Genomic DNA, 54,999 nt, shown 5'->3' with positions numbered 1-54,999 from the left:
CGTTATCTCTCTTCTTCATTTCTTTGAGCCAGTCGATTACACTTGATTTATAGCTGCCTGTTTCATCTGCGATTGTTTTGGCGGAACACCCCTTTGGGAATTGTTTTAGAACCTTCAAGAATTGTTTTCGCTTCTTCGTCATCGAGTGGTACGTCGTTTCGATCCGTTCATCAACCAGTATGGATGGAATTGCACCTGACCAGACGTACACGATTGCTCCAGAATCGGGATCGTCAGGATCGCGTGCATATCGTCCTACGGCTTGTGCCAAATTGCTCTCACGTACGGAGACCAAAAGCTCTCTCGCAATATCAGCATCAGGCCCGACGAATTCCCGTCCCACTTCTCGACTGATCTCTCCTCCTTCAGTTACCATTCGTTTCGGCTTCGCGATAGCGTCACAGAGCGCGAGATAATCGAGGATATTCTCGTCACCGGGATCGATGGACGCGAGGATAGCCCCACTCGATTCGTCTGAGTAGTCATTCCGGCTTTTTTGCTCGCCGTAGTGCATTGTCATTGGATCCTCGATTCCCGCGGCAGTCATCATCTGCCGAATATTGTCTTCGACGTGGTCAGATGTAACACAGGATTGGAAGTCATCCCCATGCAACTCCCGAATCTTCTGGATGATCGCTTTCGCTCGCTTTTCGCCGGCACCTTTCCACCTTGACGTATAGGATCGAGTTGCCGTGCCAACCTGCTTGATGATCAATCCCCGTTCGTTTCGTCGCCACCAGGTTCGCTCAGATGGCGACAACACGTCTCTCTTCGTAAGGTTGTCCACCGTATTGACACTCCATCGGAGTTCTGAGGGGAACGCATCGAGTCCGATCACACAGCGGGCTTCGGATAGATCGGGAGTATTCTGGACATGTCGGATTTCTCCGCCGTCAGTTATCACGACCTCGATACCGCTATCTTGTCCGCGATAGCGACCTTCAAGGATTTCTTCCGCGTCAAGAACCGCACGTCCGATAACTGGCGTGAGTCGATGGGTTTCTTCTCGTTGGAACAGCCATTCCTGCGTGACTTCGTCCTGAAAGTGTTGTTCAATCTTCTCTTTTTCCTCTGTCTGATCACGAATTGCGGCTTTTTTGAAATCAACCTCCGTAAACTCGCCATCTGACCGGTGTTTGAGTAGGTTTGTTGTCGCCCGAGTGAACTGCATGCGCTCAGGGTCATTGAACGTCAGTTTGTATTCCGGACGCTCGTCAAAAATGACGTTAGCTCCATCAATGAGTTCGTCAACCTTCGCGAAATTGGCTGTGACGTGAAGTACGTCGTACTCAAGCTCCTCACTGTCACTCTGAACATCCCACCATTGGGTGACAGCGTCGCAATGCTCTCCACAGGGTAGATCGTACTGTTGATTCAGTCGCCGATGAGCTTTCTGGAACGGGATATTCCGCACGTTGCACATCCAGTCGAACCATTCGGAAGGTGTTCGACCATTTGGTGCGGTCAACTCATCGTCATAGTCACCGGCAGCTACTGGACAAGCGTCAGTTCGACCTCGGAGTACGTGATATTCTACTCCAAATGTATCTCGGCTTTTCTGGACGGCATCCTTCCGTGCTTCTTTGGTCTGATGGACATGGATGACCGGATTGCCACCGGTGATTTCAGGATAGTCTCTCCAACGAGTCGTTGCCATAAGGTGGCTCTTGCCGAGTGAAGTGGGCGCGTCTATGAGCGTATTCTCCGCTGCACGAAGTGCCGAATGGAGCGTGTCTTCGAGTCGATCACGGGCTTCGCTGGTAGTGACTCTGTGCGGAGAAGCTGTCGATTCGTCGTAGGCATCGCTATGGGAGATTGAATCTGTAGTCATAGTGGAATGTTGGCAGAAGTCTCTTGACGGTGAGGTAGACGCCCATCAATGCGCATTAACTTCGTAGGATCCGACAGTTGCGACTGGACGGGAGAACTAACCGCGAGAATCTGCCTTCACTGTATAGACAACATCCAGACGGAAATAGATACCGGAATCCGCCCGACAGCGTTGAGGTAGCTATTGATCAAACAAGTTGACTTCCTCTTCAGGGAATGCCGCGTGACGTTCTCTGATCGCCTCTGGATCGTCAGCTTGGAACCAGTCCTTGAGATCCATCGCACAAGGGGCACAGAGAACGTATTCCAAGTCATCATGGACCATTCCAACTTTTGCATCCTCAGGGTGGGGGTGATCAACAACAATCACTTCCCGATATTGCTCATCAATATCAAATTCAGTCTCGCAACGTTCGCACTCTTTTGTAAGAGCTTCTACCATCCGTGAGGGAAATCAAATCAAGAACGGATAAGGATGCCTGTAGAGGTTTTCTATTCCATACCGAACTCCTCACGCCGTAGTTCCCGCTTCTCACTCTCCGTCCGGGCGTCGTAGTGCTTCTCCAGTGTCTTCACGGAGACGTTCATCCTGTCGGAGAGGAGTTCCTTCGTGTGGCCGTCGTTGAGCCACGCCGTAATCGCAGATCTCCGGATCGCGTGAGGTGGGACTGAGTCAGGGCATCGTTGAGCGGTGTCACGTCGTTGGGCCGCTTCGCAACTGTCTGGACTTCTATCGTGAGGGCACTGATCCACGTACACGCACGGACGGGTTACTGAGTTAATATGGCCGCGGATATTCGAGTGAACCGGACGGCCCTGCTTCGTTGTTATCAACGGTTCTCGTCCGTGGTCGTCAGTCACATCATGTCTATGCATCCCAATGTAGTCGTCAAGCACGTTGCACACCCACTCGTGGAGGTTGATCTCACGCTCTGCTCCGTATTTGTTCTTGAGCGGTGTTTCTGATTCTGGACGATGGCGCACCTCAATGTACTGTTCCTCTGGGTTGTAGTCGCCGAGGTCTATTGCTCGAAGCGATCCGATGCGGAATCCGGTGTCCCACAAGAGGGAGAAAACGACGTGCTTCAGCGTTCCGTATTCGTACTTCTGGAGGAACTGAAGGATCTGTGCCGCCGTTTCCGAATCAATCATCGTGTTCCGAGAGTCATCCTCGGGAACGGGCATCAAGATGTTCTCAGCAAGCCCTTCGACCAGATCTCGGGATTCACACCATCGAAGGAATACCCGAAGGACGGTCATCTGGTTGTACAGCGTGACGCTGTTGATATTGTCCTCGTCTCGTCGGTAGAGCTTGAAGTCGGAGATGTGGAAGCCATCGAGTTCGTTGACAGTGTCCAGACCTTCGCTCTCACACCACTCGATGAATTGTGATAGCAGGGACGAGTGGTTGTAGTAGGTAGACTCGGATATGTCTGCTCGCCGTTCGTTCAGATACCGTTCGACTGCGCGTTCGGTTGTGATTTGTCGAGTCATCGGAATTTCCGAATCGCTCGACCCTGGATGGTGATTCCGTGGTGGTTCTCATCCGGACTTGACTTCGCGGAAGCGCCGAATCTGCCGCAGGCAGACGCGAGAGGCGCTGAGGAGGTCGGCGGTTCAAATCCGCCCCAACCCACTGATTTTGCGCCGAACAATACCGTGGGGCGTAAATCTGTCTTTGGGGCGATTTGAAACAGGGAGTGAGAGGTGAGCGAGTGAAGCGAGCGAACGGGAACGACCGCGGTTCAAATCCGCCCCAACCCACTTTTGGTGCGAACAATCCGTGAGCGGCAAATGCGGTTAAGGAGATTTGAACCAGGGCAGACACGCGCAGGGAAGCGAGTAGATCTGGACGGGGTTCAAATCCGCTCAGAGAGCTCTGTCTCTCAAGCCGTGCGTCACGTTCAACACGAGGCCAGAAGAACAAACGCTTCCGAACTCTCGTTCGCTTCGCTCACGAGGACGGCTCAACCCCTGCGTTGTCTGGCCGCTCACTTCTGAGCACTGCCTGTATGAGACGAGGTTGAAACAAACGACAGCTGACAGGACTGAGTGCCGATCCAGATTTACCCAGCGATGTTGTACGTGAGGATAATACCGGACAATCTTCAACATTCCCGTGGCCAATTACTCAGTATTTTGATTAGACATATAGATATCAGATGATAATGTGGCCAGGACCAGTACATTTAAACGCTCTACTTTGTTACATGGTCGCATCATGTCCGACGACAATAGCATGAATCGACGGCGATTCCTCAAGGCTACCGGGGCAGCGACGGTAGGCGTTGGATTGGCCGGTTGTAGTGGTGGCGGAGATACCGAAGCCAACACCGAGGAGCCAGGGGAGATGGAAAGCGGGACCGACACGGGCGATGGCGATGGGATGTCTGACGAGGGTGGCGAGTACCAGCCTCCGAGTAATTACCCGTACGGGATCAACGAGACGCAGGTCGGCGAGGCTCAGCGGGTGATGAAAGAGGCGGGATACGGACCGGACAACCGGTTCGAGCTCGACTGGTTGCAGTACAAGAGCGGTGCCTGGCAGGAGATGGCGAACACGATCCGGGCACGTCTCGATTCTGCCTATATCGATATGAATATCAACCAGGCAGACTTCGGGAGCCTGCTCGAAACCACGGAGAACGGCAACCACGAGGCGTTCACCCTTGGATGGGTCGCCGACTATCCGGCCGCCCAGAATTTTCTCCAACTCGTCGATCCGAAGAACACGGTCTACGACGCCGAGGGGTACACGCCCAACGGCGCGCGGATGTTCTGGTCCGAGGACGTCAAGGGAGACGAAGAGATTCGCCAGTATATCACCGAACAATTCGATCGGATTCAGAACAATCCGGAACTGACCGACGAGGCCCAGTCCACGCGCGACGACGCCACCGAGAAGATGGAACGGGCCCTCTGGGATTCGGCCGCACTACTCCCAGTCTACCACGAGGTCGACCAGTTGTTCTGGTACGATCACGTCGATTACAATCCGCCGGGTGGGATGGGACCGTCGCGAGCAAAGACGAACATGTCCGTCAGCGGTCTGGAGGGAGATGACACCGTCAACGACATCTCGGGCACGTTCAGTTCCCTGGATCCGATCGCCTCGGGGAACACAGAGAGTGGCAACAAGGTCATGGATATGTTCGACGCGCCGTTGAACTACGTCAACGGGACGGTCGAGACCGAACCCCTCATCGTCGAGGACTACACTGTCAGCGACGACCTCACCGAGTACGAGTTCACGCTCAAGGAAGGCATCCAGTTCCACGGGGACTACGGCGAGGTCACCGCGTCCGACGTCGTCTACTCGTTCCGACGGCTCGTCGAGTCGGACAACTCCACGAACACGTATTTCCCGCTATCGGTGCTCGATATGGAACACGAAACCGACGACGAGGGGAACGTCGTCTCGGGCTCGACCGGAGTCGAAGCGACGGGCGAGTATACGTTCACGATTTCGCTCAACAGCCCATTCGGGTACGCGCTGGAGGTGTTTGCGTACTCCGCGTTCTCCGTCGTTCCCGAAGGCATCGTCGGCGACATCGAAGGGTACGACGGCGAGATGGCCTGGGAAGAGTTCTCGACGAGCCCGGTTGGCTGTGGCCCGTTCGTCTTCGAGGAATGGCAAGAAGGCAACGGTGGCCAGTTCCGCGCCTCCGCGTTCGAGGATTACCACGGCGGGGCCCCTTCGTTTGGGGAGACCCACGAAGCGATCATTACCGAGGACAGTGCCAAGTACAATTACTTCCTGAACGAGAACGCCGACGTCAGCGAGATCCCGACGCCACAGTACGATCCGGAACTCGTGACCGAGGAGACGACCAACGACCGGGGCCAAACGCTTGGCACCTACGGCCCGTTGGAAGGCGGCAAGACCGTGAACATGTCGACGACCCCGGCAATCAACACGTACTACGTCGCGTTCCACATGGAGAAAGTGCCCAAACCGGTCCGTCAGGCGATGGCCTACGTCCTCACCCGCGAGGACTTCGTCGAGAGCGTCTTCAAAGGGCGGGGTGAAGCAGCCTATCACCTCACGCCCAAGCAGGTCTTCCCGGGCGGCGCGGAGGGATACGACTCGAACTACCAGGGATAGGCCGGGACGAACCCTCGGCCGAAGTACCGGTTCCGAACGACAACCGATATTGTTAAATCAATATAGCCGATACCAAAATCGGACAACCCAGTATGCCCTCGAGGATGGAGTCATCGTCGCGACCGGCGGTGCTGTTTCCCGGAAGACGAGAGTATAACGTGGTGCTATCCGGATCGTGGCCGACGCCGGACACAACGGCGGGGCCGGAGACGAGCGCGCCCGGACCAGACAGGACAGGACACCGGTTCCGAACGCCGGTCGAGGGAGGCGATCGATGAATCGGTTCCTCTATCTCTTCAAGCGACTGTTACTGGCGGTACCAGTGTTCCTGTTCGGTATCACGATGAGTTTCCTGGTCCTGTACAAGGGGCCGATCGATCCCGTCTTGTCCATTCTCGGGCGAGATGCGACGCCGGAAGACGTCCGCCAGCTGAGAATTGCCCTCGGGATCATCTATCCCGACGGGACGCCCGTCCCCCTTTGGTCACAGTACTTCAAGGTCGTCACCGATCTGGTGACGTTGGACTTCGGGCAGTCCTGGATCATCCAGCGCGGGACCCCGGTGTCGGATCTTATCCTCAATCGAATGCCTGCGACGCTATGGCTCGGATTCTGGTCGGTCGTCATCGCGCTCGCGTTCGGGGTTCCGGGGGGACTGTACGCCGGCCTCCGAGCAAACACTTGGCGTGATTACATCGCGTCGGGGGGCGGCATCATCTGGCGAGCGATGCCGAACTTCTGGCTCGCAGTGATGCTCTCCGGCCTGCTCTCGGCCGGCGGGGCACTCTCCTTCTATAAGGGCCTCTTCATCCCGACGGATGTGATCGGGACTCCAGGCGCGTTATCGAGCATGTTCGGCAGTATCGACATCTTCGCCGGGATACCGTTGCTCGAGGCCATCCGGGTACCAGTCCCGAACTGGGAGAATTTGGCGATTTCTATCAAGTGGATCCTGCCCGCGGCCCTGGTACTCGGATCGGCGTCGATGGGTAACGAGATCCGTATCGGTCGGACCGCGGTACTCGAAAGCATCAACTCGAAGTACGTCGAAACCGCGAAAGCGAAGGGCGTGTCCGGTCGGCGGATCATCACCAAACACGTCGGACGCAACGCACTCATCCCACTGTTGCCCGTGATCATGGGTGAGTTCTATCTGCTCATCGGCGGGTCCGTCCTCGTCGAGAAGGTCTTCTCGATCCGCGGACTGGGGAACATGTTCTTCCGTGGCGTACTCGGTCCGGACATCCCGCTCGTGATGGGGCTTGTGTTCCTGTTCATCGTCGTCCAGGTCACGGTCAACATCACCCAGGACATCCTGTATACGTTCATCGATCCGCGAATCACGCTGGAGGACACTGAGAGGTGACATCGATGTCGGACACTGATCCAACCGCGACGCGCGAAGAGTTGACCGGGCACGAGAACGTCCCCCTCCGGACACGGATCGCGGAATCCCCGCGACCGTTCCTGAAGTGGGTGTCAGTCCTGGCGATGCTGACCGCCGTCGAGTTCGGCACGTACGCCTCGCTGACGGTCGCGACAGTCGAGCGAACGTTCGTCGGCGTGACGGCGGTTTTCGACGTCGCCCTCGGATTCGTCTCCAACGGCGCGGCGAACGCGATCGTCAATTTCCAGACGGGAGTTTCCCAGTTTCTCATCGGCATCGGTGACGCTGCAGCGGCCATTCCGACGCTTTTCAGCCGGGCGGTAATCCCCAACCAGGGACACAGGCTCGGCCCGAACGGACCCTGGGAAGGGACGTTCCTGGGGCTAGAGCCAGCCGTCGCGTGGGGGATCCGGTTCACCCTTATCGTCGCATACACGCTGTTTTTCAGTTACTGGCTGTTCCGGGGCTGGAAAGTCTACCGCGAGCACTACCGCCAGGCCGACTGGACGCCGACGGACGACATGTTCCGACGGCTTCGGGTCCATCGATGGGGGCAGTTTGGCATCCTCATTCTCCTGTTATACCTGACGATGGCCGTGTTCGGACCGGCGATGGGTCCCACGACTGTCGAACAAAACATCCAAAGTTCCTACAGCTACGAGGTCAAGTACTTCGACGCGGAAGCGGGTGAGGTCGAGTCGATTCCGGTCGGCGACGCCAACTTCAACTCCAAGTCCAAGGGCAGTGCTGAGAACGTCGGCCCGATGACTTACGACGACTACGGACGGTTCCACCCGTTCGGGACGCTGAACAACGGACGTGATCTGTTCACATTCCTCATGGGTGGGGCACGGATCACGATGATCGTCTCCGGGCTCGCGATCGGGCTCGCGACGTTGATCGCGGCCATGCTGTCGATGGTCTCGGCGTATTACGCCGGCACGATCGATCTCACGATCCTCACGGCCGCGGACGGGGTGGTCTCGGTTCCCCGGTTGCTCCTGTTGATCATGGTAAGTGCCGTCTTCGCGAACCACTGGCTCGGGGGGATCCTCGATGGTGGGTTCATCCTCGCGCTCGTGTTCGCGTTCACCACGTGGCCGTTCCTCTGGCGAGCGGTGCGTGGGCCGGCACTCCAGGTCGCCCAGGAGGAGTGGGTCGACGCGGCGCGGAGTTTCGGCCAGCGGCCCCGGACCATCATGCGCAAGCACATGCTCCCGTACATTGTCGGGTACCTGCTTGTCTACGCTTCGATGTCGACTGGCGGGATCATCATCGGGCTGTCGGCGCTGTCGTTCCTCGGCAACGGGCTGGGTATCAACCCGCCGACGCCGGCCTGGGGACGTGCCGTTTCCCTCGGACAAGACTACGTGTCGACGGCGTCCTGGCACATTTCGCTGATCTCGGGGCTGATGATCGTCGTGCTGGTCACCGGTCTCAATGCGTTCGGCGACGGCATCCGTGACGCGATCGATCCGGAGACGGAAACCGCCGAGGGCGAGGAATCCGCCGAGAGCGTAGGCGATGAAGCCGCCGTGGGAGGTGGGGCCTGATGTCGAGCGAGCAATTCGAGCCCGACTTCTCGCGACGCGACGAGCAGCCAATTCTGTCCGTCAGGAACCTCCAGACCGTCTTCCACACGGACAGGGAAACGATCCGTGCAGTCGACGACGTGAGCTTCGACGTCTATAGCGGCGAGACGGTCGGCATCGTCGGCGAGTCCGGCTCCGGCAAGAGCGTCACCGCTCGGTCGATCATGGGATTGATCGAGTCCCCGGGACAGGTACTCCCGGACTCGTCCATCCGGTTCAAGGGCCAGGAGCTGACTGAATACTCCGACGCTGAGTACCGTGAAGTCCGCGGCAGCGGCATCGGAATGGTGTTCCAGGATCCCCAACAGTCGCTCAACCCGGTTTATACGATCGGCAACCAGATCCGAGAGGCGTTGCGGATAAACCGCGACATCACCGGTCAGGAAGCTGTCGAGAAGGCGACGGACCTCCTCGAGTCCGTCGGCATCCCGGACGCGAAACGCCGGCTCGACGAGTACCCCCACGAGTTCTCGGGCGGGATGCGTCAGCGTGCCGTCATTGCGATGATGCTCGCCTGCGAACCCGATCTGCTCATCGCCGACGAGCCGACCACCGCACTGGACGTGACCATCCAGGCACAGATCCTCGATCTTCTGAAGGACCTGCAGGAGGAGCGCGACCTCGCGATCCTGTTCATCACCCACGACATGGGCGTCATCGCCGACATCTCCGATCGTGTGAACGTGATGTACGCCGGGCAGATCGTCGAGAAAGCGTCGGTCGAGAATCTCTTCGAGCGGTCGAAACACCCCTATACGCGGTCCCTCATCGAATCGATCCCGGGAGAGCACTCCCGCAAGGAGGGGCTCAACACGATCGAAGGCGAGGTGCCGACGCCGAACGCGCCTGCAGACCACTGTCGGTTCGCCCCGCGATGTCCCAAAGCCTTCGGGGCGTGTGAGAAAGTCCCGCCAGTCCACATCGATGTCGGTGAGACGATAGAGCACACTGCCGCGTGTCTGCTGTATCCCGAGGAGATGGCGGAGTCGGACCGGGTCGCACACCACCGGGCGCGTGCGAACATCCCAGAAGCCGACACAGAGGGCGACGAGACAGAAGCCGACACGGAGGGTGATGAGACATGAGCAAAGTGTCAGGACGGACTGAACGAATGGCACAGGCCGGTGAGACGTTGATCGAGGTCGACAATCTGAAGAAATACTACGGGGGTGGCGGGTTCTTCGCCCAGCCATCAGTCAAGGCCGTCGACGGGGTGAGTTTCTCGATCAAGCGTGGCGAAACGCTCGGTCTCGTCGGCGAATCCGGTTGCGGGAAGAGTACGCTGGGCCGGACGCTCGTTCGACTGGAGGAAGCCACCGACGGGACGATTTCCTTCGACGGGACGGACATCACAACCCTGTCGGGCGAGGATTTGAAAGACTGGCGTCGCAACGCCCAGATGGTCTTTCAGGATCCCGAATCCAGTCTCAACGATCGGATGACCGTCGGCGAAATCATCCGGGAGCCCCTGGACGCCCACGACTGGAAGACCAAACAGGATCGACAGGAGCGGGCGCTGGACCTGCTGACTTCTGTGGGGCTGCGCGAGGAGCACTACTACCGGTACCCCCATCAGTTCTCGGGCGGGCAGCGACAGCGGGTCGGGATCGCCCGGGCACTTGCCCTAGAACCGGAGTTCATCGTACTCGACGAACCAGTCTCCGCACTCGACGTAAGCGTCCAGGCGAAGATCATCACGCTGCTCGAAGAGTTACAGGTCGAGTTCGATCTCACGTACCTGTTCATCGCCCACGATCTCTCTGTCGTCCGCCACATCTGTGATCGCGTCGCAGTCATGTACCTCGGAAAAATAATGGAGATCGGCCAAACCGAGGAACTCTACGAGAACGCCCAGAACCCCTATACGCGATCGCTGTTGTCGGCCATTCCCCATCCGGATCCGTCGTCGTCGTCCCACCGGATCACCCTGCCCGGGACGCCGCCGAGCCCACGGGATCCGCCGACGGGGTGTCAGTTCTCGACGCGGTGTCCAGCCAAGATACGGCCGGAAGCGTACGAACACGTCGAGGACGACGTCTGGGATGGGATCGAACGCTACCGGGAGGTCGTCCGCGAACGATCGCGGATGGATCTGGGGACAATCGACCGCCTCAAGCGTCAGGTCGGCCGCTTCTCGGCGTACGACGACATCGACGAAACGATCGTGGATCTCTTTGGCGATCTGGACGTTCCCGCGGACGTCCGTGAACACGTCGAGACTGCCGCGGAACTGGTCAAAGACGGACGGCCGGAGGACGCGCGTCGTCACCTCACCGACGAGTTCAACGGCGAGTGTGACCTGCGGCGTCCGGAACTCCACTCGGTCGGGGACGAGGGCCACATGAGCTACTGTCACCGACACACCGACGAGTACGAGGACGCCGAGCCCGTCATCACCCGACGTACTCGTGACACGTAACGCGCTCCGGTACGTCGAGTTCTTCTACTGGGTCGGCGTCGTCTCGGGAAGCGTCCTCCTTGTGTTAGCGGTCCCGGCGTTTCTCGTCGGGGACGGGCTCCTCTCGCTGAAGTACGCGCTGTTCGTCGTCGGATTTATCCTCTTCGGCGTCGGGAGTTTCGCCATCCAGCCGTCGCCGCGGGGTCGCGGGCCGATCACGCGGCTATTCTCCTTCAGCGTCGCCGGAGACTCGGCATTCGGGTTCGAGCAACGATTACAGGAGCTGCCGCCACTCGAAGGATCACACCTCCCGATCGAGTACAGGGTGAACCGGAACGTGAAGCTGTTCGTCACGAGTCTCGTCCTCCTGGCAATCTCGGCCGTCCTCGAAGTTTGGCTCGGCGTCACAGTCGGGTGACGGCCACCTACCACCCTTTAATGGCCTGAACCTGTAACGAAGAACATGGTCAGACTCGGCCCGGACGACGTGACTCTCGACGACGGCGAGCAGTTGCTCGCAACCAGTGAGGCGGCCCGCAGTGGCTGGGAACAGACGCTCGAAGACGTAGCGGCGATGGCGAGAGACCGTGCCAGCTCCGGGTTCGAGACGCTGATTCTCACGTCCGACGACACCACGCCGAAACCGCCCGGATCCGGTGAGGCGGACGAATGGGGACTCGTGTACATCGTAGCGAGCAACCAAGCCGAGGAGTTGCTGGCGTTTTCCAAGGAGACCGATTTCGACGAGACCGTCGTCTACCAGGCGAGTAGTGCCGGCCACGTATTCGTCGTCACCGAGTGTCTCGACACGGAACGGGACCGCGCCCTGTTCGTGGCGGGGACCTACAGAAAGCAAAACGCGTCGGTGCTGGTCGAGGCTGCTCTCGAACGCGAGGAGATGTACACCCATCTCAAAAAACTCGACGGGACGCTGCTGGAAACGATCGAACACGACGACGCCGAGCAGTTTTTCCCCAACTCGAAGTAGTTCGACATCGACGCTCGCTGAGCGCTGGCGACAGACGCTCGCGGCACGGGAACGGTGAGAATATGTGAAGAAATACGTTCCTATATACAACGGTATAGGGGCTGCTGACGAAGCGTGTGGGTATGGAGTATACCACACTCGGTTCGACCGGTATGGAGGTCAGCCAGCTGTGTCTCGGGGCGATGAGCTTCGGCAGCGAGGAGCCCTGGATGCTCGACGTGGAGGAGTCCCGCGAGATCATCGAACGGGCGATCGAGTTGGGCGTGAACTTCTTCGACACCGCAAACGCCTACTCCGACGGCGAAAGCGAGGCGATCCTCGGTGACGTCCTGGCCGAACACGACCGCGACGAGCAGGTCGTCGCGACGAAGGTCCGCTTCCCCGTCGGCGAGGACTCGCCCAACGCGTCGGGACTTTCACGGAAGACCGTCCAGCAGGAACTCGACAACAGCCTCGATCGGTTGGGCATGGACACGATCGACCTCTATCAGACCCACCGCGTCGATCCCAACACCCCCTTGGAAACAACCCTCCGGGCGCTCGACGACGCCGTCCAGCAGGGAACGGTTCGCCACGTCGGGACCTCTTCGATGTGGGCCCACCAGCTTTCCGAGCGCCTCCGAGTGAGCGAACGCGAGGACCTCGTGAGCTACGAGACGATGCAAAACCACTACCACCTGGCCTACCGCGAGGAGGAACGCGAGATGCTCCCGCTCACCGAGAAAGAGAACATGGGGGTCATCCCGTGGGGGCCACTCGGGCAGGGCTTCCTGACGCGCCCGTTCGACGAACTCGAAGCCACCGACCGGGGCGACCCGGAGAACTTCCACAACCCTACCGACGAGTACACCCGCGGCGGCGGCCGAGAGATCAACGAACGGGTCGAGGAGCTCGCCAAAGAGTACGGCGTGACGATGGCCCAGATCGCGCTGGCCTGGCAATATCAAAACGAGTACGTCACCGCGCCGATCGTCGGGACGACCAGCGTCAAGCACTTAGAGGAGGCCGTCGAGGCGATGGAGATCGACCTCAGCGAGTCGGATGTCGAGTATCTGGAGGACCCCTACGAGCCCCAGCCGATCGTCGGCCACGAGTGACGGTCGACCGACAGCCCGCGGTCGGCGCCGACCCGCCGCGTTGAAGCGTCTGCCGGACCAACGGCCGTCGTGGACAGGGATCGACTGGAGACGCGGCTGGTCGAGCGCTTCGACGCGGTCCCACGGGCCGCGAGAGTGGTGGCCCGGCAGGCGACCGATCTCGACGACGCGGGCCGCTACGAACGGGACTTCGACGCTCCGCTGACCGTCGAGATCGTCGTCGCCAACCTCGCCGACGCCCCCGACGAGTGGGACCTCGTCGAGCGCTGGAACTGGTGGCTCGGGGCGCTTGAACTCTCACACGGCGGCTACAGCCAATTCGGGGTCCGTCATGGCGGCGTCTGAGCCGCCGAGGCGACAGACGACCGGACTTTACGCCGTGGAGTCGGTAGTGTTCAGATAAGGATTGAAGGATGAGGCGTGGCGTTTTCAAAGTGTCTATGCCCGAAAACGCACGCCTCAGCGGTAGTATCGACCAGATCGACTTAGAGTTTGTGGAGCGAGAAGCGACACCGCGATTTTTGATGAAGCTCAGTATTCAGTTGCATCTTGCTGGACTATCGCTTTCGAATACTGTTTCAATTCTTGAGGTATTCGGTGTCCAACGCGCTCGTTCAACCGTCCACAACTGGGTTCACAAGGCCGATCTACAGCCCGAAACTGGACGGAGCCCGGATCACGTTGCGGTTGACGAAACCGTGATCCGACTCGACAACGAGCGATACTGGCTGTACGCTGCCGTCGATCCCGATACAAACGAATTGCTCCATACAACGCTTGAACCAACTACAAATTCAGCTCTTGCTCACGCGTTCTTTCGCGAACTCCGCGAGAAACACGATCTTGACGACGCGATGTTTCTCATCGATGGGTCGCACTCCTTGAAAGACGCTTGCAACCGACACGGCCTCGATTTCAGATACGAACGCGCTGGAAATCGGAACAGCGTCGAACGTGTCTTTCGTGAGGTAAAACGTAGAACATCTTCGTTTTCAAACTGTTTCAGTCACGCCGCTGCGGAAACAGCTGACGACTGGCTCAGATCTTTCGCATTTGCATGGAACCAGCTTATCTGAACACTACCGGATTATCCCAGTGTAATTCGCCCAATCTGTGGTGTGTCATAATTCCATTTCAATACACAGCTACCGGTAGCTTATTGATGCTGACGCGTCTCCTTGAAAGTGAATCGCTTTACGGCCCTGTGGTGACTCAAGAGAAGCTGCTCCGCAGTTTAATTGAGAACGGTGAAAGGAACAAAACCCCAGTACTGCTCGGGGATTGTTTCCTTGAGGAATGCGCGTCGCGCAAGTGGGTTGGGGCGGATTTGAACCGCCGACCTCCTCCATGTCAAGGAGGTGTCATAACCAACCTAGACCACCAACCCGATCGACCTTCGTATCCCTTCGTAGTTTGCAGGCACAATTGAAGGTTTCGAAACGGAGCTAACCCCGTGAGGAAGTCCCGGTCGGCGCGCGATCGGCCCTGTCACCGCCACAGACCCCGAACGCCGCGCCAGACGATAGTGATCCCCGAGAACCACGACGAGGAACGGGCGACCAGTCAGTCACCCGACGGTGACAGATCGATCCGAGCTTGGCGAGACGAAAAATCCCAAACTCAGCAATCCGGCGATCCCGGCGGCCAAGACGACGTAGACGTACATCCCCTCGACACCGACGACGGTCGCGATCCAGCCACCGACGACCTGGCCCGCAACTCGGCCGGTCCCGAGTCCGATCGCCGCCAGCGCCGCCTGGGCAGAGGCACTCAACGCCTCGGGAGCGTACTCGTGTGCCAGCGAGACCGACGCCAACGTGAAGAAGGCGAACCCGGCCCCCTGGGGCACTTGTGCCAGGAAAACTGCCGGGAGTGTCCCGGGCGTCACGTACAGGACAAAGGAAAGTGCAAGGATCACTGTCCCGAGGAGCAACTGCGAGCGGTGGCGCCACCCGAGGCGGGCCGCCCCGACGAAGACGGCCGCCTCAGCGAGAGTCCGGACGAACCAGGCCGCGCCGGTCATCGAATCGCCCGCGTCGATTGCTCGGATGTACACCGAGAAAAAGGCGCCTCCGGTTGTCGTTGCCGCCCCGATCAAGACCGCGACCAGCAACAACAGGACGAACCGTCGATCAGTGACCAAGCGAAGACTGTCCGCACGGAACTCCGGCGTGAGATCGGTGGCTGGTGGTTTCGGGAGTTCGCGCAACGAGACGACAAAGATGACCATCCCGACGGCGTAAACCACGAAGATCGTGGCCGTCCCGAACGCGTCGACCAGCGGCCCCATCGCGAGGATGCCGACGCCGAAAGCGACGCTCCCGAACGCCCGCACGTTCCCGAAGTTGATCCCGGAACCCATCACCATGGAGTTTGCAAGCGGGATGATGGGCGAGCGGAACGCCGAGTAGATGACCGCCGCCAGCAGCATCAACAGAAACGGCGACTCGACGATCAACCCCAGCGGAAACAGCAGGCCGCCAACGATCGAGACGAGCGCACCGACGGCCATCGCGAGTTTTGTCCGACCGTAGGCGTCGGCCAGCACCCCCCAGATCGGCTGGACGAGGATCCCGGCCCCGACCAGTACCGCGCCGATTACCCCCATCTGGGCCTCCGAGAGACCGATGTCCTCGAAGAAGACGTTCCGGTATCCCGAAATACCGTTCGCTGCCGCATACAGGACGAGATACAGCAACTGGTACCGCCGCTCGTCGCTCAGCACAGTCCATCCCTGCCTGTCCCATCGGCTCGCATCTTTCACATCTTTCCACATATGATGAAATAAGCCTTCATATGTATCCACAGGGTGTAATGGGTAACCGTCACATGGACGGTCGGCACCGTTAAGATAGAACTGGACAAAGCCACGCGCCATGCCTGGTCCAGTGTTTCTCGAAGGCGAAACCGTGGCCCTCCGGCCGATCGAGGAGGAAGATCTCGCGTTCGTGCAGCGTGAGCGATCGGACGAACGCGTCTGGCGTACGTTGGGATGGCCCGTCCCCTCGAACCGCGAGCAGGTCGAGGCGTTCTACGAGGAGACGATCTCCGACGAGGAGACCATTCATCTCCTGATTACCGTCGACGAAGAGCCGGTCGGTATGGTGAGTTTTCACGATCTCTCGGAGAAGGACCGGCGGGGCGAACTGGGGTACTGGGTGGCGGCCGACCACCATGGCAACGGCTACGCCACTGACGCTATCGGGACAATCGTCGCCTACGCGTTCCGTGACCTCGGCCTCCACCGCGTCGAGGCGAAGGTTTTCGACGGCAACGACGCCTCCCGTCGCGTCCTCGAAAAACTCGGATTCACCCACGAGGGCATCCACCGCGAGGCGACTTTTTCTGACGGCCAGTTCCGTGACGTCCACTGGTACGGCGTGCTGGCCGAGGAGTTCGATCTCGATAGAGAATAAAAACGCCGAAACGCGTCACCAGTCGACGGAGATCGTTCCGTCACCCTGGGGATCGGGTGCGAGTTCCTCGTTTGTCCGGCGGTCGATAACGTGGATGACCCCTCGATCCTTCTTGGCTGGACAGACCTTAGCGGCCTCGACGTTCGCATCGAGTTCGCCCTCGTCGATGAAGTATCGCTTCGGACGGGCGATCCCCGTCTCGAGGTCTAGTTCCCAGTTGTCGGCGACCTGGGAACACTTCCCGGCCCCGATACACTTGTTGGCCTCGAAGACCACCTTGTAGGGCTTTTCGTCGATCGGCGGGGCGTCGCGCTCGCCGATCTCTGCTGGGTCGATAGCGTCGTTGTCTTGCCCTTCGGTATCACTCATGGTAGGGCTGGGGCGTTCCGACGGCAAGCCGGTGCCGATGGCTGCAAAAGCCGCCCGGATCGCGGACGCGATCGATCGCGTTGGCTGGCTCGTCGGGGAGATTACTCGTGTATCTCGACGGATTTGAGACGAACGTCCTCGACCGGCTCGTCCCGCGGACCGGTCTCGACATTGCCGAGTTCCTCGAGGGCGTCCATGCCGTCGATGACCTCACCGAAGACGGCGTGGTCGCCGTCGAGGTGGGGCTGGGCGTCCAGCGTAATGAAGAACTGTGAGCCGTTGGTGTTCGGGCCGCTGTTGGCCATCGAGAGGACACCCGGGCCGTCGTGGCCCAGCTCGTCGTGGAACTCGTCGTCGAAGGTGTAGCCCGGCCCGCCGCGACCGGTCCCCGTCGGATCGCCCATCTGTACCATGAATCCGTCGATGATGCGGTGGATCGGGATGTCCTCGTAGAAGGCGTCACCGCGGATCTCACTCGTCTCGGGATCCTCCCAGGTCGGTGTCTCTGGGGCCGGTTCGGCGTCGGCTGCGGGGTCGTGTGCTGCTAGGTTGACGAAGTTCTCGACGGTCGTCGGCACTCGCTCGTCGTACAGTTCGACTTCGATGTCGCCGTGGGTCGTCTCCAAGGTCGCTGTCAGATCGCTCATAGAACTGCCGAGGAGTGGCGGATGGATAACCGTGGTGGTTGTGGTGGCGCGTTCCCGGGTATCGCCCGTACGGGTTCGACGGTCTCGTGTCCCTCTTCGATCGCGTCATTGCCTCCTTGATCCACGCTACAGCTGTCTCGCCCGCACAGCCAGCACCCATCACGCCGACCGAAACGGGGGTAATCGCACCGACTCTTTATTTACTGCCGCCGAGAAGGTATCGATCAGACGATGGCGCAGGGGACCGACATCGCCGTGTTGCACGTCGACGATGATCCGGACTTCGCCGAACTCACCGCGACGTACTTACAGCGAGAGGACGACCGGATCGTCGTCGAAACCGCGACGAGCGCGGTGGATGGGCTGGCGCGGCTGTCGGAAATCGATGTCGACTGTATCGTCAGCGAATACGACATGCCGGGACGTGACGGCATCGAGTTCTTCGAGGCTGTCCGCGAGGACCACTCTGAGGTCCCCTTCATTCTCTTCACCGGGAAAGGCAGCGAAGCCGTTGCGAGCCGAGCGATCTCGGCCGGTATCACTGACTACCTGCAAAAACAGGGTGGCACCAGTCAGTATGTTCTCCTCGCCAACAAGATCGTCAACGCCGTCGACACGACTCGCAGCCGGGAACGGGCGGAGGCGGTGTCCCGGATCCGAGAGATTCTCCGGGAGATCAATCAGGACCTCGTCCGTGCTCGAAGCCGCGAGGCGATCGAGTCGGCGGTCTGTCGGACGATCAGCCAGGTCGATCCCTACCGGCTGGCCTGGATCGGCGTCGACGAGGGCGATTCGGGCCAGCAGATCCATTTCCGTGCCAGCGCCGGCGATGCTACCGGCTACCTCGAGGCGGTTCCGTCGGTCATCGAAGCGACTGACGCGACCACCGCACCGGTCCGACGCGCGTTCCGCGATCGGGAACTGGCGACTACCCAGTCGATTCCCGTGGATCCATCTGCGGATACCTGGCAGACGCTGGCTCGTGAGTACGACATTCGCGGCGTCGCGGCGATCCCGCTGCTGTACGAAGACACGCTGTACGGGGTGTTGACTGTCTATAGCGGGTGTGCGGAATTCATCGACGACCGGGAACGGGACCTACTGGTCGAGTTGGGCCAGGACGTCGCCCACGCGATCCATCGCGTCGAGAGCGAACGGGAACTGCGCGAACAGCGGGCAGATCTTCGGCTCTACGAGCACGTAGTCGAGTCCTCGAGTGATCTTCTGGCAGGCATCGACAGGGAGTATACGTTGATCTTCGCCAACGAGCGCTATCGAGAGTTCCACGGGATCGGGGCCGACGACGTCGGCGACCTGCCGCTGCCGGACGTTCTCGGTGACCAGTGGGACGCGGCCATCGAGCAACGCGAAGAAGCTGTCCTGAACGGGAACGTTCTCAGCTACGAGATCGAACGGGCCGGGCCTGACGGCGAGCCCCGGACGTTCTCCGTACGGGACTACCCGCTGCGTGACGACGATGGGACGATCATCGGGGTCGTCGGTTCGATGCGTGATATCACCAAACGGACCGAACGCGAGCGGGAACTGCGCCGACTCAAAGAGCGACTCGACCTGGCTGTCGATGCGGCCGGGATCGGCATCTGGGACTGGGACGTTCGGACCGACACCGTCCAGTTCAACGACCAGTGGGCGACGATGCTCGAGTCCTCGCCGGCGGACATCGACTCCCATATCGACGCCTGGGAGGCGCGCGTCCATCCCGACGACTTGCCGGCGGCCCGGGAGAAATTCCAGGCCCATCTCTCCGGCGAGACAGCGGATTTCGATGACGAACTCCGGGTGCGAACCGACGACGACTCCTGGCTGTGGATCCGTTGTGTCGGGCGGCTCGTCGACCGGGACGAACAGGGCGATCCGATCCGGGCGGTCGGGATCAACCTCGACATCGACGAGCGCAAGCAACGCGAACAGGCCCTCGCCGAGAGCGAATGCCGCTATCGATCGCTGTTCGAGTCGAACCCAGCCGTCGTCTGGGTAGAAGATTTCTCGGCCGTGAGAGAGTACGTCGAGTCGTTGCGGGGCGAGGTTGATGACGTGCAAGCGTATATCGAAGCGAACCCCGCGGAGGTCCACACGATTCTGGAACTCGTCGAGATTCTGGACGTCTCAGCGGAGGCGGTAGACCGGTACGGTGCGCCGTCGAAGGAGGCTCTGATGGCGAACGTGGATGAGCTCTTTACCCCGGAGGCTTACGCGGCCAACGCCGAGCTCTGGCGTCGACTCGCCGACGGTGAGACTCACTTTCGGGTCCAGACTGTCGCACAGACCTTCGACGGTGACCGGATGGATGAGATCCTCGACGTCCGGGTTCCGGACGCGAACGCTGACGACTATTCTCGCGTGTACCTGACGGCCATCGACGTCACGGACCGCGAACGTCGTGAACAGAAACTCGAGGCCTTACACGACGTCGCGACAGCTCTCCAGGCATGTGAGTCCGCCGAGTACGTCTACGACCGGACGATCGAAGCCAGCGAGGAGATCCTCGAGTTCGACCTCAGTGCCATCGACATCGAGGCAGACGGGACGCTCCGGACTGTCGCTCTCTCGGCGGACGCCCCCGAGAACGCGACAGCGGAGCTGTCGGTTGGGGACGGGGTCGTCACAGAAACGTATCGAACGGGCGAGTCGCTGTTGGTCGACGACGTTCAGACCCACCCGGCGGCTCACTCACAGGGTCCGTTTCGATCGCGGATCAGCGTCCCGATCGGGGAGCACGGCGTGTTCCAGGCCGTAGCCGAGCAACCGGGTGCATTCGACGAATCCGACCTCGAACTGGCGGAACTCCTGGTGAGCCACGCCGAGAGTGCGCTCGACCGACTCGAACACGAACGCCGCCTCGAACGCCACAACGAGCGGTTAGCGGAGTTTGCAAGCATCGTGAGCCACGATCTCCGAAACCCGCTGTCGGTCGCTCGCGGCAACGTCGAACTCCTCGCCCAGGAGTACGACGCCGGGGCACTCGATACCGTGATGGACGCCCACGAGCGCATGGAGACGCTGATCGACGACCTGCTCGGACTCACGCTGGAGCGCGACAGGGGCATCGACATCGAGACACTCGACCTGGGGGAACTGGCTGAGCGCTGCTGGGAGACGGTCGCGACGGCCGACGCCACGCTCGTACTCGAAACCGAACAGGCAGTTCGGGCCGATCGAAGCCAGTTACAACACGTTCTCCAGAACCTGTTCGGGAACGCCGTGGAGCATGGCTCCACGAGCCCTGACTCACAAGTTCGTCAGGACGCCGTCGAACACGGGGGTGGGGCCGTGACCGTAACGGTCGGCGATCTCGAGGACGGCTTTTACGTCGCTGACGATGGACCCGGAATCTCTGCTGACGAGCGGTCGACCGTCTTCGACGTCGGTTATTCGACTGACGACGGGACGGGATACGGGCTCGCCATCGTCGAACGGGCTGTCGATGTCCACGGCTGGGAGATCGCTATCACCGAAAGTCACGACGGCGGCGCTCGCTTCGAGATTACCGGCGTCGCCGTCGAGTAGTCGCTGTGAGGTTGCCCAGACGCGCCTAGGGTTCACCGGGTCGGCGTCGGCCGCGGGATCGTGTGTCGCATCGTCGGTGAGTCCGTTTTCTGTCCGGACGCAGACGACGGTGGCTTTTACTATTGCTAATCCAATACGTCGTTCATGGTGCCGGACGGACTGCAGGGGGAAACGGGGACACCCTCCGAGGCGACGGGGGCGACCGAGACGGTCGGCGACGGGGGCGACTGGTCGTTGTTGAACTGGATCGTGATTGCGGTGTTCGGAGCCCTGACGGCAGTCGGGATCGCACTGTCAACCGGTCTCTTCGAGTGGGTCGTCGCCATCCCCGAAGGATCCGAAACGAATCCGGTGACGATTCCCGTGTACGTGTATCTCTACGCCGCGCTCGGGACGCTCGGGTACATCTTCACCCGTCTGATGCACAAACTCGACCAGTACACGGAGTGGAACCGCTGGGAGCACTTAGTGGAGATGGCGATGCGGATCCCGGCCGCGTGTATCCTCGCGGCCGGCGTCTACCTCTTCGTCGGAAACTTCGGCGGCGTCGAGGGCGTCGAGGGCGCGCGCTTCACCGCCGGCGTGTCCTTTCTCGTTGGCCTCTACGTCAATGTCGCGCTGAAGGCCCTCGGGAGTCTCGCGGATCGGATTCTCGGCCGGGCACCACAGCAGTCGAATTGAGTTCGGCTCACCGGCAGCCATCACGTCTTGACCAGCACCTTGATCGCTTCACGCTCGTCCATCGCTTGGTACCCGTCAGGTACCCCATCCAGGTCGACCGTTTTCGTGAAGATCGGTGAAGGGTCCAGAGTTCCACCGATCACGTCTGCGAGCAGCTCCTCGGCGTAGGCCCGCACTGGCGCGACGCCACCCCGGAGCGTGACGTTGTCACCGAACAGCCCGAACACGTCGAGTCCTTCCTCGTCGGTCCCGTGTGGGACACCGACGTACCCGACGGTTCCACCGGGTCGGGCGACGGCGATCGCGGTGTCCATCGCGCTGGCGGCCCCGACACATTCCATGACGTGATTCGCGCCGCCGTGCGTAACCTCCAGTGCGCGTTCGATCGCATCGTCGCCACGGGCAGCGATGGTTTCGGTGGCGCCGAACTGTTCGGCGAGTTCCAGGCGGTCCTCGTGGTGGCCCATCGCGACGATCCGTTCGGCGCCGAGTCGTCGCGCGGCGAGGACGCCACACAGTCCGACCGCGCCGTCGCCAACGACCACGCAGGTCGCGCCCGCCGCCACACCCGCACTGACGGCGGCGTGGTGGCCGGTTCCCATAACGTCTGTCAGTGGGAGGATCGCACGGAGTGTGTCCTCGTCGTCGGCGTGGCGGTCGGGAACGCGCACGAGCGTTCCATCCGCGTGACGCGCCCGGACGTACTCGCCCTGGGCGCCGCCGTTCTCGCCGCCCCAGGAGTCGCCGTTCACACAGGACGTGTGGAGTCCCTTTCGGCAGAACTCACACTCGCCACAGCTGATGACGAAGGGGGCGAACACGCGATCCCCGGGCTCGACCGAGCGCACGTCGTCGCCCGTCTCCTCGACGATGCCCATCGGCTCGTGACCGATACGGGACGGTACGTCCCGATCGGATTCTCCGCGGTACGGCCAGAGGTCCGACCCGCAGATGGCAGTATGGGTCACGCGGACGATCGCGTCCGTCGGTGATTCGATCTCGGGGTTGGGAACTTCTTCGATCGCGATTTCGCCTGGGCCGTGGTAGACGGCTGCGCGCATGCCCCGTTTCTGGGGCGGGACGGCCTTAAATCGGCGGCCGCGATCCCGGGCGGGAGTTACGGAAAGTTCGAGGTGAGAGCCTCGCGCTTTGGCGCGGGGAGGATATCACGCGGTGGCGATCGTGACGACGTTGAGCGCGACCACGACCGCGGTGACGCCACCGAACCCCGCGAGGGCGGCCTGTCCCTGTTGTTCGTCGACGAGGTACCAGGTCACGGCGAGAACGGCCAAAGCGGCGACTTTCAGTCCTGCGAGTCCGGGGACACCGACTGTCTCGAGGAGCCATCGGGTCAGCGCGTTCCCCTCCGAGAGCCCACGCCCAAGACCCAGTGTCGTCGTCAGGATGTCGAGGGCCGACGCCGCGAGCACTGCCGTCCAGAGCGCGACCGTGAGTGTCGAAAGCGAGATCCCTCGCTCGATGTTGGTTGTCGCGTCGATACTCTCTCGCGTCGATACTGTCCGGTCGGTAGCTGTCTGCTGGTCTCCCATCCATCCCACTTTCCGTGGACGACGGATCCCCCGTCCGTCGCCCGACTACCTGCCGTGTCAACGACCGGCTTATTTATTTTTTCGATCCTGAATTTCATCTCGGGTAAGGGGTGGCGACGATGAGTGTCGTCCAGGTCAGTCGTCGGTGGGTGCGCTTCAACAGTGTATGTCCGTCGACGGTGTGTCAGTGGAACACCGAGCGTCGAACCGCTCACAGTCCCGCGAGCGTGAGTGTGTTGAGGGCGCTCACCAGCAGCGTCACCAGTGCAAATCCCATGAGGACGAGTCGCGAGGACTCGCCTTTCAGGTATCCCCAGGCACCCACCAGCGCGAGCAGGGCCAGGAGTTTGAGCGCGCCGATCCCCGGCGTCCCGTAGGTAGCCATGAACGCGCGTGCGACTGCGTTCCCTTCAGAGAGGCCCGACCCGACACCGACGATAGTGGTCACGACATCCAGGGCAGATCCCACAATGACGACCGCCCAGAGAACGGCGTCGGCTTCGGGTAGTGGCTGTGGCTCGAGGACGTCTTCGAGGGCGAACAGGCCCGCCTCGAACCAGGCGGGCACGACTCGCTCGGGAAGGGTTCTGAGGTCCATCGGGGGAGAGTCGGGAACGGGTCCCACCGATCAGGTTCGTGGCTCGACCCACGTCGGCGACTGGTAGTAGTTCAGGTAGAACGTCCGACCACAGCCGTCCTTGCCGGGTATCGGGCCGTCCTGTCGGTCGGTCCTTGGTGGTGCGTTGTCCGTCGCGGGCCGGCTCGGTCCTCGATCGGGTACGTCTACGTCACCTAGACAGACGAGCTCGATACCGTCTGCGGCATCGAGGTCGCCCGTCGTGGCTGCATACTCCCGTTCGGGATCCGGCTGGGCCTGCACTGATCGGTCCCGTAACTCCGGGGCGCGATCGACGCTCGTGACCGCGCCGCAGTACGGGCAGTAGTAGGAGACTTCGACCATACCGGGCCAAGGGCCCGTAGAACTATAGCTCCGGGGACTCCGGTCACCGGCTCAGAACGCCCGGAGTGCGTTCAGTTTTGCTGACGCCTCACCGCTCTGGAGTATCTCTCGGGCGGTCTCGACACCTGTGTTGATATCGGCGACATCTTCGCGTGCGTACATGCGCAACGCGGCGTTGAGTGCCACGGCATCGGCGAACGCGTCCGTCCGTTCGCCCGCCAGAACGTCCTCGGTGATGGTGGCGGAGTCGGCGGCGACGTCAGCCACTTCCAGGGCGTCCTCGCTCGCGCCGAACCCGTACTCGGCAGTTTCGATCGTCGCGTCCGCAATCCCCTCGCCGCCGTCCCACTCTGCGATCGTCGTCGAACCGGGCCGGACGTCGTCGTACCCCTCTAGACCCTGGACGAACAGCGCGCGCTCGAAGGGGAGTTCCCGGGACGCTTCGAGCGTGCCGGCAAGTTTCTTCGCGAACGCAAGATGATAGAAACTACCCAGGTGAACGGTCGCGTTTGCGGGGTCGATCAGCGTCTCGACAGTGTTGAGGAACGTCCGGACGCCCATCTCGTCGCGGCGGTCCAACAGCGCTGTCGTCCCGGGATCGACGTTGGGCTGGTAGTAGAACCCAAAGCCTACGTCGTCGACCATGTCGGCGCTCTCGTCCGGTTCGAGGTCCGTCCGGACGCCGAGTGCTTCGAGGACGTGCCTGTATGCGGTCTGTTTCTGTGTCGGGACGCGATCACCGCTGTGGACGACGACTGGCGTCCCGGCCGCCGCGGCGACGAGTCCGGCGGCGACGCCGAGCAGCGCGGTCGAGCCTTTGCCGTCGTAGTTGGCCCCACAGTCGACCGGGTCAGCCTCCGGTGTCGCCGTTCGCACGCTCTCCTCACGCAGGACGTCGACGAACGCGGCGAGTTCTTCGGGGGTGTTGCGCTTCCAGCGGTTGGCAAGCCAGAACGCGCCCAGAGTCGTCTCGGCAGGCTCGCCAGCCAAGATCCGGTTCATGGCTTCTCGGGCCTGCGACCGCGTCATGTCGTCGGCGGACTTGTGGCCCGAACCGACTACATCGGTCATCAGTCTGTGGAGAGGCCATTCCCCAGTGGAGTCGTCAGTCATGATCAGACGTGGCACCGAATCGTGCTTAAGCCACCGGATACCGGCGAGGTTTCGTCGGCGTCGATGACGCCCGTTTCCTTCTTCGGATCGTCCGACCCCGGATCGACTGGATCCAATAGGGGGCGTTGGACTCCAGTGGATCAAACGCCAGAAACCTTATCACATCTGCCACGCCAGTATCGATCGTTAGATGTCCGCAAGTGTCGCCCCTATCGTGCTGGTGGTCGACGACGAGTCAGATGTCGCCGACGCCTACGCGGCCCAACTCGAGGACCGATACACGGTTCTGACGGCCTACAGCGGCCAGGAAGCCCTCGAAACCGTCGACGAGACCATCGACGTCATCCTGCTGGATCGGCGGATGCCGGGGATCTCCGGCGACGAGGTCCTCGATAGGATTCGCGATCGCACTCTGGACTGTCGGATCGCGATGGTCACGGCCGTCGACCCGGACTTCGACGTCATCGAGATGCCGTTCGACGACTACATCACCAAGCCAGTCTCCCGCGAAGACTTATTCGACACCATCGAGCGACTCCTGTCCTTTCAGTCCTACGAGGAGCAGTTCCAGCAGTTTTACCGGTTGACGACGAAACTGGCCACCCTCCGGGCCAACAAGAGCGAAGCCGAGCTAAATCACAACGATGCGTTCCAGCAACTGCTGGACCGACGGGACGAACTCAGAGCGGAACTCGACGACACGCTCTCGACTTTCGACGACGACGATCTCTCTACCGTATTCACAGACCTCGACACAGACAGCGAAGAGGACCGATAGCGCGGCCGGACTCTTCTTGAACCGAAAACCCAAGTACTACCGAGACATACGTTAGCACATGGCTCCTGTCTGGGGCTGGATCCTGGCGTATGCCCTGGGATTCTTGCTGTTTCAGGCGGTCGTCTACTGGTACCTCCAGGGTGATCGGACCACTATCGAGGAACCGACGCCGGGGTACGGCGAGGGTGACCTGGCGATGCATCCGGCGATAGATAGCCCGGACCGCGACGGGGCAGTCGCCGACGGATCGATTCGGTGTCCACACTGTGGGGCGTCCAACGCGTGCGAGTCGAGTTATACCTACTGTCGGGAGTGTATTCGGGCACTGCGCTGAGCCATTCGAGTATCATCACTGAGAACACTGAAGAAACACCTTAGTGCCGACGGTGTCATAGCTCAAATATGCGTGTGGCCAGTGGTGTGCCGGGGTTCGACGACCTCGTCGACGGTGGATTGCTGTCGGACCGCCTCTACGTCGTCAGCGGCCCGCCAGGTAGCGGGAAGACGACGTTCTCCTCGATGTTCATCACCCAGGGTGCTAAGGAAGGCGAGAACTGTCTGTATGTGACTATGCACGAGACCAAGAAGGAACTGCAGGAGGACATGTCCGGCTTCGAGTTCGGGTTCGACCGGGCGATCCAGTCAAACGCCGTCCAGTTCCTCAACCTCGTGACAGAACCAGGCAAGCGCGCGATCTCGCAGTTCGGCAAGGAGGGTGGGCTGACAAACCGCCTCGTAGCCTACATCGAGTCCAACGATGTCGACCGCGTCGTGATCGACTCGACGATGTTGCTTCAGCACTTCTTCAACGATGTCAGCGACGAGATCACGGGCTTTCTCTCGGCGCTGAAACAGACCGACGCCACGATCGTCCTCATTTCGGAGATGACCGACCCGAGTGCCTACTCGGACGAGCACTACCTGGCCCACGGCGTGATCTTCTTCCACAACTTCTTGGAGTCCGGCGGGATGCAACGGGGCATCCAGGTGATCAAGATGCGCGGGACTGCCATCGACTGTGACATCCGCGAGATCGAGTTTTCTGACGAGGGATTGTGCGTCCACACGGACCGGAAGGTCCAGGCCTGATATGTACGACCGCACCTACGGTACCGAGTGGGAAACACTGGGCAAGAACGAGGCCGCCGAGCGAGCGTTTGCCCTGGGTGTGGCTTCGGTCCTTGGTGATCCCGATCCCGAGGAGTACGACCGCGTTCTCGAGACGACGGTCAACTCTTATGACCGTAGCATCGTCGAACTCGCCTACCAGGAGGGCAAACAAAAGGCAACGGGGAAACGCCGGGAGTTCGACGAGGACGAGGACGTCTGGGACGCACTCGTCGAGGACGACGGTCCGAAGACCACAGTCGACGAGGACGCCCTGCCGACCGGCGATCGTGACGGACTCCCGGCCGCACTGGATTCGCTGGATCTACTCGATCGACCGATCGAGGATGAACTCGAGGCCGAACGACTCCCGGAATTCCTCAGGAAGTGACCTGCTTCGGTGTCCGAGACGCCGCCTACAGCGACCGCTGGGTACGGACATCAGCACCGGGGCTGAACGGATCGCGATCGCTGTAGAACTTCCGGCCGATAGCGCCGGCGCTGACGGCAGAGTATAGCGCCGCTGTAGCCTCTTCGTGTGTTTCGTAGGTTTCTGCGTCGAGGCGGCCGAAGACTTCCGCGAGTGTCTCCGATCCGTCCGAGTACTCTATCTCGACGTCGCCGCACGCGGCCAGCAGGTCGGCGGTCGTGGTCGGATAGTGGTGCATTCTGAGTCGGTCGGTCGCGTCTTGAATCGTCCGCATACATCTCTAAAAATCATGGTCCCTAATAAACCTTAACAATTAATAATCTGAGATCATGAAACTGAGTCACACAGGGCAGAACAGCCGCGGTCGTCACCGCGCCGGGGCCACCGCAAGGTGGAAGGGGGCCCTCGGCCAATCCGGTCCATGGTCGTCGCCGATCTACACGTTCACACCACGCGTTCGGACGGTTCGCTCGCGCCCGAGCGTGTCGCGAATGCGGCCCGCCGAGCCGGTCTCGAGGCGGTCGCGATCACTGACCACGACCGTCTCCCTCCGGACGAGGTGGCACTGACCGATCAAGACGGCGTCACCGTAATCGGTGGCATCGAACTCCGCGTCACGACCGACGAGGAACCGCTCGACCTGCTGGGATACGGGATCGATCCGACGCCCGCAATCCGCGCCGAGATCGACCGTCTGCAGCGCGACCGGATCGAGCGCGCCCGGACGATCGTCTCGCGGGTCGAGGACCACATCGACGTCGACCTCGACATCTCGTTCGGTCCGGGCGTGGGTCGGCCCCACGTCGCGCGAGCGATCGCCCGGAGTCCCGCGTCCTACGGCTACGACGAGGCGTTCGAGCACCTCATCGGCGACGACGGGCCCTGCTATGTCGCCCGCGATATCACGTCCTACGAGCGCGGCCGCGAATTGCTGGCAGAGGCGTGTGATCTGGTGAGTCTCGCCCACCCGCTCCGGTACGACGACCCCGGCGCGGCGTTGTCCCGCGTTGCCGAACTCGACGCCGTCGAACTGGCCTATCCCTACGGTCGAGCAGTTGACCTCGCACCTGTCGAGGCTGCGATTGGGGACAACGATCTGCTTGCGACTGGCGGGAGCGACGCCCACGGCCAAGACGTTGGGATTGCTGGTCTCGACCAACCGGCCTACGGGCGCGTCCGCGATCGACTGACTGGATAAGTGCCCTGTGACCGAGAACTGTCTGCCGTCCGTCGGACGCGAACGGAGGCTTCAATGTGTCCGGCGTGTTACCCAGAGGTATGCAGTGTCACTACTGTGACCGCGAGGCCGAAGTCGCGGTCGAGAAAGACGCCCTCAAGGTCGGGCTCTGCGAGGAGCACTTCCGTGATCGGATGTCCGAACTGGCCGACGGCGACTTCGTCGAGGGCGTCGAGCAAGACCTCGATATCGACCGCGAGTCGTGATCTTTTCGGGAGTCGGTCGTCCCCTGACGGGCTAGGTCTCGTGCTGCCGTTCGTCCAGCCATGCCAGTAGTTCGTCGGCGACCACCCCACTCTCGCTGACTGGGAGTAGATGCCCACCCTCGACTCGGCGATGCCGGCCGCGGGGTAACGCTTCGGCCAATCGTGCGGTCGCTTCGGGATCGACGATCCGGTCGGCCGCGGCGCCGACCACCAGCGCGGGTGTCGTAATCTCGTAGAGCGAATCGAGGTCGGCGTCGAGCCAGGCCGCCCGCTGAGCGGCCCAGCCCGTGGGGTCTGCGTCGTCGCGACGCCGCCACTCGACGATCCGGTCGATCTCCGCGGGATGTTCCGCGAGGACTCCCGGGGCAAACGCCGCCTCGAGAGACTGCTTGAGTGCGTCGCGGTCGTCACGCGATGTGGCAAGCGACGCCAGCGCGTCGGCGTCGACCGCACTCCCCCCGGCCGTTCCCAGCAGAACCAACGACGTGACGTGTTCGTGACGGCGGGCGTACTCCAGGGCGATAGCCCCGCCAAGGCCCGCGCCCACGAGATGGACGCGACGCCCGTCGATCGCGGAGACGATCGCTTCGAGGTCGCCCACGAGCGTTTCGAGTGTATACGGGCCGTCGGGGGCGTCCGAGTCGCCGGTCGCCCGGAGGTCCCAGACGACCGTTCGGTACGGGCCGGCGACAGCCGGCTGCAGGTATCCCCACAGCCACGCGCCGAACCCGGCGTCGTTGACGAACACGACCGGGTCGCCCTCGCCCCGGACGACGTACCGGAGTGAAACGCCGTCGTTGATGACAGTCGACATAGACGAGTGGACGGGCGCCCCGAGAATAGGTCCGGCGATCGGGGCTGTTGTCGTACTTGTGAGGACCCCCGGATCTATACGTCCCGACGTCCAACCTTTTTCCGATGGGGATTACGGAGTTCATCGACGCCGTCGACGATCGGGAGAAGACGGTCACAGTCCTCAATCGCGAGTCGGTCGATCCCCTCTACCGGATGCTCGAGGACATGTTCGAGTCGAACGCGGTCGCCGTCTCGGAGGACACGGATCCCGACGCCCCGGGCGACGTGGTCCTCCTCAGGGACGAGACGACGGGATCGCTCGCTGTCTCGCGGATGGACGCCGTCAGCGAGACGCTTCTGCTCGTCAACTCGGACCTGTACGTCACCGGGACAGTCCCGGTCGAGGAGGTCCAGACGCCGGAGGTCGTCGCCCACCTCGCGGACGTGACCTTCACCGTCGCGGACAAACAGAAGTTCCTGTTGATCCACATTTCCCGACACATCGAGTCACTGGCGCTGGAGACGGATTCGGGCGTCCTGCACTCGTCGTTCCAGCGGCTCTCTCGACTGCTCGACGAACGAGGGACCGGACGGGCATACGAGGCACTCGCCGACTCCGGGGTCGAGACCCACGTTTACGGGATCGACGACTGGGACATGCCGGCGTTCGCCGATCAACTGACCGTCCATGCGGGCGACACGCCGGAGCTCCGAGACGCGTGGTTCGTCGTCCACGACGGCGACGGTGACGACGACCGCAAGGCTGCCCTGGTCGCCGAAGAGATCGGCCCCGACGAGTACCGCGGCTACTGGACGTTCGAACCCGAACTGGTCGATGAGATCCTACAGTATCTCTCTACAACGTACGTCGGGTAATCGTCCATGTCCGTCGAGGGTCACAGAACCTTCCGTTCGGGAACGGACGGCGGACAATTCTCTACTGCAGTGAGAACGGCCGGCGGAGGCAACGCCATCTTCATTGCACTCGCTGTCGAAAGCACGCTGTGAGCGGGACCGTCGAGATCCTCCAGGTCGTGGTGACGATCGCCGGTCTCGGCGTCGTCGCGCAGATATTCTCGGACAGGCTACAGGTCCCTAGCGTCGTCTTCCTGTTGTTGGCCGGCGTGTTCGTCGGACCGGAGGGGCTCGGCGTCGTCACCCCCGCTGTCTTCGGCGGGAGCGACGGTGCGCTGCCGGCGATCGTCGGACTTAGCGTCGCGATCATCGTCTTCGAGGGGGCGTTCTCACTCCGAACCGAGCGTCTTCGGGAGGCGCCGCGGGCGACGTTTCGACTGGTCACATTCGGCGCGGCGATCACCCTGTTTGGAACCACCGTCTTTGTCCACACCTTGCTCGGGACGTCCTGGGGGCTCGCTCTGTTGATCGGGTCGTTGTTGGTCGCGACGGGTCCGACGGTCATCACTCCCATCGTGAATGTCGTCATGGTTCGCGAACAGGTCGCTTCCACGCTGGAGACGGAAGGCGTCGTCAACGACGTGACAGCAGCGATCCTGGCGGTCGTGACCTTCGAGTACGTGGTGCTCGAGACGCGTGGGCTGGGAACGTTCTTCCGGGAGTTCCTCTATCGCCTCGGCGCGGGCGTGGCTGTCGGGCTCGGCGTCGCCGTACTCGTGTGGCTGGTCCTGACTCGGATCGAGTCACGCGAAAACGAACCACAGAACGCACGACTGGTCGTCCTCGTTGCCGCCCTGGTCGCCTACGGCGTCGGTGAATCGATTCTCCCGGAGGCGGGCATCGCCGCAGTCGCGACGGCCGGGTTCGTGCTCGGCAACGTCGATTTGCCCTATCGGGAGACGATCGAGCGATTCAAAGGGGACGTCACGCTGCTGGTCAACTCCTTCGTGTTTATCACGCTGGCCTCGCTGTTCTCGCTCGGAGATCTGGGATTTCTCGGAGTCGCTGGCTTGCTTACCGCAGTCGCCGTTGCGCTCGTGGTCCGGCCGCTTGCAGTCTGGTTTTGTACGATCGGCACCTCGTTCACACTTGGCGAACGGGCGTTCATGAGCTTTGTCGGTCCGCGAGGGATCATCCCGGCCTCCGTCGCGACGTTGTTTGCCCTCGAGTTACAAACCCGTAACCCGGAGGCTGCAACAACGTTGGTTGGGACTGTCTTCCTCGTCATCTTCCTGACCGTGACGTTTGAAGGGGGTGGAGCGCGACATATCGCACAGGCGCTTCACGTGATCCCCAAACGGGTCCTCATCGTCGGCGGTGGTCGGATCGGGCGGTCGCTAGCCGACCGTCTCGCAGACCGTGGCGAGGAGGTCGTGATCGTCGACCGAGACGAGAGCGTCATCGAATCGTTGCGGGCAGATGGATACACTGTTCGAGAGGGTGATGCGACCGAACGGGGGGTGATCGAGAGCGCGGGCATCGCCAACGCGCGAGTTGTCGCGCTTGCGACCGCCGACGACGATGTCAACCTGCTGGTCGCCCAGCTGGCGAACAACACCTTCGACGTCGAGACGGTCATCTCTCGGGTGAACGAACCGAATAACGTCGACGCCTTCGAAGACCTGGACGTCGAGACGGTTTCGAGCTGGCGGGCCATCGCGTGGTCGATGGACAACCTCGTCGAACGGCCGGCGATCGCCCGCTGGATGACGGAACTCGACGAGACCGGCGATGTCCAGGAGATCGAGGTGACCGCCGAAGAGCACGTTGGCGAATCCGTCGCGAACCTCTCTGGGGCCATTCCGGAGGGCGCTCACCTGGCGATGATCACGCGAGATGGCGAGAGTTACATCCCCGACCCGGACCAGCGAATCGAGTGGGGTGACCACCTCACGTTTCTGGGCCGTCACGATGCGGTCCGCGCCGCCCTGGAGTACTGCGAGACAGCGTGACGGTCGACGGGGTGAACCCCGCGTCCCGAACGCTCTGGGAGCATTGTCGCCGTCCGAGCGCGGGTCTTCGACACTGCCGGCTGGGTTGAGGAGAGCTCGACCCCGCGGGACGTCCGGCCACTCCACGACCGTTGTTTCGAATGGGCTGCTCATTCCCGGTAGTTGATTGACTGAATTCTCATGGTATAGAATACTACCTCCAGTATGATACTATATTCTATATACCTCTATATCTTAGAAGTATTGAAGATTGTCAGAGAACTGTCGGAGACTCTTTCATGCCGAGTAGCAACGGGGCGCTGGGTCAGGGAGTACCGGTAACACGGCGGAAGCGGCCACGAGGCTCTTTTTAACACTCTCTGACCGGATTTCGACGGCAATCGACTTCGATACTGTTTGCCTCGCTGAGCTGAAACACCGCTGTCAGTCCGGGCCGCTCTCCGCGCGGGTTCTCCTCTGTCGATCATCCGTTTTGGGACGTATCTATCGCAATTTCGGCAGCAACAGCCGATAAAACGGCCAGTTGTCAGGGGAAGCCGTCGGTTCGACTGTTCTGTTCCCCGATACTCGACGGTATGGCTGACCGAGTAGAACGCCCCCGACTGATCCGAAATATAATACTAATTTTTCTGTATATTTAGGCGGCATTTATTTTGAGTTATTATATAATATAATTTATGTCATTACGAGATCGTCGCACGTCAGCCCCTCCGTGTTACCGCCATACTGATCGCCGACGAATCCCACCACTCCCGGAACCGGCTGTCGGCAGATAGGGGAACGCGATATTCCGGGCGTGAAGCGTGACGGTCGCAGTTCCGATCACGGTGTCTCGGGACGGTCGTCGGCATTCCCTGGACAGCCGTCGAAGAAGGCAAAATACGCCTTTGTGCGGGGAGTTACGCGTCGAGAACGGCGGCTCCGTCGAGTCTCCAGTCGGTAAGATATGGTCGCTCCGCGTCGACGAGGCCGGCAAAGCGGTTCCGGGCCCCTCGGGCGGCAGCGTTACAAGCGGGTCGTTCAGAAACGCCTGATACACGAGATCGCCATCGAAGCCGGTCTGCAGGGCGAAATCCCGACCTGAACGCGACGCTCAGGGCGATTACGCCTATGTTGTCCACTTCAATCAGGCGGAGACGGACGTCGAGGCGACCACTCCCCTGGAGTTCGGCGAGCACAATCCGAGCGGGCACCTGCCGGCCTCGATCCGGAAACCCGTCGGCCAACTGCCGGTCTACTACAGTCGGAAGCCGAACTCGGCCAGCGAGGAACACGTCTACACCGACAGCGAGCCGTTGTATCCGTTCGGCTACGGTCTCTCCTACACAACCTTCGGGTACGGCGATCTGTCGATCGATGCCGTATCCGTCGGGCCGATGGCGTTGACCCGGATGTCCGTCGAGTGGCTGTGGGCCGTGTGCGCCAGCAACTCCCTGAACTTCGAGACGGCAGCCTTCCCGCCGGAGTAGGCGCAAATACTCGTCAGCGGCGTGAACGCGGTCATCGAGGAGTTGTTCCGGATGTGGCCCTCGCCCTGTTTGGCCATGTACTCGCCGACGGCCTGAGGCCAGCAGCGTGCCGAGAAAGTTGAGGTTGATGACGCTCTTTTCATCCTCGCCCGGAATTTCTGGACCTCCTCATCTGACGGGTGACCGAGAGATTGCGTCGTAGTCCGGCGATTCGACATCAGTGAACCTCGCTGTACGGTCGATAGCGGCGCCCTCTGGTGATCAATGACGTCTGGGTCTCCATCACATAACGCCAGTACCTCTGTTATTACGCTCTTACCACGAACGAACAGTCCGTGTTTGCACCAGAGCGGGACCTGCGGTGTGGCGTCTCTCGTTGGGGGATGACTCTTGAGTGGGATCACCGAATCGAGCGCGGACACGGGACCGGCGCTCAATCTCGGTAGTGGTTGCACTGCAGTTCGATCACGTTCTCGATGTCATGGGGCGTGTCCACCAGATCCGTCTCGATACGCTCATCGCTGAAACGGTGTTTCGGTCCCGCGACGGAGATCGCTGCGGGTCTATTCTCGGGTCCGAGATTCCGGATCGGGACGGCGACAGACCGGATGCCCTCGACTCCTCGTCATCGATGGAATAGCCCCGCTCGCGAACGGTGTTGGTCTCAGCCAGCAGCGCCTCGACGTCGGTGATCGTGTTCTCAGTGGCCGCCGGGAGTCCGTGTCGTTCGCCGATCGAGACGATCTCGTCGTCAGGCATCCGGGGGAGCAACGCTTTCCCCAGGGCCGTCCAGTGCAGCTTGGTGTGTTCACTGACCAGTGTGTTGTCCGAGATCCTCTCGACGGGTTGGTCCGATAGAGGCGCACGCGGCGGCCTCCCTCTTCGACCCATCGTCGCGACTTCTTCGCTCTTCCGCGACAGCTTATCGATCTGGGGGTGAGCTGCCAGATAGATATCGTGATCGGTGCGGGTCCGTCCGCCGAACTCGAGAAATCGGAGGCTGAGACGGTACGTACCATCGTCGGCGCGGATCACGGATCTGAGATCGTTGAGCGTCTGCAGATGGGCGGTGACGGTACTCGCCGACATATCCAGCTGCTCGGCGAGTTCCGTTACGGTACAACATGAATAATCGCGGAGGTTTTCGAGAATTGTGCACGGCAGTGACCCGATTGTCGGAGTCTACCGGCCCCCGTTCATTGCTCATATCGGGGCCCAATGACTGGGTAAGTTCAACGTTGTGCCAACGCGCCCGTGCCGCCCCATCTTCCCGGGACCGCTCCCGGTTGAGAAACCGAGGGCGTCGGTCGGTTTACCTGCTTAGTCGGTCGTACAGTCACACCCGCCGCGTTCGAGGAATTCGGCGATCTCGTACTGTGATCCGCACTCCGAACAGAGCACCTGCATGTCCAGAAACACCTCGAAGTCACCGACGTCGATCCGTCCCGTCTCGTCGAGATTCTCGACGCGTGTCTCTGCGATCGAGAGCGCCCGGGTCTGGAGACGTTGGATGACCTCGACGTCCTTCTCGATCTTCTCGGTGTCCGATATCCCCTCGTATTCTGCGCCGCGCCACTCTTTGAGATACGTGCGGACGGCCTGGTAGGTGACGAAGTCCTTCTCGACGGATTCGACGTCGACACCGTTTCGTTGCAACCGGTTGCGCGTATCAGTCTCGACGCCGGTACTCACTGCGTCGTCGGTCAGGTTGTGATAGATCGTCTCGATATCGTTCTCGAGTGTGCTCATCCCCGCTTCCAACAGCGCCTGTTCGAGGAGGCGCCTGTTCAACAAGTCGGCAAGATCACGCAGGCTCAGTCGGTCGTTGCCTTCGGCGGTCCAGCGTGCTTCCAGTTGCGCACCCATGCCGTCGAGGCCGTACTCCTCGATCACGCGTGCGACCTTACTCGACGGTCGGTTAGTCGGTGTTTCAGACATTGTGTCGGTCAGTGACTCCGATCGATCGCGGGCCTCGTTTCGTCGCTCAAATCGAGGTGATCCGTGTGTACTCGTCGTCCAGTGCCTGGGCGTCTTCCGGGAGGAGCGCGACCACGAGGAACGTAGCGAACTCGGCGAAGTACTCGACGAGTCGGGCGATACGGCTGGAGTCGATCGCCTCCAGGGAGTCCAACAGCATGAACGGAACCTCCTCGTAGAGGTCGTGGACCAGGTAGCCGGCAAGTGCGAAGACCAGTCCGGTTACTTCCCGTTCGCTCTCGCTGAGGTGGTCGATGGTGTCCTCGTACGCCACGCCGTTTTCGGTCGTCCGGACGACGTGCATCTCGAAGGTCGTCTGTCTGACTGTCTCCCTGCCCTCGCGGGTCGTCTCCTCGAGGCGCTCGATCCAGATCCGATCGAGGTTGTCGTACTTGAGGATCTCGAGGATCGCGTCCATGTGTTCGTTGAACGCCTCGACCGCCTCACTCTCGATCTGATCGACCTTCGTTCTGGTGTCTGCAAGCTCTTCGAGCAACCCTTCCCGTCGGTCTCGCAGTTCCTCGCCTTTCTCGACTAAGGACTCGACCTCTGTGATCTCCTCGGTCATGTCCTCCAGGTCTGACTCCAGGGAATCGAGCTCGAACTCCAGCTGGTTGGCCTCCCGGTGGAGTGTGAGGATCTCCTCGAAGTCCGCCGACTCGTACTCCTCGACCGTCTCCTCTAAGCGTTCTACCTCTTCAGTGAGCTCCTCGCGCTGTTCTTTCAGCGTGTCGATCCGCTGCTCGCGCTGGTCGATCTCGTCGTCGATCCCTTCGAGCTTTCGTTCGACCTCCTCGCGACGAGATTGTTTCTGTCTGACCTCCTGCTGTTCGTCCTTGTGGGACTCTAACTCGGATTTCACCTCGTTCAATTCCCGGACTTTCTGTTCGCGGAGGTCTTCGAGTCGCTGAATCGTCTCCTCGATCTGACTCCGATCGACCTGCGAGCCACACGTCCAGCAGACGACGGCTTCGTCCGCGTCTGCGAGCAACTGGTCCGTGAGCTCCCCGTCCGATCCGGCGCCGGAGTCGCCATCCAGGGTCTGGAGGATCTCGTAATCTTCGTCTTCCAGTCGGTCGTTGTTGTATGTGATGAGGCTCTGGAGATCGTTGATCTCGGCGTTGAGCGTCTGTCGCTGGTCCCGGAGCTGTTCGATCTGGCCCGCGAGTTGCTCGTGTTCTCCCATCGGCGCGGACGGAAGTTCGTCCAACTCGGTCTCCAGTTCCGTGCGCTCCTGCTTGAGCGATGCGATGCTGTCCCGCTGGGATTCGACGTTCCGTCTGACTGATTCGAGGTCGCTGCGAACTGATCGGAGATCCTCAAAGGACTGTTCGAGTTCCTCTTTGACGGCGAGGCTCTCCTCTAGATCGTTGCTACTCTCGTCGATCTCCCGTTCCTTTTCGGCCAGCTCTTCGCGTTTCTCTTCGATCTCGGATTCGAGAGACTGTCGACGCCGTTCGAGATCAGAGAGATCCTGTTTTCGGGATTCGATCGTCGCGAGTTCATCGTTGATCGACGCTTTCTCGTCGGTCAGCCGGTCGATCTTCTCTCGGATCTCCGCGATGTCGATCGGCCGCATGATGAGATCCCTGAGGTCGTCCCCACGGGCGACTGCCTGGCGGGCTTCGTTGGTCTCGTGGAGGAAGGCGAACAGCTCCGCGACGGTCGGATCATCGAGGTACCCTTCCCCCTCGAACAGTACTGAGTTCCCTGCTCGTTCGAGGGTGCGTTCGTATTCGGTCTCACCCAGCGTCAACTGAACGGATCCCTGGTCCGTGTTGGCCTTCAACGACGCCTGATCGCTTCCCATGGCTGCCATGATTGCCTGCAGAAACGACGTCCGGTTCGTCGCGTTCTCTCCCGTGAGTACGGTCACTCCAGGCGAAAACGCCACCGATGTCTCGGCGATCCCCCCCACGTTCTCGACGCTGAAAGCCGCTGTCTCCGGTATCGTTTCTGGAGTACTCATGTCTGGGTGAACCATTCATATATATTAAAGCGTTTTGAACAAACCTGTTGTCGGGACTGAATAGCAGCCCCCGTTTCTTTCGTAATCTCGGAGCGCGTTTTTGACCGCGGTCGAACGGATGACGTTACGACTGTCTGCTGTGATCGCTCACCTGTGCTATATCTGTGAACTGTTTCTCCGGTATCAATCGGGTCACTGTCTGGATCTCCCGGCGTCCGCTGTCCATACGATCGTCGTCCTTTCTCTTGGGACGACTGCTCGGTGCGGTGGTCTGTCGGAAGCCTCGCGTCCGCGGGTGGATAACACGATATTCCCACAAGCAAAGGCCGCGCTTCCCACCGCGGCAGACTGGTGACCCCTCTCCTCTTCGTGACTTGACTGGCTGAAAAGAAGTCACAAGAAGATTAAAGGTTATACGAAGTATAGATTTTCATATGGTTATTTTACTCTTTTCTACTTTCTCACTTTTCCTTCACTATTTCGTTATATAATAGAGTATTCGTCAATAAAATAGCTGTATATAGGAAGTATATTTAATATATGGTTTATATTGGATATTGTTTAGTTTTGTGCCATTACTTGATTTCTTCTGGGATCAGTAACCCTTCTCGTTTGAATCAGTCGTAGGTCTCATTGTAAAAATGTATTCAAGTGGCTTCAGGGGTCATAGATGCAAACTATCTATTCGATTCGGGTGACCGTGATACCGAACATATGGTTAATTTGACAAATTGTTGGGTCAAAAGTATATATATATTCCTTCTATATATTAATCTTTACAATAGGCTAGTTCAGGTATCGGTGAAGCGATCCCACAGCAGAACGTGAGTAGGTGTCCTAGCAGCTACTTGGCGGTATGTGGGCGACGCGACAGGCGGGACCGGCCAGCGACAGAACAGAAGTCCGTACAGGCCGCCACTCGGGACCTGGGTAAAGAAAGGTGGAGCGGCGACGAGAGGTGGGATTTAGTGTCGAAGCCGGGGGGATATTCGTCGTGCCTCTGACAGTCGCGACGAGCGGTTCTGGGTCAGTGTGTCGACCCATGCCACCGTTAGTGGCCGGTACTTGTAAAACGGGGATACTGTTTTCTGAACGTGAACAAGCTCGGGTCGTGTCCGGCACTCCCGTACCGGGATGGCGTCTCAAGGCCGAAACCGTCAGGTACTCTTGACCTGGCGCAGGACTTCGGGGGCTGATTCGAGTGCCTCATCGAGTGCGTCGGCGTCCGGACCGCCGCCCTGTGCGAAGTCCGCCGGACCGCCGCCGCCGCCGCCGACACGATCGGCGAGTTCGCTCACGACTGCACCGGCGTCGACACCAGTGTCCTCGGGGGCGGCGACGACGAACCGTGCGCCGTCGGCGGCCGAGCCGACGACGGCGACCGAGCCGTCCTCGGCGATCGCGTTTGCGGTCGCCCGCAATTCTTCCATTCCGCCGTCGACCTGCTGGATGACTGCCTTCGTTCCGTCGAGATCGACTGTTTCGCCGTCGTTGGCCTCCGTCGCCCGGACTTCGGCCAGTTCCTGTTGTAGCTGTTCGATCTCTTTGCCGCGGGCTTTCCACTCCTCGAAGAACCGTTCGGCCGTCACGGGGACATCTTCTGGGTCCACGTCGAGGATCTCCGCCGCCTTGTAGAGGGCATTTTCAGTCCGCTGGGTGGCCTCAATGGCTGCTTCCCCAGCTGCGAAGGTCAGCCGGACGACGCCGTCCTGAATGCGCTCGGTCGAGAGGAGCTTGATCGTCCCGATGTCACCCGTTCGAGAGACGTGGGTCCCCCCGCAGGCCTGGACGTCCTCGTCGACCTGGACGATCCGGATCTGCTCGCCCTCTGGGATGCCGCCCTGGTAGAGGTCGAACCCGTACTCGGCCTCCGCCTCGTGGCGGTCGGGCCACTTCTGGGTCACCTGCCCGTTATCGGTGACGATGTCGTTGGCGACCCGTTCGATCTCCGTGACTTCCTCGCGAGTGACCGGCTCGTAGTGACGGACGTCGATCCGGGCCGAGTCGGTCCCTTTCTGTGCGCCGGCCTGCCTGACGTGTTCGCCCAGCACCTGCCGCGCAGCGTGGACGACGACGTGGGTGGCGGTGTGGTGTTGCATCAGCCGGCGACGGCGTGTGCTGTCTACCGTCCCCCGGACGAAGTCACCTGTCCCGGGATCAGCGTCCGTCCGGTGGACGATCACGCCATCGTGGATCTGGACGTCACTCACCTCGGCGGTGACGTCTTCTGTCGAGAGCGTTCCGTGGTCTGCCGGTTGGCCCCCGCCCTCGGGGTAGAACATCGTCTGGTCGAGCACCACGTCGTACTCGCCGTCCTCGCGTTCGAAGACCTCGAGGACGACCGCCTCGAACTCCATGCGCTCCTGGTCGTCGTAGTAGAGACGGTCCGTTTCCGGGAGGTCGGCGAGTCGGTCCGCGTACGGCGTCGACTCGTCGTCGACACCCGCCTCGGCGTCGCCCGCCTCGTGGCGCTGGGCGACCGCCGAGTAAAAGTCCTCGGGGACGTCCACTGCGACCCCGCGATCGGACGCGATCTCAGCGACCATGTCCGGCTGGATGCCGTGGCTGTCGTACAGTTCGACGAGTTCTTCCCCCGGGATCGGATCGTCGCTCCCGGCGTACTCTTCGGACAACTGTTCGACCCGTCGGCGTCCGCGTTCGAGGGTTTCGCGGTATCGTTCGACTTCCGTGCGAACGACGTCCCGGATCGTATCGCGGTTCGAATAGCCCAGGCGCTCGGCCTGCATATCGACGAGTTCGTCCATCGGGGCGTCGACACCGATGTCGTCGACCAGGCGCTTGGTGCGCCGCAGGACCATCCGCGCCAGATAGCCTGTCCCGACGTTGCTCGGGACGATCCCGTCCCCGAGCATGTACGCGAGCGTCCGGGAGTGATCGGCGATGGCGTAGATCGATTCGAGCGGCTCGACCAATTCGCGGAGGCGATCGGTCTCGACGCCGATCTCCGCGGCGATATCGTCCCGTGCCGCCTCGACATCTTCGGCCTCGTCGATGTCCATCCGCCCGGCGAGTTTCGCGGCCCGGTGGACGATCTCCTCCTCGTCGTCAGCGTGATCGATCCCCGCGTTGTCGGTGAGAAAGTCGATCATGTCGGGGTAGACGGCCTCGTATACCGTGGGCGTGCCCTGAGAGACCCACGTCCATCGTTCGAGCCCGTAGCCCGTGTCGACGACGTAGGTGTCCATCGGGCTGTAGCGGTTGCCGTCCTTCATCTCGTAGTCCCCGTCGGGATCGGCCTCGAACTGCATGAACACGAGCGTCGCCAGTTCGGCCCCCTTGTAGATCACTTCGAAGGCCGGGCCGGCGTTGCCGCCGCCGACCCAGGGATCCTCGATCAGGGTGACTTCGGCCGGATCGGCCCCCAGCTCCTCGAACAACTCCATGCAGTAGCGGACCGTCTCTTCTTTCCAGTAGACCTCGCCCTCGTAGGCGTACTCGCCTTCGGCCTCTTCGCGGGCGTTGAACGCGTGGTGGGCCATCATTTCGAAGGCCATGGTGTGTCGTCCCGTGACGCCGACGTTGTCGATGTCCTGCATTCGGATGCAGGGCTGGCTGATCGCCAGGGGGTTAGCTGGCGGTGGCGTCGTCCCCGACGTGACCAGCGGCTGGAAATCGTAGATCGAAGCCTGCGTCAGCAGGACGTCCTCACGCCAGCGATTGGCCGCGACTGGATACGGTTCGATCCGCTCGTGGTCGCGTTCCTCGAAAAACGAGAGAAACGCCTCACGCATCTCGCCCAGTTCGAACTCTTCATCGAAGCCGGCGTCGTCGATGAAGCTGTACTCGTCACACGGCGGCTCACCGCAGGTCTCCTGCTCGGGGTCGAGCGTCCAGAAGTGATCCTCACACTCCGAACACTGTCTGCGTTGGAACCCGTGCTCCTCGAAATAGTCGAGCCGGTATTCCTCCTCGAGGTCGCTCATTCGTTGGGTTAGTGTGGCCCGTCCGAGCCTAAATCAGTTCCGAAGGGGGCCTTCGGCCCGTTCTGACCGTCTCAGCCCCGGAAACGGTTTCTGCACTCGCTTCGATACCCGTCGGTATGGACGCCAGACACCTGTGGACGCTTCCGGACCGTCGCCCGCGGACGTCGTTGCTGGCGAGCGTTCTCGCCTGTGAATTCGTCGGCGCGAGCGGGAGCGTCTTCACTGTGATGGGGCTTGGCGCGTGGTACGACGACCTTGCGAAACCGTGGTTCAATCCACCGTCGTGGGTGTTCGGACCCGTCTGGACGCTCCTGTTCGCGCTCATGGGCGTGGCCCTCTGGCTCGTCTGGCGGGCCGACGTGACTACGCGTCCGGTCCGGATCGCCCTGCTCGCGTTCGCCGGGCAGTTCGTCCTGAACATCGCGTGGTCGGCAGCCTTCTTCGGCGCGAAATCGCCGGTGCTCGGCCTCCTCGTGATCACCGCGCTATGGCTCGCCATCGTTGGAACGATCGTCGCGTTCGATCGCGTCGACCGTCGCGCCGCCCTGCTGCTGGTCCCGTACCTCGCGTGGGTGTCCTTCGCTGCCGTCCTGAACGCGAGCCTGTGGTGGCTCAACTGAGAAATTTTAGTCGTCTTCAAGCGCCAGCGACGCCAGCAGCGCTTCGAGTTGAATCCGCTCGCTTGCGCCCTCCGTGATGCGGTAGTCGGCTTCGCCGACCCGATCGAGGATCCGTACCGCGGCGTCGTCCTCGAGCCCGAACTCCCAGACTGAGCGGTGCAATTGATCGATGATGTCTCCCCCGGCGATGCCTTCCTCGGTCAGCAGGGTGTCGAGTTGGGATCGGGCAGCCGTGAAGTCCCCGTCGAGGGCGCGTTCGACCATCTCGCGGATGTCCTCTGGCCGGGCGGTCGAGGTGATCTCGAAGACCGCTTCCTCGTCGACTCGATCCCCGGACATCGAGGCGGCCTGCAGGCCGTTGATCGCCTTGCGCATATCGCCACCGGCGACGTACACCAGCGCGTCCATGCCCTCGTCGGTGATCTCGATGCGCTCCTCGCTGGCGATCGTTCGGATCGTCTCCGCGACCGCTTTGTCTGCCAGTGGCGAAAAGCGGAAGACGGCACATCGGGACTGGATCGGATCGATGATCTGACTGGAGTAGTTACACGAGAGGATAAAGCGGACGTTGTTCGAGAACTGCTCCATCGTCCGGCGAAGCGCTGACTGAGCGTCCGAAGTAAGTGCGTCGGCCTCGTCGAGAAATATAATCCGGTAGTCATGGCCGCCAAAAGAAGTGCGCGCAAAGGACTTCACCCGGTCGCGCACGACGTCGATCCCGCGCTCGTCGCTGGCGTTGAGTTCGAGGAAGTTCTCTTCCCACTCGTCGCCGTACAGTTCCTTGGCGATGGCCATGGCGGCAGTAGTTTTCCCCGTCCCCGCCGGGCCGGCAAAGAGCATGTGACTCAGATCGTCCCGGGCGACGTAACTCCGGAGCCGGTCGACGATCGCTTCGTGTCCTGCGATGTCTTCGAGTGACTGGGGGCGGTACTTCTCGATCCAGACTTCCCCCCGACCCGCTTGGGCAGGCTCGCTGCTCATGACTGGCACGTCAGTCCCGACCGGGATAAAGTCCCCGAGAAGGAACCGTCGGCGCCCGAAGCGCTCATGTCTGTCCGGGCGAACCCACAGGTATGCGCGTCACGGTCGAGGTCGTCGGCGAGGGCGAACGCGACGTGGAGGTCGATACGGGAGCGACCTACGCGGATCTGCTCGCTGGAGTCGAGGTCAGCCCCCACGAGGCGACGGTACTGGTCGACGGCCAACCAGTTCCGGAGGACGGCGACGTCGATGTCGATCGGGTGCAAGTCCTGCGAGTCGTTAAAGGCGGGTGATGGATGTCGTCGTCCGGACGGCTGACGGCGATGATCTCGTTGCCGTCCTGAACGTTCTCGACGGGGCGGCGCTGGCGACCGACTACGCGCGCGTTCGCGACCGGGTGCGGGCAGAAGACGTGATCGTGGCCGGCCCTGCGGGCGATCCCGGGCGCGTTCTCGGCGCGTGTGTTCTGGACGGTGCGGAGATCGTAGCAGTTGCTGTCCGTCGTCGGCGCCGTGATCGGGGTATCGGTTCCGCCCTGATCGCGACGGCGGCCCGCGACCGCGAGCGATTGATTGCCGAATGTGACGCCGACGCGGTCCCGTTCTATGAGTCTCTGGGATTCGATGTTCGCCCACTCCCGGCGGGGCGGTACGTGGGTGTTTTGGAGACGTGAACGTCGCCACGGCCCTCCGGACGTTCAGCGGTGGTCGGCATCGACGGCCGAGCCGTCGATCAGCGATTCCTTTTGGGCTCTCGTGAGCTGTTTGATCTCGTACTCCCGCGTTTGGGCGGCCGAACGGCTCTCGAAGCGCTCCAGGTGGACCAGTTCGACGGGGGTGCGGCCGCGGGTGTATTTTGCGCCGTCGCCAGCGTTGTGTTCGCGGACTCGACGCTCGGGTTCGGTCGTGTAGCCGGTGTACAGTGTGTCGTCGGCACACTGGAGGACGTACACGTAGTGGGCGGGCTGGGACATCTATCGGGGGGAGTCAGGCATTGATGGCGCGCCGTTGGGCCGTCTCCGCGATCCCGGCATTGGCGGCACAGTCGGGACAGGCCAGCAGTCGTCCCTTCGCGTCGCCAAACACTCTCGCGAAACTTTCGGAGACGTGCGCACCACAGTGGTTGCAATCTGGCATTGGGCACCGTCAGCCGCGAAGGCTAACACATGAGATACGTGATCAATCCACATGAACGGTCGGTCCCTACGAAGTATTGCCGCGGGCCGCGTCGATTCGACGAGCGATGAGGCCAGCCTGGGCGCCAGCGGTGAAGCCGGCGTCGACGTTGACGACCGACAGCGCCGTACAGGACTGTAACATCCCCGACAGCGCCGCCTCGCCCTCGCCGCCGTGACCGTAGCCCGTCGAGACCGGCAGACCCATCACCGGCATATCGAGCAGTCCGGCGACGACAGTCGGGAGTGCCCCTTCCCGGCCGGCGGCGACGATCACCACGTCCAGCTCCCGGAGTTCTTCGAGTCGGTCGAGCAAACGGGCGATGCTCGCCACGCCCACATCCTCGAGACGGTAGATTCGTGCACCCATCTCGCCGGCGATCGCGACCGCCTCACCGGCGGGCACGGCGTCGGAAGTCCCCGCGGTGACGACGCCGATGGTCGCGTCCAGGTGCGGCGGCTCGAAGTTCGGACCGTGCGCGACCAGGACGTTCGAGCGGTCGTTCCACCGGAGCGTTGCCTCGGGATGGTCCCCGTCGAGTCGGCGGCGGATCGCCGCTACCTGCTCGTCGTCGATCCGGGTCGCGATCGCTCGACCGGTGGTCTCGACCGCCGTCGCGGCCAGCGATGCGACTTCCATTGGCGTCTTGCCGTCGCCCAGGATCGCCTCCGGGACGCCGGCCCGGGATCGCCGGGCGGCGTCGAAGCGTCCGCCGTCGTTGTCGGCGTAGCCGGCCAGTCGGGCCTGTGCGGCCGCGACACTCAGTTCACCCGCGGCCAGGGCTTCGAGAGTTTCACGCATGCGCATCCGTCAGAGTCGGAGCTACTCTTACCCATTGATCGGTGCCGGGCGTCGCCGCCGTCGACCTCTGTGAGAGCATCAACCACGTATCGTTGGTCACTTCTCAGTCTCGCCGGTCGTACGGGTCGTTCGGACGATCGACGAACCGTCTCCCCGGCTCAGACCCCCTTCAGCCCCGCCGAGAGCGGATGGAATTGGGAACGTTTATAAACAACCCATCGGAACACATCCCTGTATGGCAGACCTAATCGTCAAAGCCGCCGTCAAGGAAGCGCTCGATGATATGAACGTCGCCTCGGACTTCTACGGTGCCCTCGACGAGGAAGTCGAGGAACTGCTCGAGGACGCCGCCCGACGCGCCGAGGAGAACGACCGCAAGACCGTCCAGCCGCGCGACCTGTAAGCCGCGAGCTGTCTCGGTTTTTCGGCTGCTACAGTCCCTAGTGGCAACTATCGGGATCGATCGGTGTCCCCCGGCAGTCGGTTTTACCAGTCTTCCGGTGAAACGGCACCCATGGCAACGCCACCTGAAGATTTCGACCCGGAATCGCCGGCAGAACGGGAGGTCGCCGGGGAGGCAGCGACCGACCGGTCGGACTTCCTCTCGTTGATGGGCCACGCCTACCGCGGCGAACTCGGACGGACGACCGCCTGGCGGACGCGGATCGACCGGACTACCAACTGGGCGGTCGTACTGACGGCGACGCTGCTCACGTGGGCGTTCTCGGGCGACTCGCGACCGCATTACGTCCTGCTGGTCGGCATGGGGATGATGGTCGTCTTCCTGGGGATCGAGGCACGTCGATATCGTATCTACGATGTCTGGCGATCCCGGGTGCGTCTCTTCGAGGAGAACGTCTTCGCCAACGCGCTCGATCCGGAGGGCGCCGAGCAACCCGACTGGCGGGAACTGTTGAGCGAGGACCTGCGGGAGCCAACCATCAAGACGCCGGCCAGAGAGGCGATCGCGCGCCGACTCCGGCGTGTATATGCCCCCCTGCTCTCGGTACTGCTTGCCGCCTGGATCATCCGGCTGACTGTCTTCGCTGACTCTACGAAGGGGCCGGTCGGCACAGCGGCAGTCGGCGGCGTTCCGGGGACAGCAGTCCTCGTGATCGTCGGTCTCTTTTATGTCTGTATGGTGATGTTGGTACTCTGGCCAGCTTCACGGCAGGCGAAAGGGGAACTCGGCGAGGAAGCCGACACCGACAAGTGGCGCTAGACGTCGAGCGGTCATCGGCCCCGGAAACGACGGGCGATTTTTGTATCCAGTCGCCGAGGGTCCGCTATGTTCGGAACGAGCGGCATTCGCGGGCCGGTCGGCGAGACGATCACTGCCGAGCTGGCATTGCGGGTCGGACGCGCACTTGGCGTCGAGGCGGATCGGGTGGTCGTCGGCCGTGACCCACGGGAGAGCGGTGAAGTCCTGCTGGACGTACTCACTGCCAGTCTCAGGGAGTCCGGAACCGACGTGATCGACCTCGGGCTGGCGGCGACGCCGACGGTCGCCAGGGCAGTCCGCTGGGAGGGAGCCGACGCCGGCGCTGTGGTCACGGCCTCACATAACCCACCGCCCGACAACGGGATCAAACTCTGGCAACCGACGACTCAAGCGTTCGACGCGCCGCGCCAGGAGGAACTCGCTCGGCGGATCGACGACGGCGTCACGGACTTGCGACCGTGGGACGCGATCGGCGACTGCGAGCGTCGTGATGCCACTTCCGAACACGTCCAAGCCATTCTCGACGCCGTCGACGTGGCTGATCCACCCGAAGTCGTCCTGGATCTGGGCAACGGTGCCGGCGGCGTCAGTGCCAGGGCGCTCTCGGCGCTGGGCTGTGACTTCGAGACGTTGAACGCCCAGCCCGACGGCTCGTTCCCGGGTCGACTGAGCGAACCAACTGCCGAACACTGCCAGTCGCTGGCGTCACTCGCTGGCGAGTCGGGGGTCGTCGGGATCGCCCACGATGGCGACGCCGACCGGATGCGTGCGGCCACCGAGAACGGCGAGTTCGTCAGCGGCGACACGTTACTGGCGATTTTGGCACGTGAGGCAGCCCAACCGGGCGAGAAGATCGCCGCACCGCTGAACACCAGCCTCGCGGTCGACGATTACCTCGCCCGCGAGGACATCGCCGTCGAGCGGACGCGAGTCGGTGACGTCTACGTCGCCGAGCGAGCCAGCGACCCGGACGTGGTCTTTGGCGGCGAGCCAAGCGGCGCCTGGATCTGGCCGGACGTGGCGCTGTGCCCGGACGGTCCACTCGCAGCCGCGAAACTTGTCGAACTCGTCGCCGAGCGACCCCTCAGCGAGCGGGTTGCCGAGGTCGAGCGCTATCCGATCCAGCGCGACAGCGTCGAGGTCGAGGAGAAAGCTGCGGTGATGGAACGCGTCCGCGAGCAGGTCCGACCGACCTACGAGGACGTCACGACGCTTGACGGCGTGCGCGTGGATCTCGGTGACGGCTGGTTTCTCGTCCGTGCGAGCGGAACACAGCCGCTGATACGTATTACGGCAGAAGCCCGGGAGCCGGCACGCGCCCGGGTGATATTCGAAGAGGCAAGCGGGATCGTCACGGACGCACTCCCGTGACGGGAGGGCTCCCATCGGATCGGGATATTGATCGCCGGTCTACCCTCGCCGCGTCGAGCGCGCTTCCCTGACGTCCGCGCCGTCGCGTATCTTGTCCTCACACTGGGGACACACCCGCGGTTGGTCCACACCGTTGGGCGTGAAAACACGAGCGTATGCAGCGGTTACGAACGAACCGCAGTTCTGGCATTCCGGCATACATACGTTCTGTGTATGTCCCGAACCTTAACTATTGGTGATAGTGAATGTGGTATTGTGTCACGGGTATTGTTAGCAATAAGCGGACGTTCACATCTCTCATTTCGCCAGTCTCAGGACAGAATCGGACGGGATTCGATGCTTCGGCGGTCCGTCCACGATCCCGGTGTTCAGAACGTGGCTGTCGTCGTTCCGTCGGGATCGAGGTCCACCACGCCGTTGAATCGCTCGCGGAACTCGGAGACGACCTCCTCGTCGTGGACGCCGCCGGCCAGGTGAAAGAGGCCGACAGCGTCGTGTTCGCCCAGGAGGGCCAGGAGTTCTTCGGCGGCCCCAATCGTCCGTTCGACGTCGGTGTAATAGATCAACTCAGTCAGCGAATCCAAACTGATCCGCCGCCTGCCCTCCGTTTCCTTGAGGAACTGACGGGTCTGCTCGACGATCCCATCCAGATCGTCGGGTGCGGAGACGTACCTGACGTCGTCACTTTGGCGACGGGTGTATCCGCGTTCGACAGAGAGGGCGTCCAGGATCGTGGCTTTCGACTCTTCGACCTCGTAGTGTTCGAGCTTCTGGGTGACCTCCCGCGCGCTCGTCCGCGTGGAGATGACCAGAAATCGGTCGGTATCGGTTTTGAGGAAATCGGTGTCGACGCGGTCGGTCTCGGCGGTACTTGGGTGGACCAACAGCACGCCCGTCCCGGCCGGGATCGTTTCCGGTGCACCGTCGACCGCTAGCGCGTAGTCCATCTCTGTCCTGAGAGGGGATTGGCTAACTCTTAAGCATGCTGGCTCGATTCGATTCAGAAGATGCTATCGGCCGTCGCGGCCCCGACGACGCTGAAAATCGCGCCCACGCTGATCACCTTGAGCGTGGTCGCGACCTGGGTGGCCGTCCTCTCGCCACTGAGGAACGACGCCGGCGCGTTCAACAGCAACGCCAGCACCGCGACCGATCCGAACGCGACACCGAGCAGGGAGAGAAACCGCACGGGCAGGCCCGCCACCTCCGCCTCGGTGTCGGGATCGCGGCCGTCGTCGGCCTGGTAGAGCGCGCCGTACCCGATGATGGCGACGAGGATCGCCGTCGCCATCCCGTGCCAGATCGTCATTTCCCCGGCCAGGCCCCACACCTCTTCGGTGACGACGAACGGCCCCGCCAGCAGGAACCCGCCGACGATCTGCTGGGCCGTGTCCGCGAGCCGGTAGCGCCTTCGCCGTGCCATGGGTCTCCTCCGCGGGCGAGCCGGTTGAATCTTTCCGGACGAAGACTGAATTTCCGGACGAAGACGAACTGGTTTTGGTCACCCCGTCCCGAGGGGAGATATGAGCGTCAGCGACGCCTTCGACGAGTGGGCCGAAGACGGCCGCGACCAGGGGATGGAACAACGCCACTGGCACACCGCCAAACACGCCTTAGAGCGCATGCCCGTCGAGGACGGCGACGTGGTACTGGATCTGGGTTGTGGCAGCGGTTACGCCGCCCGCGCCCTGCGAGGCGTTGGCGGTGCCGGTCGGGCCTACGGCCTGGACGGAGCGGTGCAGATGGCCAATAACGCCAGTTCTTACACCGAAGACTCCCGTGTGGGATTCATGGTCGGGGACTTCGAGTCTCTGCCCTTCGAGACCGACAGCGTCGATCACGCCTTCTCGATGGAGGCTATCTACTATGCGGGCAATCCAGTCGACGCCCTCCGGGAACTCCACCGCGTCCTGGGGTCGGGCGGGACGTTCTATTGTGCGGTCGACTACGTCGCCGATAACCCACACACGGCCGAGTGGGACGAGTATGTCGACATCGAGATGACTCGCTGGTCACGGGCGGAGTACCGCGAGGCCTTCCGGGAGGCGGGCTTTCACGTCGCCGAGCAGGACCGTATTCCCGACGAGGAAGTCGAGATTCCACCCGCCGATGCGTTCCCGACGGAGGACTGGGAGTCCAGGGACGCGATGGTCGAACACTACCGCGAGCACGGCACGCTGTTGACCGTCGGCGTCGTCCCCTGAGGACGACCGACAGGACTGCGGACCCATTATCGATCCCTGTATACCCCATCTATTGGGTAGACGATGGATGTGCCTCCCACGGATATTACGATCCGCATGGCAACCCAGAAAAGCGCAGACTGGGAGTTCTACGCCGACGATGGCGTTATCATCGGTGAATTCCCGGAAGCGACGGAGTTGACTGGTCCGGAGAGCGACAAGATGGTCGCAGCGTTCACCGATTTGCTGGAACGATCCGACACCGATTCCCACGTGACGATCCTCCGATCTAGCGAACCGTACTCGAAGGAGGGGCAGGAAAACCTGCGGCAGTCTGCACTCGCGAGCGTCGATCACGGCGTTACTCGCTGGGCAGTCGTCGCCGATGGCACGAAGAAACTGACGATGAAGACGACGGTAGATGTCGAGGGTCTCACTGTCGAGGCCTTCGACCTGGAGGAAACCGATGCGGCAATCGAGTGGGCCCGGAATTGATATCTACTGATCGAATCTCCGTCGGCGTTCCGGTCTCCTAACGGAGATGTGGGACGTTGCTCTCTACCGACAGGCGACTAACGGCGGGAGTCAGATGCGTGGCCAGCACCACCCCTTCCGTAAGCCCTAACCGCGATTCAACCCTACAACGAGGCGAATGAGTCACCAACTTCCGGACACGCAGGCAGACAGTCCGGACGTCACCGTCGGGTTGAACCGCGTTGGCGTCACCGGCGTCGAGAAGTTGCTGAAGATCGCCCGCGAGGATCGCCGCCCGATCGTCCTGATGGCCGAATTCGACGTCTTCGTCGACCTGCCGGACTGGCGAAAGGGTGCTGACATGAGCCGGAACATGGAGGTCGTCGACGAGACCTTAGAGACGGCCGTCGAGGAGACGAACTACCGCGTCGAGGACGTCTGTGGCGACGCCGCCGAGCGACTGCTTTCGAAGCACGACTATACCGACCGGGCGGAGGTTCGGATGGATGCGGAGTACGTCAGCCGCGACCAAACGCCAGCGACGGACAAGCCGACCCAGAGCACCGCCGACATCGTCGCGAGCGCGACCGCGACCGAGGAGGGCACGCGCGAGGAGATCGGTGCCCGCGTCACCGGCATGACGGTCTGTCCCTGCTCGCAGGGGATGAGCGAGGCCCGCGCCCGCGAGACGCTCTTCGATCTGGGCGTCGAGGAGGAAACGGTCGAGGAATTCCTCGAAGAAGTCCCCCAGCCGGGCCACTCCCAGCGCGGTCACGCGACGCTCACCGTCGAGTGTGATGGCTCGCCCGGTGTCGATCTCCGGAACCTCATCGAGATCGCTCGCGAGTCGATGAGCGCCCGGATTTACAACCTCGCGAAGCGACCCGACGAGGACCACATGACCTACGAGGCCCACTCAGACGCCAAGTTCGTCGAGGACTGCGTCCGGTCGATGGCCGAGGGCGTCGTCGATCGCTTCCCCGAGATGGACGACGACGCCGTGGTCCGGATGGAACAATCCAACGACGAATCGATCCACCAGCACAACGCCCACGCCGAGCGGCTCGCTCGCTTCTCCGATCTAAAGGCGGAGATCGACGGCGCTGGCGAGGGGCCGGCGGGCAATCCCGAACCGCGGACGAACGGTGCCGGCGGACTGTAACGCGGACTGTTCGCTCCGTCGGTTCGGTCTTCGTCGTTTCACTCGGAGATCACTGATCTACGTCGGCAGGCAATCCGTCGTCTCACCCGCTGGCACGGCTGGGAGACGATACGGTCTGCTTTCGCGTACAGGTCCCCGACTCGACGGAGCGCGATCGGATGGTTTAGGACTCCGGAGACGGACCGGCCGAGCAAGTCATCGATGTCCTCGGTCATCGGGATCGTCGCCGTGGCGCTGGTCGCGTCGCTTTTCATGTCCTTTACCGTCGGGGCCAACAGCAACTCCGCGCCGATCGCCCCGGCCGTCGGTGCGAACGCGTTATCGACCCTTCGTGGGGCACTGCTCGTTGGCCTCGTCGCCGGGCTGGGTGCCGTCGCACAGGGCGGGAGTATCTCGGAGACGATCGGTCACGGCCTCGTGACGGGCGTGACGATCACCCCGCTGGCCGCTACGGCGACGCTCCTCACCGCGGCCACGCTGATCACCATCGGGAACTCGCGGGGCTATCCAATCCCTTCGGCGTTTACAGTGACTGGCGCGGCAATCGGTGCCGGCGTCGCGCTCGGCGGCGGGTTCGCAATCGGGACCTACGCCCGGATTCTGGGGTTCTGGTTTGCGATCCCGATCGTCGAAGCTGTCCTCGCGTACGGCCTGGCGTGGCTGTTGCTCGACGAGCGGGTCGCGGATACACTGAGCATTCCGCTTTTAGCCGGTGGCGTCGGCTACGCGCTCGCGAACGTCGGGCTTTCCTTCTTCCCGACGCCACAGGGCGGTCAAGGGTCTATCGCCGGTGTCATCGCCAGACAGATGCAGCTCTCTTCGGGGGCGTTCGGGGTTGACGGGGTCGTTATCGTCGCGATCGTCCTCGCCCTCGGCACCATCGCGGCGACCTATTGGCAGCTTCGAGCCGACGTGACGACCGGGATCAATCGCATGCTGATCGCCCTCGCGCTCGTCGTCGTGTTCACCAGCGGCGGCTCGCAGGTCGGACTCGCGACCGGCCCCTTAGAGCCAGTCTTCGAGTCGACGCTCGGTCTCCCGTCGATCGTCCTGCTCGGACTCGGCGGAACTGGGATTTTACTGGGTGGCTGGTTCCGTTCGCCCCGTCTCATCCAGGCCGTCGCGCGCGAGTACGCTTCTCTCGGACCCAAGCGGTCGATCGCCGCGTTCGTCCCCGCCTTTCTCATCGCACAGGCCGCGATCGTCCTCGGGTACCCGATTTCGTTCAATAAGGTGATGATATCGAGCATCCTCGGGGCCGGTCTCGTTGGTGGCTCCTCGAGTTCTGACGGAGTCTCGGCCACGAAAACGGGTTATACGGTCGCTGCGTGGATCGTCTCGATGGTCGGCGGGGCCGCGATCAGCTTCGCGCTCTATCGCGTGCTCGCTGCGCTCCCGGGTCTGGGTTAATTAGACGTTGTGAAGCGTAACCATGTCCTCGACTGCCGCGCTCTCTTTCATGGCCGGCCACGTCTCGAAGTCGGTTGTCCGGTCGACGAACGCGTCGCGTTCCCCGGCGGCGAGACGCTGGACCCCGCCGATTGTATTCGATTCACATGGGCAGGCCTCACAAAAGGCAGTCACCGATTCGAAGCGCGTGTGCCGACGAACGAACGCTTCCGAGACCACGCCGTCATCGGCGTCTGTGATCCACGTTTTCAGCGCGAGCGCGCGGTCGAGCCCCCGTCTCAGTTCGGCCCATAGCGCATCCTGGGTCCTGACCTCGAAGTCAAGAACCATACGTCACGTCCGTGGCTCGAGCCACCTAAGCCCGGCGGACGAGCCGGTCGACAGCACCCGAACCGGACGGGGGACACCTCGAAAAGTGTTTGGGGCCCCAGGCGGTACGGGCGGGTATGCTCCGGCTCATCGCGGTGTTGCTCCTCATCCCGCTGCTGGACATGCTGTTGCTCGTGGCAGTGGCGGGCATCATCGACATCCTTCCGACGGTCGCGCTGGTCGTACTGACCGGGCTTGTTGGGATGATGCTCGTCCGCGCTGAGGGGCGCCACACCCTGGCGAAGATCCAACGGAAAGCTGCCCAGGGCGAGCCACCGACCGACGAACTGCTCGACGGCGCACTCCTGCTGGTCGCCGGGGCGTTCCTGCTCACCCCTGGGATCGTGACGGACGTCATCGGTTTCGTCTTCGTCTTGCCGCCGACGCGCTATCCCGTTCGCGTCGCGCTGAAAAAGTGGGTCGTCACGCCCTACATCGAGCAAAAGACCGGCGGCTTCGCTACTGGCTCGGTCTACATCGGCGGCTTTCCGGGGGACGGAGACATGAATCTCGGCGGTGCTGGCGGGTCGAACGGTCCCGGGGGATCCGGTCCGGGTGGTCCCGGTGGGCCAGATCCGGGTAGTGGGGGAGAAGTCCGCGATATCGGGGAGGCGCGGGACGTCGACGACGTGGACGACGATCGACGGGCGTGACTGTCATGCGGGATCCGGATGTCGCCGCCGAAAAGAAACGCTTAATGGTACCCCTCCGGTACGCCCTGATGCGCTCACCTGGGCCAATAGCTCAATCAGGTTGAGCGCTCGGCTGATAACCGGGAGGCTGCCGGTTC

57 protein-coding genes, 2 tRNA genes and 2 pseudogenes (2 of these 61 cut by a window edge) are annotated in these 54,999 nt (G+C 61.9%); 34 read left to right on the top strand and 27 right to left on the bottom strand.

The window, feature by feature from the left end:
* The 3 genes from BN2694_RS16060 to BN2694_RS16050 all read right to left on the bottom strand — a co-directional run.
* Positions 1-1,831 carry the 5' portion of a hypothetical protein gene (locus tag BN2694_RS16060; protein ID WP_135667441.1) on the bottom strand. It extends 92 nt beyond the left edge of the window, so 1,831 of the gene's 1,923 nt are visible here — the first part of the coding sequence; its start codon is at positions 1,829-1,831; its stop codon lies off the left edge, out of view.
* 180 nt (positions 1,832-2,011) lie between these two features.
* Positions 2,012-2,272 (bottom strand): hypothetical protein, encoded by a 261-nt coding sequence (locus tag BN2694_RS16055; RefSeq protein WP_135667439.1) that lies wholly within the window; start codon positions 2,270-2,272, stop codon positions 2,012-2,014.
* A gap of 50 nt (positions 2,273-2,322) precedes the next feature.
* On the bottom strand, positions 2,323-3,324 hold the full coding sequence (locus BN2694_RS16050) for a tyrosine-type recombinase/integrase (protein ID WP_135667437.1): 1,002 nt from the start codon (positions 3,322-3,324) through the stop codon (positions 2,323-2,325).
* Positions 3,325-4,051: 727 nt separating this feature from the next.
* Between BN2694_RS16050 and BN2694_RS16045 the strand changes: the two genes are divergently transcribed.
* The 10 genes from BN2694_RS16045 (at position 4,052) to BN2694_RS16000 (ending at position 14,473) form a co-directional block, all read left to right on the top strand.
* A complete protein-coding gene (locus BN2694_RS16045; protein WP_135667435.1) occupies positions 4,052-5,935 on the top strand; it encodes an ABC transporter substrate-binding protein in 1,884 nt (627 codons plus the stop codon).
* 274 nt (positions 5,936-6,209) lie between these two features.
* The gene (locus tag BN2694_RS16040; RefSeq protein WP_135667432.1) at positions 6,210-7,301 is read left to right on the top strand and encodes an ABC transporter permease; all 1,092 of its coding nucleotides are present in this window, start codon (positions 6,210-6,212) and stop codon (positions 7,299-7,301) included.
* Positions 7,302-7,306: 5 nt separating this feature from the next.
* On the top strand, positions 7,307-8,875 hold the full coding sequence (locus BN2694_RS16035; RefSeq protein WP_135667430.1) for an ABC transporter permease: 1,569 nt from the start codon (positions 7,307-7,309) through the stop codon (positions 8,873-8,875).
* Positions 8,875-9,999 (top strand): ABC transporter ATP-binding protein, encoded by a 1,125-nt coding sequence (locus tag BN2694_RS16030; RefSeq protein ID WP_135667428.1) that lies wholly within the window; start codon positions 8,875-8,877, stop codon positions 9,997-9,999. Before BN2694_RS16035 ends, BN2694_RS16030 begins: the two co-directional genes overlap by 1 nt.
* Positions 9,996-11,333 carry an ABC transporter ATP-binding protein gene (locus BN2694_RS16025; protein WP_135667426.1) on the top strand — a complete coding sequence of 446 codons (1,338 nt, stop codon included), beginning with the start codon at positions 9,996-9,998 and terminating at the stop codon, positions 11,331-11,333. Before BN2694_RS16030 ends, BN2694_RS16025 begins: the two co-directional genes overlap by 4 nt.
* Entirely contained in the window at positions 11,323-11,730 is a 408-nt protein-coding gene (locus BN2694_RS16020) for a DUF7555 family protein (RefSeq protein WP_135667424.1), read from the top strand. Before BN2694_RS16025 ends, BN2694_RS16020 begins: the two co-directional genes overlap by 11 nt.
* Positions 11,731-11,775: 45 nt before the next feature.
* Complete coding sequence (locus BN2694_RS16015) at positions 11,776-12,300, top strand: DUF7529 family protein (RefSeq protein ID WP_135667422.1); 525 nt, start codon at positions 11,776-11,778, stop codon at positions 12,298-12,300.
* A gap of 122 nt (positions 12,301-12,422) precedes the next feature.
* Positions 12,423-13,397, top strand: coding sequence for an aldo/keto reductase (locus tag BN2694_RS16010; RefSeq protein ID WP_135667420.1), 975 nt, complete (start codon positions 12,423-12,425; stop codon positions 13,395-13,397).
* A gap of 69 nt (positions 13,398-13,466) precedes the next feature.
* Positions 13,467-13,742 (top strand): hypothetical protein, encoded by a 276-nt coding sequence (locus tag BN2694_RS16005; RefSeq protein ID WP_135667418.1) that lies wholly within the window; start codon positions 13,467-13,469, stop codon positions 13,740-13,742.
* A gap of 95 nt (positions 13,743-13,837) precedes the next feature.
* Positions 13,838-14,473, top strand: a complete 636-nt coding sequence (locus BN2694_RS16000) for an IS6 family transposase (protein ID WP_135662690.1) — start codon at positions 13,838-13,840, stop codon at positions 14,471-14,473.
* Between the two features lie 236 nt (positions 14,474-14,709).
* On the opposite strand, the gene BN2694_RS15995 is transcribed toward BN2694_RS16000, so the two are convergent.
* Together BN2694_RS15995 and BN2694_RS15990 are read right to left on the bottom strand one after the other, a co-directional pair.
* Positions 14,710-14,784, bottom strand: a tRNA-Val gene (locus tag BN2694_RS15995).
* A 180-nt stretch (positions 14,785-14,964) separates the two neighbouring features.
* Complete coding sequence (locus tag BN2694_RS15990) at positions 14,965-16,122, bottom strand: MFS transporter (protein WP_167880069.1); 1,158 nt, start codon at positions 16,120-16,122, stop codon at positions 14,965-14,967.
* A gap of 151 nt (positions 16,123-16,273) precedes the next feature.
* Between BN2694_RS15990 and BN2694_RS15985 the strand changes: the two genes are divergently transcribed.
* Positions 16,274-16,813 (top strand): GNAT family N-acetyltransferase, encoded by a 540-nt coding sequence (locus BN2694_RS15985; RefSeq protein WP_135667414.1) that lies wholly within the window; start codon positions 16,274-16,276, stop codon positions 16,811-16,813.
* A gap of 15 nt (positions 16,814-16,828) precedes the next feature.
* Here the strand turns inward: BN2694_RS15985 and BN2694_RS15980 are convergent, their stop codons facing one another.
* Both BN2694_RS15980 and BN2694_RS15975 read right to left on the bottom strand, forming a co-directional pair.
* Positions 16,829-17,182 (bottom strand): ferredoxin, encoded by a 354-nt coding sequence (locus tag BN2694_RS15980; protein WP_135667412.1) that lies wholly within the window; start codon positions 17,180-17,182, stop codon positions 16,829-16,831.
* A 101-nt stretch (positions 17,183-17,283) separates the two neighbouring features.
* Positions 17,284-17,829 carry a peptidylprolyl isomerase gene (locus BN2694_RS15975; RefSeq protein WP_135667410.1) on the bottom strand — a complete coding sequence of 182 codons (546 nt, stop codon included), beginning with the start codon at positions 17,827-17,829 and terminating at the stop codon, positions 17,284-17,286.
* A 231-nt stretch (positions 17,830-18,060) separates the two neighbouring features.
* Here BN2694_RS15975 and BN2694_RS17470 point away from each other — a divergent pair, with 231 nt between their 5' ends.
* Complete coding sequence (locus BN2694_RS17470; RefSeq protein ID WP_210409007.1) at positions 18,061-21,357, top strand: GAF domain-containing protein; 3,297 nt, start codon at positions 18,061-18,063, stop codon at positions 21,355-21,357.
* A gap of 144 nt (positions 21,358-21,501) precedes the next feature.
* Positions 21,502-22,038 (top strand): hypothetical protein, encoded by a 537-nt coding sequence (locus BN2694_RS15950; protein WP_244605486.1) that lies wholly within the window; start codon positions 21,502-21,504, stop codon positions 22,036-22,038.
* 20 nt (positions 22,039-22,058) lie between these two features.
* Here the strand turns inward: BN2694_RS15950 and BN2694_RS15945 are convergent, their stop codons facing one another.
* The 5 genes from BN2694_RS15945 to BN2694_RS15925 all read right to left on the bottom strand — a co-directional run bounded on the left by BN2694_RS15945 (position 22,059) and on the right by BN2694_RS15925 (position 25,668).
* Entirely contained in the window at positions 22,059-23,099 is a 1,041-nt protein-coding gene (locus BN2694_RS15945) for a zinc-dependent alcohol dehydrogenase family protein (RefSeq protein ID WP_135667408.1), read from the bottom strand.
* 105 nt (positions 23,100-23,204) lie between these two features.
* Complete coding sequence (locus BN2694_RS15940; protein ID WP_135667406.1) at positions 23,205-23,588, bottom strand: DUF5658 family protein; 384 nt, start codon at positions 23,586-23,588, stop codon at positions 23,205-23,207.
* 211 nt (positions 23,589-23,799) lie between these two features.
* On the bottom strand, positions 23,800-24,186 hold the full coding sequence (locus BN2694_RS15935; protein ID WP_135667404.1) for a DUF5658 family protein: 387 nt from the start codon (positions 24,184-24,186) through the stop codon (positions 23,800-23,802).
* A 30-nt stretch (positions 24,187-24,216) separates the two neighbouring features.
* Positions 24,217-24,549 carry a hypothetical protein gene (locus tag BN2694_RS15930; RefSeq protein ID WP_135667402.1) on the bottom strand — a complete coding sequence of 111 codons (333 nt, stop codon included), beginning with the start codon at positions 24,547-24,549 and terminating at the stop codon, positions 24,217-24,219.
* A gap of 51 nt (positions 24,550-24,600) precedes the next feature.
* Positions 24,601-25,668, bottom strand: a complete 1,068-nt coding sequence (locus BN2694_RS15925) for an anthranilate phosphoribosyltransferase (protein ID WP_394346589.1) — start codon at positions 25,666-25,668, stop codon at positions 24,601-24,603.
* 184 nt (positions 25,669-25,852) lie between these two features.
* On the opposite strand from BN2694_RS15925, the gene BN2694_RS15920 reads away from it, so the two are divergent.
* The 4 genes from BN2694_RS15920 (at position 25,853) to BN2694_RS15905 (ending at position 27,938) form a co-directional block, all read left to right on the top strand.
* Positions 25,853-26,440 carry a response regulator gene (locus BN2694_RS15920; RefSeq protein WP_135667398.1) on the top strand — a complete coding sequence of 196 codons (588 nt, stop codon included), beginning with the start codon at positions 25,853-25,855 and terminating at the stop codon, positions 26,438-26,440.
* A 58-nt stretch (positions 26,441-26,498) separates the two neighbouring features.
* Entirely contained in the window at positions 26,499-26,774 is a 276-nt protein-coding gene (locus tag BN2694_RS15915; RefSeq protein WP_135667396.1) for a DUF7577 domain-containing protein, read from the top strand.
* Between the two features lie 68 nt (positions 26,775-26,842).
* Positions 26,843-27,529, top strand: a complete 687-nt coding sequence (locus tag BN2694_RS15910) for an RAD55 family ATPase (protein WP_135667394.1) — start codon at positions 26,843-26,845, stop codon at positions 27,527-27,529.
* A gap of 1 nt (position 27,530) precedes the next feature.
* Positions 27,531-27,938, top strand: a complete 408-nt coding sequence (locus BN2694_RS15905; protein WP_135667392.1) for a hypothetical protein — start codon at positions 27,531-27,533, stop codon at positions 27,936-27,938.
* A 25-nt stretch (positions 27,939-27,963) separates the two neighbouring features.
* On the opposite strand, the gene BN2694_RS15900 is transcribed toward BN2694_RS15905, so the two are convergent.
* Positions 27,964-28,251, bottom strand: coding sequence for a DUF5789 family protein (locus BN2694_RS15900; RefSeq protein WP_135667390.1), 288 nt, complete (start codon positions 28,249-28,251; stop codon positions 27,964-27,966).
* Positions 28,252-28,398: 147 nt separating this feature from the next.
* Between BN2694_RS15900 and BN2694_RS15895 the strand changes: the two genes are divergently transcribed.
* Together BN2694_RS15895 and BN2694_RS17280 are read left to right on the top strand one after the other, a co-directional pair.
* Positions 28,399-29,175 carry a PHP domain-containing protein gene (locus tag BN2694_RS15895; RefSeq protein ID WP_135667388.1) on the top strand — a complete coding sequence of 259 codons (777 nt, stop codon included), beginning with the start codon at positions 28,399-28,401 and terminating at the stop codon, positions 29,173-29,175.
* An 80-nt stretch (positions 29,176-29,255) separates the two neighbouring features.
* On the top strand, positions 29,256-29,420 hold the full coding sequence (locus BN2694_RS17280) for a DUF6757 family protein (RefSeq protein WP_167880068.1): 165 nt from the start codon (positions 29,256-29,258) through the stop codon (positions 29,418-29,420).
* Between the two features lie 31 nt (positions 29,421-29,451).
* Here the strand turns inward: BN2694_RS17280 and BN2694_RS15890 are convergent, their stop codons facing one another.
* Complete coding sequence (locus BN2694_RS15890; RefSeq protein WP_135667386.1) at positions 29,452-30,234, bottom strand: alpha/beta fold hydrolase; 783 nt, start codon at positions 30,232-30,234, stop codon at positions 29,452-29,454.
* A 104-nt stretch (positions 30,235-30,338) separates the two neighbouring features.
* Between BN2694_RS15890 and BN2694_RS15885 the strand changes: the two genes are divergently transcribed.
* The 3 genes and pseudogenes from BN2694_RS15885 to BN2694_RS18195 form a co-directional block, all read left to right on the top strand.
* Positions 30,339-31,091 (top strand): DICT sensory domain-containing protein, encoded by a 753-nt coding sequence (locus BN2694_RS15885; protein WP_135667384.1) that lies wholly within the window; start codon positions 30,339-30,341, stop codon positions 31,089-31,091.
* Between the two features lie 128 nt (positions 31,092-31,219).
* Entirely contained in the window at positions 31,220-33,082 is a 1,863-nt protein-coding gene (locus BN2694_RS15880) for a cation:proton antiporter domain-containing protein (RefSeq protein ID WP_135667382.1), read from the top strand.
* Positions 33,083-34,242: 1,160 nt separating this feature from the next.
* A pseudogene (locus tag BN2694_RS18195) lies at positions 34,243-34,347 on the top strand (hypothetical protein); the annotation flags it as partial.
* Positions 34,348-34,403: 56 nt separating this feature from the next.
* On the opposite strand, the gene BN2694_RS17845 reads toward BN2694_RS18195, so the two are convergent.
* The 5 genes and pseudogenes from BN2694_RS17845 to alaS form a co-directional block, all read right to left on the bottom strand.
* Entirely contained in the window at positions 34,404-34,694 is a 291-nt protein-coding gene (locus BN2694_RS17845; protein WP_244605490.1) for an SDR family NAD(P)-dependent oxidoreductase, read from the bottom strand.
* 290 nt (positions 34,695-34,984) lie between these two features.
* Positions 34,985-35,703 (bottom strand): annotated as a pseudogene (locus BN2694_RS15865) (IclR family transcriptional regulator).
* A 168-nt stretch (positions 35,704-35,871) separates the two neighbouring features.
* Positions 35,872-36,489: a rod-determining factor RdfA gene (gene rdfA, locus BN2694_RS15860; RefSeq protein ID WP_135667380.1), complete on the bottom strand. Its 618-nt coding sequence runs from the start codon at positions 36,487-36,489 to the stop codon at positions 35,872-35,874.
* Positions 36,490-36,535: 46 nt separating this feature from the next.
* Positions 36,536-38,497: an archaea-specific SMC-related protein gene (locus tag BN2694_RS15855; RefSeq protein ID WP_135667378.1), complete on the bottom strand. Its 1,962-nt coding sequence runs from the start codon at positions 38,495-38,497 to the stop codon at positions 36,536-36,538.
* A 1,157-nt stretch (positions 38,498-39,654) separates the two neighbouring features.
* Complete coding sequence (alaS, locus tag BN2694_RS15850) at positions 39,655-42,441, bottom strand: alanine--tRNA ligase (protein ID WP_135667376.1); 2,787 nt, start codon at positions 42,439-42,441, stop codon at positions 39,655-39,657.
* A 116-nt stretch (positions 42,442-42,557) separates the two neighbouring features.
* On the opposite strand from alaS, the gene BN2694_RS15845 reads away from it, so the two are divergent.
* Positions 42,558-43,061 carry a TspO/MBR family protein gene (locus tag BN2694_RS15845; RefSeq protein WP_135667374.1) on the top strand — a complete coding sequence of 168 codons (504 nt, stop codon included), beginning with the start codon at positions 42,558-42,560 and terminating at the stop codon, positions 43,059-43,061.
* 6 nt (positions 43,062-43,067) lie between these two features.
* Here the strand turns inward: BN2694_RS15845 and BN2694_RS15840 are convergent, their stop codons facing one another.
* Entirely contained in the window at positions 43,068-44,042 is a 975-nt protein-coding gene (locus BN2694_RS15840; protein ID WP_135667372.1) for a replication factor C small subunit, read from the bottom strand.
* Between the two features lie 92 nt (positions 44,043-44,134).
* On the opposite strand from BN2694_RS15840, the gene samp2 reads away from it, so the two are divergent.
* Together samp2 and BN2694_RS15830 are read left to right on the top strand one after the other, a co-directional pair.
* The gene (gene samp2 / locus BN2694_RS15835) at positions 44,135-44,335 is read left to right on the top strand and encodes a ubiquitin-like small modifier protein SAMP2 (protein WP_135667370.1); all 201 of its coding nucleotides are present in this window, start codon (positions 44,135-44,137) and stop codon (positions 44,333-44,335) included.
* Positions 44,335-44,715: a GNAT family N-acetyltransferase gene (locus tag BN2694_RS15830; RefSeq protein WP_135667368.1), complete on the top strand. Its 381-nt coding sequence runs from the start codon at positions 44,335-44,337 to the stop codon at positions 44,713-44,715. The genes samp2 and BN2694_RS15830 overlap by 1 nt, the downstream gene beginning before the upstream one ends.
* Positions 44,716-44,739: 24 nt before the next feature.
* On the opposite strand, the gene BN2694_RS15825 is transcribed toward BN2694_RS15830, so the two are convergent.
* The 3 genes from BN2694_RS15825 to larB all read right to left on the bottom strand — a co-directional run bounded on the left by BN2694_RS15825 (position 44,740) and on the right by larB (position 46,018).
* Positions 44,740-45,015 (bottom strand): GIY-YIG nuclease family protein, encoded by a 276-nt coding sequence (locus BN2694_RS15825; protein WP_135667366.1) that lies wholly within the window; start codon positions 45,013-45,015, stop codon positions 44,740-44,742.
* Positions 45,016-45,028: 13 nt separating this feature from the next.
* Positions 45,029-45,178, bottom strand: a complete 150-nt coding sequence (locus tag BN2694_RS17275; protein ID WP_167880067.1) for a DUF7563 family protein — start codon at positions 45,176-45,178, stop codon at positions 45,029-45,031.
* Between the two features lie 66 nt (positions 45,179-45,244).
* On the bottom strand, positions 45,245-46,018 hold the full coding sequence (gene larB, locus BN2694_RS15820) for a nickel pincer cofactor biosynthesis protein LarB (RefSeq protein ID WP_135667364.1): 774 nt from the start codon (positions 46,016-46,018) through the stop codon (positions 45,245-45,247).
* Between the two features lie 235 nt (positions 46,019-46,253).
* Between larB and BN2694_RS15815 the strand changes: the two genes are divergently transcribed.
* From BN2694_RS15815 to glmM, 3 genes are all read left to right on the top strand, one after another.
* Complete coding sequence (locus BN2694_RS15815) at positions 46,254-46,421, top strand: DUF1931 domain-containing protein (RefSeq protein WP_135667362.1); 168 nt, start codon at positions 46,254-46,256, stop codon at positions 46,419-46,421.
* Between the two features lie 111 nt (positions 46,422-46,532).
* A complete protein-coding gene (locus BN2694_RS15810; RefSeq protein WP_135667360.1) occupies positions 46,533-47,240 on the top strand; it encodes a DUF2270 domain-containing protein in 708 nt (235 codons plus the stop codon).
* A gap of 66 nt (positions 47,241-47,306) precedes the next feature.
* The gene (glmM, locus tag BN2694_RS15805) at positions 47,307-48,611 is read left to right on the top strand and encodes a phosphoglucosamine mutase (protein WP_135667358.1); all 1,305 of its coding nucleotides are present in this window, start codon (positions 47,307-47,309) and stop codon (positions 48,609-48,611) included.
* A 39-nt stretch (positions 48,612-48,650) separates the two neighbouring features.
* On the opposite strand, the gene BN2694_RS18265 is transcribed toward glmM, so the two are convergent.
* The 3 genes from BN2694_RS18265 to BN2694_RS15795 form a co-directional block, all read right to left on the bottom strand.
* Positions 48,651-48,809 (bottom strand): DUF7563 family protein, encoded by a 159-nt coding sequence (locus tag BN2694_RS18265; RefSeq protein ID WP_449272221.1) that lies wholly within the window; start codon positions 48,807-48,809, stop codon positions 48,651-48,653.
* Positions 48,810-48,979: 170 nt separating this feature from the next.
* On the bottom strand, positions 48,980-49,558 hold the full coding sequence (locus BN2694_RS15800; RefSeq protein WP_135667356.1) for a DUF7090 family protein: 579 nt from the start codon (positions 49,556-49,558) through the stop codon (positions 48,980-48,982).
* Between the two features lie 53 nt (positions 49,559-49,611).
* Positions 49,612-50,034, bottom strand: coding sequence for a DUF2391 domain-containing protein (locus BN2694_RS15795; RefSeq protein WP_135667354.1), 423 nt, complete (start codon positions 50,032-50,034; stop codon positions 49,612-49,614).
* A 100-nt stretch (positions 50,035-50,134) separates the two neighbouring features.
* On the opposite strand from BN2694_RS15795, the gene BN2694_RS15790 reads away from it, so the two are divergent.
* The 4 genes from BN2694_RS15790 to BN2694_RS15775 all read left to right on the top strand — a co-directional run bounded on the left by BN2694_RS15790 (position 50,135) and on the right by BN2694_RS15775 (position 53,840).
* Positions 50,135-50,815 (top strand): class I SAM-dependent methyltransferase, encoded by a 681-nt coding sequence (locus BN2694_RS15790; protein ID WP_135667353.1) that lies wholly within the window; start codon positions 50,135-50,137, stop codon positions 50,813-50,815.
* 96 nt (positions 50,816-50,911) lie between these two features.
* Positions 50,912-51,289 carry an STAS/SEC14 domain-containing protein gene (locus BN2694_RS15785; protein ID WP_135667352.1) on the top strand — a complete coding sequence of 126 codons (378 nt, stop codon included), beginning with the start codon at positions 50,912-50,914 and terminating at the stop codon, positions 51,287-51,289.
* A 157-nt stretch (positions 51,290-51,446) separates the two neighbouring features.
* On the top strand, positions 51,447-52,430 hold the full coding sequence (mptA, locus tag BN2694_RS15780; RefSeq protein ID WP_135667351.1) for a GTP cyclohydrolase MptA: 984 nt from the start codon (positions 51,447-51,449) through the stop codon (positions 52,428-52,430).
* Between the two features lie 201 nt (positions 52,431-52,631).
* Positions 52,632-53,840, top strand: a complete 1,209-nt coding sequence (locus tag BN2694_RS15775) for an inorganic phosphate transporter (protein ID WP_135667350.1) — start codon at positions 52,632-52,634, stop codon at positions 53,838-53,840.
* Here BN2694_RS15775 and BN2694_RS15770 read toward each other — a convergent pair whose 3' ends face one another.
* The gene (locus BN2694_RS15770; RefSeq protein WP_135667348.1) at positions 53,841-54,170 is read right to left on the bottom strand and encodes a hypothetical protein; all 330 of its coding nucleotides are present in this window, start codon (positions 54,168-54,170) and stop codon (positions 53,841-53,843) included.
* Positions 54,171-54,286: 116 nt separating this feature from the next.
* Between BN2694_RS15770 and BN2694_RS15765 the strand changes: the two genes are divergently transcribed.
* Both BN2694_RS15765 and BN2694_RS15760 read left to right on the top strand, forming a co-directional pair.
* On the top strand, positions 54,287-54,862 hold the full coding sequence (locus tag BN2694_RS15765) for an FxsA family protein (RefSeq protein ID WP_135667346.1): 576 nt from the start codon (positions 54,287-54,289) through the stop codon (positions 54,860-54,862).
* Positions 54,863-54,942: 80 nt separating this feature from the next.
* A tRNA-Ile gene (locus BN2694_RS15760) sits at positions 54,943-54,999 on the top strand; it runs 17 nt beyond the window's last position.

The sequence above is a fragment of the Halorhabdus rudnickae genome (genome assembly GCF_900880625.1).
Taxonomy (GTDB): domain Archaea; phylum Halobacteriota; class Halobacteria; order Halobacteriales; family Haloarculaceae; genus Halorhabdus; species Halorhabdus rudnickae.
Note: the sequence above shows the minus strand (reverse complement) of the source record. Positions and strands in the feature narration are given on the sequence as shown.

What these genes read in the sequence shown, in the direction of transcription:
- BN2694_RS16055 (WP_135667439.1), bottom strand. Translation starts at nt 2,272, where the DNA reads ATGGTAGAAGCTCTTACAAAAGAGTGCGAACGTTGCGAGACTGAATTT.
- BN2694_RS16050 (WP_135667437.1), bottom strand. Translation starts at nt 3,324, where the DNA reads ATGACTCGACAAATCACAACCGAACGCGCAGTCGAACGGTATCTGAAC.
- BN2694_RS16045 (WP_135667435.1), top strand. Translation starts at nt 4,052, where the DNA reads ATGTCCGACGACAATAGCATGAATCGACGGCGATTCCTCAAGGCTACC.
- BN2694_RS16040 (WP_135667432.1), top strand. Translation starts at nt 6,210, where the DNA reads ATGAATCGGTTCCTCTATCTCTTCAAGCGACTGTTACTGGCGGTACCA.
- BN2694_RS16035 (WP_135667430.1), top strand. Translation starts at nt 7,307, where the DNA reads ATGTCGGACACTGATCCAACCGCGACGCGCGAAGAGTTGACCGGGCAC.
- BN2694_RS16030 (WP_135667428.1), top strand. Translation starts at nt 8,875, where the DNA reads ATGTCGAGCGAGCAATTCGAGCCCGACTTCTCGCGACGCGACGAGCAG.
- BN2694_RS16025 (WP_135667426.1), top strand. Translation starts at nt 9,996, where the DNA reads ATGAGCAAAGTGTCAGGACGGACTGAACGAATGGCACAGGCCGGTGAG.
- BN2694_RS16015 (WP_135667422.1), top strand. Translation starts at nt 11,776, where the DNA reads ATGGTCAGACTCGGCCCGGACGACGTGACTCTCGACGACGGCGAGCAG.
- BN2694_RS16010 (WP_135667420.1), top strand. Translation starts at nt 12,423, where the DNA reads ATGGAGTATACCACACTCGGTTCGACCGGTATGGAGGTCAGCCAGCTG.
- BN2694_RS16000 (WP_135662690.1), top strand. Translation starts at nt 13,838, where the DNA reads ATGCCCGAAAACGCACGCCTCAGCGGTAGTATCGACCAGATCGACTTA.
- BN2694_RS15985 (WP_135667414.1), top strand. Translation starts at nt 16,274, where the DNA reads ATGCCTGGTCCAGTGTTTCTCGAAGGCGAAACCGTGGCCCTCCGGCCG.
- BN2694_RS15980 (WP_135667412.1), bottom strand. Translation starts at nt 17,182, where the DNA reads ATGAGTGATACCGAAGGGCAAGACAACGACGCTATCGACCCAGCAGAG.
- BN2694_RS15975 (WP_135667410.1), bottom strand. Translation starts at nt 17,829, where the DNA reads ATGAGCGATCTGACAGCGACCTTGGAGACGACCCACGGCGACATCGAA.
- BN2694_RS17470 (WP_210409007.1), top strand. Translation starts at nt 18,061, where the DNA reads ATGGCGCAGGGGACCGACATCGCCGTGTTGCACGTCGACGATGATCCG.
- BN2694_RS15950 (WP_244605486.1), top strand. Translation starts at nt 21,502, where the DNA reads ATGGTGCCGGACGGACTGCAGGGGGAAACGGGGACACCCTCCGAGGCG.
- BN2694_RS15945 (WP_135667408.1), bottom strand. Translation starts at nt 23,099, where the DNA reads ATGCGCGCAGCCGTCTACCACGGCCCAGGCGAAATCGCGATCGAAGAA.
- BN2694_RS15940 (WP_135667406.1), bottom strand. Translation starts at nt 23,588, where the DNA reads ATGGGAGACCAGCAGACAGCTACCGACCGGACAGTATCGACGCGAGAG.
- BN2694_RS15935 (WP_135667404.1), bottom strand. Translation starts at nt 24,186, where the DNA reads ATGGACCTCAGAACCCTTCCCGAGCGAGTCGTGCCCGCCTGGTTCGAG.
- BN2694_RS15930 (WP_135667402.1), bottom strand. Translation starts at nt 24,549, where the DNA reads ATGGTCGAAGTCTCCTACTACTGCCCGTACTGCGGCGCGGTCACGAGC.
- BN2694_RS15920 (WP_135667398.1), top strand. Translation starts at nt 25,853, where the DNA reads ATGTCCGCAAGTGTCGCCCCTATCGTGCTGGTGGTCGACGACGAGTCA.
- BN2694_RS15915 (WP_135667396.1), top strand. Translation starts at nt 26,499, where the DNA reads ATGGCTCCTGTCTGGGGCTGGATCCTGGCGTATGCCCTGGGATTCTTG.
- BN2694_RS15910 (WP_135667394.1), top strand. Translation starts at nt 26,843, where the DNA reads ATGCGTGTGGCCAGTGGTGTGCCGGGGTTCGACGACCTCGTCGACGGT.
- BN2694_RS15905 (WP_135667392.1), top strand. Translation starts at nt 27,531, where the DNA reads ATGTACGACCGCACCTACGGTACCGAGTGGGAAACACTGGGCAAGAAC.
- BN2694_RS15900 (WP_135667390.1), bottom strand. Translation starts at nt 28,251, where the DNA reads ATGCGGACGATTCAAGACGCGACCGACCGACTCAGAATGCACCACTAT.
- BN2694_RS15895 (WP_135667388.1), top strand. Translation starts at nt 28,399, where the DNA reads ATGGTCGTCGCCGATCTACACGTTCACACCACGCGTTCGGACGGTTCG.
- BN2694_RS17280 (WP_167880068.1), top strand. Translation starts at nt 29,256, where the DNA reads ATGCAGTGTCACTACTGTGACCGCGAGGCCGAAGTCGCGGTCGAGAAA.
- BN2694_RS15890 (WP_135667386.1), bottom strand. Translation starts at nt 30,234, where the DNA reads ATGTCGACTGTCATCAACGACGGCGTTTCACTCCGGTACGTCGTCCGG.
- BN2694_RS15885 (WP_135667384.1), top strand. Translation starts at nt 30,339, where the DNA reads ATGGGGATTACGGAGTTCATCGACGCCGTCGACGATCGGGAGAAGACG.
- BN2694_RS17845 (WP_244605490.1), bottom strand. Translation starts at nt 34,694, where the DNA reads ATGAAAAGAGCGTCATCAACCTCAACTTTCTCGGCACGCTGCTGGCCT.
- rdfA (WP_135667380.1), bottom strand. Translation starts at nt 36,489, where the DNA reads ATGTCTGAAACACCGACTAACCGACCGTCGAGTAAGGTCGCACGCGTG.
- BN2694_RS15855 (WP_135667378.1), bottom strand. Translation starts at nt 38,497, where the DNA reads ATGAGTACTCCAGAAACGATACCGGAGACAGCGGCTTTCAGCGTCGAG.
- alaS (WP_135667376.1), bottom strand. Translation starts at nt 42,441, where the DNA reads ATGAGCGACCTCGAGGAGGAATACCGGCTCGACTATTTCGAGGAGCAC.
- BN2694_RS15845 (WP_135667374.1), top strand. Translation starts at nt 42,558, where the DNA reads ATGGACGCCAGACACCTGTGGACGCTTCCGGACCGTCGCCCGCGGACG.
- BN2694_RS15840 (WP_135667372.1), bottom strand. Translation starts at nt 44,042, where the DNA reads ATGAGCAGCGAGCCTGCCCAAGCGGGTCGGGGGGAAGTCTGGATCGAG.
- samp2 (WP_135667370.1), top strand. Translation starts at nt 44,135, where the DNA reads ATGCGCGTCACGGTCGAGGTCGTCGGCGAGGGCGAACGCGACGTGGAG.
- BN2694_RS15830 (WP_135667368.1), top strand. Translation starts at nt 44,335, where the DNA reads ATGGATGTCGTCGTCCGGACGGCTGACGGCGATGATCTCGTTGCCGTC.
- BN2694_RS15825 (WP_135667366.1), bottom strand. Translation starts at nt 45,015, where the DNA reads ATGTCCCAGCCCGCCCACTACGTGTACGTCCTCCAGTGTGCCGACGAC.
- BN2694_RS17275 (WP_167880067.1), bottom strand. Translation starts at nt 45,178, where the DNA reads ATGCCAGATTGCAACCACTGTGGTGCGCACGTCTCCGAAAGTTTCGCG.
- larB (WP_135667364.1), bottom strand. Translation starts at nt 46,018, where the DNA reads ATGCGTGAAACTCTCGAAGCCCTGGCCGCGGGTGAACTGAGTGTCGCG.
- BN2694_RS15815 (WP_135667362.1), top strand. Translation starts at nt 46,254, where the DNA reads ATGGCAGACCTAATCGTCAAAGCCGCCGTCAAGGAAGCGCTCGATGAT.
- BN2694_RS15810 (WP_135667360.1), top strand. Translation starts at nt 46,533, where the DNA reads ATGGCAACGCCACCTGAAGATTTCGACCCGGAATCGCCGGCAGAACGG.
- glmM (WP_135667358.1), top strand. Translation starts at nt 47,307, where the DNA reads ATGTTCGGAACGAGCGGCATTCGCGGGCCGGTCGGCGAGACGATCACT.
- BN2694_RS18265 (WP_449272221.1), bottom strand. Translation starts at nt 48,809, where the DNA reads ATGCCGGAATGCCAGAACTGCGGTTCGTTCGTAACCGCTGCATACGCT.
- BN2694_RS15800 (WP_135667356.1), bottom strand. Translation starts at nt 49,558, where the DNA reads ATGGACTACGCGCTAGCGGTCGACGGTGCACCGGAAACGATCCCGGCC.
- BN2694_RS15795 (WP_135667354.1), bottom strand. Translation starts at nt 50,034, where the DNA reads ATGGCACGGCGAAGGCGCTACCGGCTCGCGGACACGGCCCAGCAGATC.
- BN2694_RS15790 (WP_135667353.1), top strand. Translation starts at nt 50,135, where the DNA reads ATGAGCGTCAGCGACGCCTTCGACGAGTGGGCCGAAGACGGCCGCGAC.
- BN2694_RS15785 (WP_135667352.1), top strand. Translation starts at nt 50,912, where the DNA reads ATGGCAACCCAGAAAAGCGCAGACTGGGAGTTCTACGCCGACGATGGC.
- mptA (WP_135667351.1), top strand. Translation starts at nt 51,447, where the DNA reads ATGAGTCACCAACTTCCGGACACGCAGGCAGACAGTCCGGACGTCACC.
- BN2694_RS15775 (WP_135667350.1), top strand. Translation starts at nt 52,632, where the DNA reads ATGTCCTCGGTCATCGGGATCGTCGCCGTGGCGCTGGTCGCGTCGCTT.
- BN2694_RS15770 (WP_135667348.1), bottom strand. Translation starts at nt 54,170, where the DNA reads ATGGTTCTTGACTTCGAGGTCAGGACCCAGGATGCGCTATGGGCCGAA.
- BN2694_RS15765 (WP_135667346.1), top strand. Translation starts at nt 54,287, where the DNA reads ATGCTCCGGCTCATCGCGGTGTTGCTCCTCATCCCGCTGCTGGACATG.